We start from the raw sequence: 54,548 nt of genomic DNA on the forward strand, positions 1-54,548 counted from the left end.
AGTACACCGGCCTCACAGACCTGCCGCTGACCGTGGAAGGCGAGCAGCAGGCCGTTGAAGCCCGCCGGGTCCTGGATGGGATCGATTTCGACCTTGTGTTGACGTCGCCGCTGCGCCGTGCCCGGCGCACCGCTGAACTTGCAGGATTTCCTGATGCCCAGCGCGAACCGCTGGCGGTCGAGTGGAACTACGGCGATTACGAGGGCATCAGCTCGGACCTGATCCGCAAAGACAACCCTGACTACCTCATCTGGACCCACGGGGTTCCGAACGGTGAAGCACTGGAGGACGTTGCGGCGCGGGCGGACAAGATCATTGCCCGCGTGCTGGAATCCGGGTTGGACAATGTGCTGATAGTGGCGCACGGTCATTTCTCCCGCATCCTGACCGCCCGCTGGCTCGAATTGGAGCCCGTGGAGGGCCGGCACTTCATCCTGGGCACGGCCAAGGTCTGCACTCTTGGCTGGGATAAAAGGACGCCGGCAATCGTCCGATGGGGTCTATAAAAAAGTTTTTTTCAAACTTTTTTGCGAATTACTGTGAATTGGCTGGTCAGCGGCCGCAACATAGGGTAATTTACTTTATGACCCCAGAGCATCCTGCCGGGGCCATAGGCGCGCATTATCCAGCCAGTCAGCTGAGATATTGGCAGAACGGAAAAGGAGGTTGGGAGAAATGATTACTTTGACTAGCGGATGGAAGATGACCATCGTTCGCACCCCGGCCTCTGCTGCCCACGCGCGCCATTACTCCTGGAATTTTTGCTCCGAAGGCTAAGGAATTCCCGGCTTCTTGCCGGTTGACCCACTAGCCGTAGGGTAGCCCTCGCCGGGCATCGCCCTAGGACCATCCCGGGACTGACACTGCGCTTACGCAGCACTCACAGTTCGGAACCAGCTTTCAGTTGGGTCCTGCGTTCGCACACCCGTCAGGGAACCATCTTCGCCATTGCGAATTCACCACATTAATCACCGGGCATTCCCTTGCCTATTTATTGCCATTATCAGCATTCCCTAATGGCTCTAATTGTCATGCCAGATTTCTCCGCACATTCGCGGCGAATGCATTACCCGACCCCTCGAAAGGAGGTAACACCATGGTGAAGAAGATCAGGAAGCTGATGTCCGACGTCGTCCGTCCCCGGCGGGACGACTTCCACCGCTTTGACCGGGACCGGCTGGAACAGCATCGCGAGTACGTCTACGTGTTGATGCACCAGCACGTCAGCGGTATCCGCTGATATCGGGACCCCTCTGTTCGCAGCGGACCGGATGTAACACCGAAGGAGGCCCTGATGGTTCACATCGGAACTGACCCCTTGGGAGCCCACGCGGCTACGCGTGGGCTCCCCCCTTTTAAAGGCCCGTCAGGGTTCCCAGCGGGCTGACGCCGGTATGCTCAACAGCATGCAGCACACAGGGCAGTCCCAGCAGCGGCAGCGCGGTCGGCTGGTGGTGCCAAGCCGCAGCGACCTCTTCCTGCGGAAATTTACCGAAGTGGCGGGCGGCCCCCTGGGCCGGCACTCGGCGCCTGGCGTGGTGTCGCCAGGTGTTTTCAGCGTTGAACGGGTACTGATCCTGTTCACCCTGGCGGCAGCTCTGCTCAGCGTGGTGCTGAAGGGGTATTGCCGGGCCAATGGATGGGACACTCCTGCGCAGTTCTACACCACCTGCTATTCCGATTTCCCCGAACTGTTTCGGAGCAAGGGATTGGCCGAAGGAAAATTGCCGTTCTTCACTCCCGGAACCAACTTCGAGTACCCGGTCCTGATCGGGCTTATCGCCGGCGCGACTGCCCTGCTGATTCCCGGTGCATCGCGCGCATCCGCGGAAGCGGCTGTCCCGGATGACCGGATTCTGGCCTACTTCGACGTCAACGCCACCCTGGTGATTGCCGTGTGGATCGTGACGGTCATTGCCACAGCGCGGATGGCCCGGCGCAGGCCCTGGGACGCTGCCATGGTGGCCTTGGCTCCCGGAATTGTGCTGGCCGGCCTGATCAACTGGGACATGTGGGCCGTGGCGCTGCTCGCGCTGGGCATGTACTTCTTCTCCCGGGAACGACTGGTCCTGGCCGGCGTATTGATTGGCCTGGGCATCTCCACAAAGCTGTACCCTGTCCTGATTTTCGGAGCCATTCTGTTGCTGGCCGTGCGCACGGCGCGCTATGCGCCACTGCTGGTCACAGGCGCCTCCGCGTTAGTCACCTGGCTGGTTGTCAACCTGCCGTTTGCCTTAGCCAATCCCAGCGGTTGGTCCTACTTTTTCCAGTTCAGCCAGGACCGGCCTGCCGGATTCAGCTCCCCCTGGTTCGCCTATAACCTGATTGCCGGCAGGGCCGGCTGGCCTGCCCTGGAGCCCGGCACCATCAACAATCTGGCCCTGTGGATGTTCGTCGTTGCCTGTGCCCTTATTGCTGCAGTGGCGCTGACGGCACCACGGCGGCCGCGGCTGGCGCAGCTCGCCTTCCTGATCGTGGCCGCATTCATCCTGAGCAACAAGGTCTATTCGCCCCAATTTGTCCTGTGGCTGATTCCCCTATTGGCGTTGGCCAGGCCGAAGTGGCGGGACTTCCTGGTGTGGCAGGGTATCGAGGGCCTGCATTGGGCGGCCATCTGGCTCTACCTGGCGCAGACCACCAGCAACGGCCCCCAGCAGAACAACCTGGATATGCCGTATTACGTGCTGGCCGTCGGGGCGCATATGGTGGCCACGGCCTACCTGATGGCCCGCGTGGTGCAGGAGATTTACGATCCCGGCCACGACCCCGTTCGCCGGCACGGAATGGATGACCCCCAAGGCGGGCCGTTCGAGAACGCTCCGGATCGTTTCCGGATTCTTCGATGACTGACGCCGTTGTGGTCGGAGCAGGGCCTAACGGCCTGGCGGCTGCCGTGGTCATGGCCCGGGCCGGGCTGCAGGTGGAGGTCTTTGAAGCCGCCGGCACGGTGGGTGGCGGAACGCGGACCAAGGAGTTGCTGGAACCAGGCCACGTGTACGACGTCTGCTCCGCAGTCCACCCCATGTCCCTCGCGTCGCCGTTCTTCCGGCAGTTCGAGCTGACCCGGCGTGTGCCCTTTGCAGTGCCGGACCTGTCCTACGGCTCACCGCTGGATGACGGCACTGCTGCGCTGGCGTACCGTTCCCTGGACAGGACTGTCGAAGCCCTTGGCCCTGATGGCGCCGCCTATTCACGGCTGTTCGCACCCTTGGTGCGAAGGGTGGACGGGGTAATGGACCTGACGCAGAACCAGCTGTTGCGCCTGCCGCGGGACCCGTTCGCTGCAGCGCTGTTCGGGTTGCGGACGCTGGAGCAGGGATCGCCGCTTTGGGGCGCCCGCTTCCGGGGCAAAGCCGCGCCTGCCCTGATAACCGGTGCAGCCGCACATGCCGTGGGCAGGCAGCCTTCACTCGCAGCCACGGGGGCCGGGCTGATGCTGGCAACGCTTGCCCATACTGGCGGATGGCCCATCCCCCGAGGCGGTTCGCAGGCCATTGCAGACGCCATGGCGGCCGACGTCATAGCCCATGGCGGCATCATTCATACCGGACGGGACATTCATGCCCTTAAGGAGTTGCCTCCCGCGCGGGTAGTGCTCCTGGACGTTGCACCCGCCGGATTCAGCGGCTTCGCCGGGGATTCCCTTCCTTCCCGGTACCGACGTGCCCTGGATACGTTCCGCTATGGGAATGGCTCGTGCAAGGTGGATTTCATCCTCTCCGGTCCGGTGCCCTGGACCGCCGGGGAGCTGGTCGACGCCGGCACCGTCCACGTTGGCGGCTCACGATCGGCGATGGCCGCGGCAGAGAATGAAGTGGCCGCAGGCCGCCATCCTGAGAGGCCCTATGTCCTGGTAGCCCAGCCGTCACGGTTCGACGCCGGCCGGGCGCCTGCCGGCAGGCACATACTTTGGACCTACTGCCATGTGCCGCAGGGGTCATCCGTGGACATGTCCCAGGCGGTCATCTCACAGCTGGAGCGGTTTGCCCCGGGGTTCCGGGACCTGATTGTGGGTTACCAGGTGACCACCGCGGTGCAGCTATCGGAGTACAACAGCAACTACGTGGGTGGAGACTTTAGCTCCGGCGCCATGGATCTCCTTGGATTGGTCCGCCGGCCGGTGGTATCCCCTGTTCCGTGGCGTACTCCCCTGCCGGGCATGTACTTGTGTTCTTCATCGGTGCCGCCCGGCCCGGGAGTCACCGGGATGCCTGGTTACTTCGCGGCCCGCCAGGCGCTACGCGATGTTTTCGGCGTCGAGGTGCCGGAACTGGCTATGTAACCGCGCGTCACGTTAGGCAGGTCTTTGCCGGTAAGCGCGGCATTTCGGCTCCCCAGGATCAGCCTGCCGTTTGTCGTGCATTTCCTCACAGCTGCGATGTTGTCCGTGGGTCAGGGCATAATGGCGCGGGTGGGGAAAACAAAAAAAATTGTCATGGGCCTTATCACTTTCATGCTCGCTGCGCCGCTCGCTGCCTGCGATGACGGCCGGGGAGGTGCGGAGGCTGCGGCGAATGAGCTCGCGTCCTCGTTGTCCTCGCTGGATGTCGGTTCGCTGGCCCTTGAAGGCATGGATGCTGCCGCTGCCAACGAACAGCTCAAGGAAACGTTCGCGGGTTTGGGGGACGTCAAGCCAGCTGTGCAGGCAGGCGATCTGACCCTGGACGGCTCGGCTGCCACGGTGCCGATGAACTTCACGTGGGACTTCGGCGGAACCAAGTGGGAGTACAGTTCCCAGGCGGAACTGAACAAGTCCGGCGATGACTGGGCCGTCCGATGGAGCCCCGGGCTGTTGGCGCCGCGGCTGGAGGACGGTGAAAAACTCAGCCTGCGGAGTATGGAAGCGCCACGCGGTCAGATCCTGGGTGCGGCCGACGCCCCGATTGTGCAGGAGCGTCCAGTACTCCGCGTGGGCCTGGACAAGACGAAGGTTCCGGAGGGGCAAAGGGACGCTTCGGCGCGGGCGCTGGCGGCCCTCTTGGGCCTGGACCCTGACGCCTATGCCCAGCAGATCGCTGCTTCCGGCCCCGAAGCCTTCGTGGAGGGGATCGTCCTGCGCGATTACACTCCCGAGATCACTGCTGAAAAGATCCAGGCCATTGCCGGTGCCGTCGCGGTGCAGGACACTATGGCACTGGCCCCCACGCGGACCTTTGCCCGGGCCTTGCTCGGCACCGTAGGGCTGGCAAATGCCGAACAGATTGAAAAGTCCAACGGGGCCTTGCAAGAGGGCGACAGCACAGGAACAGGCGGCCTGCAGCAGCAGTATGATTCCCAACTGCGCGGCAAGGATGGCGTGCAGGTTGTTGCCGAGGTACCCGCACCGGCCGACGGTACAGGTTCGCCGGGCACCAAGATCTTCTTCGAAGCTCCTCCCACGCCGGGCATCACACTCAAGACCACCCTGGACCTGTTCCTCCAGCAGCTCGCCGAGGACACCTTGGCCGGCGTCGGCCCGGCTTCCGCCATTGTGGCGCTGCGGCCTTCCACCGGAGCCGTTCTGGCCGCCGCCTCTGGCCCGGGCAGCAACGGCTACAACACGGCCATGCTGGGCCAGTATGCGCCTGGATCCACCTTCAAGATGGTGGATTCCCTGGCCATGATCCGCAACGGGATGACTGCCGATTCCACCGTCCAGTGCACGCCCACCATCAGCGTCGACGGCCGCACTTTCCGCAACGCGCCCGGCTACCCGGAATCGTCCATTGGCGAGGTCACGCTGCGCGATGCTTTCGCCCACTCCTGTAACACGGCCTTTATCGCCGCGCGGGACCAGGTCACGCAGGCGCAGCTTGAAGCCGCGGCCGTGTCCATGGGCGTGGCAGTGGAGGCCCCGCTGCTGGGCGCGTCGGCATTCCTGGGCTCCGTCCCCGGTGAAGCCAATGGCACCGAGCATGCCGCGTCGATGATTGGCCAGGGAAAAGTGCTGATGTCGCCGCTTGCAGCCGCCATCATGGCCGGTTCGGTGGCCAAGGGCGCGCCAGTGTCACCACAGCTGGTTCTGAACCCCGACGACGGAGAATCCCCCGACGCCACGAGCGACGCAATCACCGGGTCGGCGTCGCCGTCGGCTCCTTCGCCTTCCTCGTCGGTCACTCCAGAGGCGCCGGCCGCTTCATCGGGCACGCCCATCACGGCTGAGGAAGCGGCAGTCCTTGGTGACATGATGCGCGCAGTGGTGACCTCCGGCCATGCCGGATTCCTGTCCGCTGTTCCCGGTGCCCCGGTGGGGGCAAAGACGGGTACTGCTGAGTTCGGCAGCGAGAATCCGCCCAAAACGCATGCCTGGATTGTGGCGGTGCACGGTGACCTCGCGGTGGCTGTGTTCGTCGAAGAGGGCGGGCTGGGCGCGGAAGTTTCAGGCCCGTTGCTGCAGCAGTTCCTGACTGCGGCCGGCTGAGCCCAGCGCTGGCCACGCACCGACCGGTAGGCCGTGGGAGGATTGACCGGTGGCCCATATTGACGTCTCAGGCATTGACTACTTCCTCTCCGACGGAACTCAGCTCCTCAATGGAGTGACCTTCAAAGTTCCGGACGGCACCAAAACGGCCCTCATTGGACCCAACGGCACAGGAAAGACAACGCTGTTCCGCATCATCGCCGGGGACCTGTCCCCCGACGAAGGCGTGGTGGGCAAGTCGGGCAACATGGGCATCATGCGCCAGTTCGTGGGCCAGGTACGTGACGATTCCACCGTCCGGGACCTGCTGGTTTCGGCAGCCCCGCCCGGCCTCGCAGCTGCCGCGAAGGCCGTGGATGAGACTGAGCTGGCCATGCTTGAGCACGATGACGAGCCCAGCCAGATGGCATATGCCCAGGCAATTGTGGACTGGGGAGATGCCGGCGGCTATGACGTGGAGACCGTCTGGGATGAAGTCTGCATGGCTGCCCTGGGCCTGCCCTTCGACAAGGCCCAGCACCGGCGTGCGTCCACCTTGTCCGGCGGCGAGCAAAAGCGCCTGGTCCTGGAAGCCTTGTTCGCCGGTCCCGATGAGTTGCTGCTGTTGGACGAGCCGGACAACTACCTGGACGTACCCGGCAAACGCTGGCTAGAGGGCAAGCTCAACGAGTCGAAGAAGACCGTGCTGTTCATCAGCCACGACCGCGAACTCCTGAACAATGCTGCCGGCCGCATCGTCACCCTGGAGCCCGGCATCAACGGCGCGGGTGCCTGGGTGCATGGCGGCGGGTTCGCCTCCTACGTTGACGCCCGTGCGGACCGCAACGCCCGCTTCGAGGAGCTTCGCAAGCGCTGGGACGAGGAGCACATCAAGCTCAAGGAACTCGTCAACATGTACAAGAACAAGGCTGCATTCCGCTCCGACATGGCCAACCGTTACCACGCGGCGCAGACCCGGCTGGCGAAGTTCCTGGAAGCTGGCCCACCTGAAGCGTTGCCGATCGAGCAGAACGTCAAGATGCGCCTCAAGGGCGGCCGGACAGCGAAGCGGGCCATCGTCGCCGAAAAGCTGGAGCTCACAGGGCTGATGAAGCCGTTCTCCACCGAGGTCTGGTTTGGCGACCGTGTAGGAGTCCTCGGCTCCAATGGTTCAGGCAAGAGTCACTTCCTCCGGCTGCTGGCCACGGGAGGCACGGATCCGGAACGCGAGCACCTTCCGGTTTCCGACGTCGACATCGCCGACGTGCCGCACGAAGGCACTGTGAAGCTCGGCGCCCGGATCCGCCCGGGATTCTTTGCGCAGACGCATGTGCGCCCCGACCTGCTGGGCAAGACACTGCTGGACATCCTGCACCGCGGCGATGAGCACCGTTCCGGCATGGGCCGCGAGGCCGCAGCCGGAGCACTTGATGGCTATGGCCTTGCCGGCCAGTCCGAGCAGAAGTACGAATCGCTGTCCGGCGGTCAGCAGGCGCGGTTCCAGATCCTGCTGCTGCAGCTCTCCGGAGCCACGTTGCTGCTCCTCGACGAGCCTACCGACAACCTCGATCTGCATTCAGCGGAGGCCCTGGAACGTGCCATCGACCACTTCGAAGGAACAGTCCTGGCCGTCACCCACGACCGTTGGTTCGCCCGCACCTTCGACCGGTTCCTGGTGTTCGGATCAGACGGCAAGGTCTACGAGTCGGCAGAACCTGTTTGGGATGAAAAGCGCGTGGAGCGCGTCCGCTAGATCTGTCTAAAGGACGGTTGGGTCAGGGCTTAAACGTCTTCCGTTTACTCTCGGAGCCATCTGCCGCGAAGGTGACCCACTCGCCCACCTTCTTGCCGGCGTCGTACATTCCTTCATCCATGAGCTGACCGCTGCTGTGCCAGCGCTGCCAGAAGCCGTCCTGGACGCCGTCCCGGAAAGGACCCTTCTGCAGCAGCCCGCTGCCTTCGCGGTACCAGACGCAGGGGCCGTCGAGCTCGCCGCCGAGGTATCCCACCTCCGCCTTGACCTCGCCGTTGCGGTAGTAGAACGTCCAGCGGCCATGCCGTTTGCCGTCCAGGTACTCACCTGTGCCGGAAACCTTGCCGTCTTTGAAGAGTTCCTCAGCGATACGCGCCAGTCTAGCTGCGGGAACCAGCCGGGATCCGGCTAGCATTTGGTGGGTGAGGCGGAAGATTCCCAACATCAAGGCACTGGAAGCGGTCATTCTATGAGCACGACAACGGACACCTCCGTCAGGGCTGCCGGTATTGCAACCTTCATCATCTTCGGCGCTAATGGTCTGGTATTCGCCAGCTGGGCCGCCCGCATCCCGGCAGTCACGGAGACGTTGCAGATCACGTCCGGCCAGATGGGAACGCTGCTGCTCTGCACAGCGCTCGGATCCTTGCTGGCACTGCCCACTGCCGGCCTGGTGGTGGGCAAGATCGGGACGGCCAACACCGTCCGGGCCAGCGGCCTGCTGGCTGCCCTCGCCGGGTTGGGAATCGCCGTCTCCCTGCAGTCCACCTCCATCCCGGGAACCGCAATCTCCCTTTTCTTCTTTGGGATTGCGATCGGCCTGTGGGACGTGGCGCAAAACATTGAAGGGGCCGACGTCGAACATCGCCTCAGGCGGACCATCATGCCGCAGTTCCACGCGGCTTTCAGCGGCGGGGCGTTCCTTGGGGCCATGATTGGCGCCGGGCTGTCCCACATCGGGGTGGAACTGCCGCTGCATCTGCTGGTGATTGTGGTTCTCGTGGCAGCGCTGACCCTCATCACCCCGCGCTATTTCCTCCCTCATGTACCCACACCCGCACCGCGACCACAGGATGGAAAAACCAACTCCGGCTCGGCCTGGCGTGACGGCCGCACCCTGCTGATCGGCGTAGTGGTCCTGGGTGCCACATTGACTGAGGGAGCCGGCAACGACTGGATTGCCAAGGCTGCAGTCGACGGTCTGGGTACTTCCGAATCCACCGGTGCGTTGCTGTTTGCTTTGTTCGTGCTTGCCATGACTGCCATGCGGTTCTTCGGGGCGCGGTACATCGACCGTTATGGCAGAGTGGCGGTGCTGCGGGCCAGCATGGCCGCAGCGGCCGCCGGCCTGGCCCTGTTCGTCCTGGCCGGGAACGTGTGGCTGGCAGCGGCCGGCGTGGCGCTGTGGGGTCTCGGGGCCGCGTTGGCCTTTCCCATGGGTATGTCCGCTGCCGCCGACGATCCGGTCCACGCTGCCCGGCGCGTTTCGGTGGTTTCCACCATCGGATACGTCGCGTTCCTGGCCGGCCCACCCCTGCTGGGGTACCTCGGCGACATCACCGGAATCCACCGTGCCCTGCTGGCGATTACGGCGCCAATCCTGCTGGCACTGGTCCTCGCTGGTGCGGCGAAGCCCCTGGCCTCGCGCCATGAGCAAAGCTGAGCCATGGGCCGTAACTTCTCCGGGCGTGGGAACTCCTTCCTGAGCCGCCTGGACCGCAAACTGGTTCGCCGGGTTTCCCGGCTTCCGCACGGCAACCACGACGCCTTCTTCCGCAGGCTTTCCTCATCGGCCAACCACGGAAAGCTGTGGATGGGCATCGCGGCCGGAATGGCGCTGGTTCCCGGCAGGACGCGCAGGGCCGCCGTGCATGGCCTGATCGCCCAGGCTGTGGCCTCGTCCATCACCAACGCGGTGTTCAAGACCTTGCTGCCCCGGGCACGGCCACTGCCGGAGCATCTGCCGGTGTTCCGCTTTGTGCATCCGCAGCCGCGCAGTTCATCGATGCCATCAGGGCATTCCGCATCGGCCGCCGCATTCGCCGCCGGAGTTACAATGCTCCAGCCGGCACTGGGCGCGGGTCTGATTCCGCTGGCCGCAGGCGTCGCATACTCGAGGGTGCATATTGGAGCGCACTGGCCCTCGGACGTGGTCTTTGGCTCGGCGCTGGGAGTCGGAGCGGCCTACATCACCCGCAAGTGGTGGCCGGTCCGCCCTCCTATTCCGCAAACGGCCCGCACTCCTGCCGCGGCGCCACCGTTGCCCGGCGGTGAGGGCCTGGGGATCGTCGTGAACACCTTGGGCGGATCCTACTCAGCGGAAACAGTGGAAATCCTCGCCAAAGTATTTCCCAAGGCGCATATAGTAGCGGTGCAGTCAGGCGGGGACCTCGCCGGAGCAGTCGCCAAACTTGTGGGTACGCCCGGCATCGCTGCCCTGGGTGTATGGGGCGGCGACGGCACAGTCGGCACTGTGGCTGCTGCCGCCGTCGAACATTCCCTCCCGCTGCTGGTGCTGCCCGGCGGAACACTGAACCACTTCGCACGGGACGCAGGAACCGGCTCGTTGCGGGACGTCGTCCATGCAGCCACAAACGGGGAAGCTGCTCTGGCCGACGTTGGCATTGCCGTTGCCGAACGGGGACTCCCGGACAACCCCGAACTGCTCGAACTGCTGATGCTAAACACCGCCAGCATTGGTGTTTACCCCAATTTGGTGCGCCGCCGCGAACACCTGCAGCCTGCGCTTGGCAAACCCCTGGCCGGGGTGGTCGCCATGCTCAGGACCTTCGCGGCAGGGCGGCCCACCTACCTTATTGCGGACGGGATGCGCCACAAGCTGTGGATCATGTACCTGGGCCGCGGCCGCTACTACCCACGGGACCACGCGCCCCTCATCCGCCCACTGATGGACGACGGCGTTTTGGACGTCCGGATGATCACAGCGGACGAGTCCTTTGCCCGGCTGCGGCTCCTCTGGTCAGTACTGACCGGAACAGTAGCAAGCTCGCGCATCACACACCTGAGTGAGGCGACGACGGTACGGGTAGAAAGCGGCAGGCTTCCTTTGGTCCTTGCGGTCGACGGCGAGGTGCACGCCGGCATCCGGGCCGTGGAGTTCAGCATCAGGCCGCGGGCGCTCAGGTACTACACACCCCTGACTGCTGCCCCCTGAGGCTCATCCTTCGGGACGACCCTGACTACACCCTGAATCATCCCTGAGACCGGCGTTTCCGGAGCTGATCATCGGTACGGTGAAAGCTGAACACTTTCAGGCATCGCTCCGTAAGGCTTCGCAAGGTAAAGGAAACGCTTCCACATGATTGAGGTAAAAGACCTGTCCAAGGTCTATGGCAGCAAAACAGCTGTCGCGGGGGTCAGCTTCACCGTTCGCCCGGGCCAGGTGACAGGCTTTCTTGGCCCCAACGGCGCCGGCAAATCTACCACCATGCGCATGATTATGGGACTTGACCGTCCGACGTCGGGCACCGCGGTCGTAAACGGCCGGCCTTACTCCGCACACCGGGATCCCCTGCACCAGGTGGGAGCGCTGCTGGACGCCAAGGCGGTGCACACCAGCCGGAGTGCCTACAACCACCTCCGTGCAATGGCCGCGACACACAGCATTCCGTTGTCCCGCGTGCACGAGGTCATCGAGATGACCGGCCTGGAAGCAGTAGCCCGAAAAAAGGCCGGCGGCTTCTCGCTGGGCATGGGCCAGCGGCTGGGCATTGCCGCAGCACTGCTTGGCGATCCGCAGACATTGATCCTGGACGAACCGGTCAACGGCCTGGATCCTGAAGGCGTGCTCTGGGTACGGAACCTGGTGCGCTACCTCGCCAGCCAGGGGAAAACCGTCTTCCTGTCCTCCCACCTGATGAGCGAAATGGCACAGACCGCTGACCACCTGCTGGTGATCGGCCGCGGCCGGATTATTGCGGACGCCCCTATGGCCGAGGTGCTGTCGGGCTCGAGGCAGCAGGCCACGCTGGTCAGGACGTCTGCGGCCTCGCAGCTGTCCTCAATCCTGGTGGGCAACGGGGTGAAAGTTGACCAGAACGAACCCGAAACATTGAGGGTCACCGGCCTGGACTCCCGCCAGATCGCCCAACTGGCACTCGAGCAGGGGATCCTCATCTATGAGCTGACACCTCAATCAACTTCACTGGAAGAGGCGTACTTCGAGCTCACGCGCGACGAAGTGGAATACCACTCAAGGGTTACGGACGGCGGCATGCAGCCGGCCAACCAGTCTCATAACCAGTCCACCGCAGCACCGGCAGGGAAGTAAGGACCATGACCACTACGACTGCACGACGCTCTGCCGGCTCTACCGCCGGCTCCCCCATCAGCTCCCCGGCCGGAACCCATGGCGTCAGCTTCGCCGGCATCCTGAAGTCCGAGTGGATCAAGCTCTGGACCCTGTTGTCCACCAAGCTGCTGTTGGCGGCCACCCTGGTTGCCATCGTCGGCGTCGGAGCCCTCGCTGTCCTGCTCCGTTACACCTTCCTGGACCAGATGGCCCGCTCGGCAGAAGAAGCAGGCCAAACCCTGACGCCTGAGCAGCTGGAGCAATCCTTCCCGCCGGGTTCCCAGATGGACCTCTACAACCTGCCCAACTCAGGGCTGCAGATCGGCATCCTGGTACTGGGGTCGCTTGCCGTCCTTTTTATCTCCTCCGAATACGCTACCGGCATGATCCGCTCCACGCTCAGTGCTGTTCCCAAGCGGATCCCGGCGTTTGCCGCCAAAGCGATCATCCTCATCGTGGTTGCGTACGTCATCTCTACCGTGGCCGCCGTGGCCACGTTCATGATCGCGATGCCGGTTTTCCAGGGGCGGGGCATTGACCTCGACTGGGGGCGGGACGGTGTTATTTACAGCGTCTTTACGGGTGGGTTGTATGTGGCCGGTGTGGCGCTGATCGGGCTCTCCCTTGGTGTGCTGCTGCGGAACTCGGCGGGCGCGATCACGGTCCTGGTGGGCATCTTCTTCGTCTTGCCCTTCGCTTCCCAGTTCCTGACATTCGCCCCTGGCGAGTTCTGGAAGTACGTTCCCCAGTACCTGCCGGCAGAGGCAGGCGGGCGCTTCCTGGCCATCGGCCACCAGGACGGCGTCATTGATCCGTGGCAGGGCGGGCTGCTCTTCCTGGGCTACGTGCTGCTGTTCCTGGTTCCAGCCACTCTTGTGCTCAAGCGGCGCGACGTCTGACCCAGGTCGGGCTGAATTTCAGCTAATCGTTGGAGTACTAGGCTCAAACCATGAGTGAAACTTCGGTGAAGGACGCGGCGGCCACTTCGGCCGACGCGTCTTTTGCTGAAATCGCTGCGCGACGCAGGGGCAGGGTAAGGCGCTACCTGCACCTGCATCCGCGGGTCATGGATGCCGTGGTGGCTGTCTGTTATCTGGTCCTGGTGGTGTCAACGGTGGTGGACGCCATCGGGGCCGGCCGCTGGCCGGCCTCCGTGCTGCTGCTGTCCGTGATCCCGGCATTGTTTTTTCGCAGGACGCATCCGTTGGTGCTGGCAGCCTACGCAGCAGTCGTTGAAATTGCTGTGGCGCTCATCCACCCTTGGGGCGTCAACGTCTCCGTGGCCCTATGGTTTTCCTTGTACGCGGTCGCAGTACGCTGCAGCCGGCGGGCCACTTATGTCACCCTGGCCGCCGTCACCATTCCCCTGGTCCTGATGTATGTCATGGCCGCGGAAGTTCCCGTGGACGCCTTGACGGGAAGGGAGCCAGGGGGGAACCAGGAGATCCTGCCGGTGGTGATCACCATCGCTACCGGTGCCACCATTTTGCTCTCCAACGTCATCGCCACCGGAATCGGCATTTCCGTGCAGCAGCGCCGTGAGCACGAGCAGGAAATCGCTGCCTGGGCTGCCCGGACAGCGGCCCTGGGCTCCGTCAACGAACGGAACCGGATCGCCCGGGAAATCCACGACGTCGTTGCCCATTCGCTCACGGTGATGATCAGCCTGTCCGACGGTGCCGCCGTCGTTGTCAGGAAAAGCCCGGACCGCGCCGGTGAGGTGCTGGGAGAGCTTTCGCGCACCGGGCGAATGGCACTGGCGGACATGCGCCGCGTGCTGGGTGTGCTGCGTGATGAGACCGGCATGGATGGTGCGCCCCGGGAACCACTGGCGCCGGCGGACAGCCTGGAAAAACTGCTGGACGGGTTCCGCACCGCGGGATTGCCGCTGCAGTATTCGCATTCCGGCCCGGCCCTTCCGGAGGACGCGGCATTCCGGCTGACGGTGTACCGGATTGTGCAGGAATCGCTGACTAACGTGCTGCGCTACGGCAGGTCATTGGGCCGCGTGGATGTCAGTATTGAACGGGACGGCAGCACCGTCACCATTGAAGTGCTCGACGACGGCAGCGGCGCAGCTGCCGCCGGCACCGCCGCGGCAGCCAAGTCAGCCTTACCGCAGGCATCCCAGGGAACCGGACAGGGCCTGGCCGGCATGCGGGAACGGGCCCGGATCTATGCAGGAACCGTGGAAGCAGGGCCGGCCGGGAACGGCGGCTGGCGGGTCCATGCGGTGCTCCACTGGAACGGCGACCGGCCTGAGTAACAAGTAAGAACTGAACAGCGGATAGATGAACAATATTGGGGGAAGAATGACTGGAGACAGGGAGATCACCGTACTGCTGGTGGACGACCAGCCGTTGCTGAGGGTCGGGTTCAGGCTGATCCTGGAGGGCGAAGATGACTTGCGGATCGTGGGCGAAGCCTGTGACGGCTCGGATGCGGTGCGTCTGGTGCGCGAGCTCAATCCCGACGTCGTCCTGATGGACGTCCGGATGCCTCTGCTGAACGGCATCGACGCCACCCGGGCAATCACGGATTCGGCGGCTGATTCACGGGTGATCATCCTGACCACGTTCGACCTGGACGAGTACGCTTTCGCCGGTCTGCAGGCGGGTGCCTCTGCGTTCCTGCTCAAGGACGTGGCGCCGGAGGAACTGGTGCAGGCCGTCCGCGTCGTGGCCAGCGGTGATGCCGTGGTGGCGCCCAGGGTGACCCAGCGCCTCCTTGAGACGTATGTGTGGGGCAACAACTCTTCCCCCACGCCGCCCGCCCCGAGGGATCCGCTGCTGGAGGACCTGACGCCGCGGGAGACGGAGATGCTCGGGGCCATGGCGGAAGGGCTGTCCAACGCCGAGATTGCGCACCGCTACTTCCTGTCTGAAGCCACGGTGAAGACCCACGTCCGCCGAATCCTCACCAAGCTGCACCTGCGCGACCGGGTGCAGGCTGTGGTTTACGCCTACGAGACCGGTCTGGTGGTGCCCAGCAATCCGGACTACTGACCACCTCCCCTGATGCGCGCGATTAGACTCGAAAGCATGCCTTCACTTTCCACTGACCAAGGTACTGCCACAGCGGATTCTCCCGCCCGGACGCCGGCCCCGGTCCGGCACATCCAGGACCTGGGAGCGTACGTCAGCGCCTCGCCGTCGAGCTTCCACGCAGTGCGCGAGGCGGCCCGCAGGCTGGACGCCGCCGGTTTTACCGCGCTGAACGAGCTCGCCGAATGGCCGGCCGCTGCCGGCAGGTTCTACATCATCAGGGACGGGGCGCTGATTGCCTGGGTGACGCCGGAATCGGCCGGACCCACCACCGGATTCCACATTCTTGGCTCACACACTGATTCGCCGTCCTTCAAGCTCAAGCCCAAACCAACCACCGGGGCGTTCGGCTGGCTGCAGGCCGGCGTCGAAGTGTATGGCGGACCGCTGCTGAACTCCTGGCTTGACCGTGAACTGCGCCTGGCCGGGCGCCTGGTAATGCTGGACGGCACCGAGCACCTCACGGCTACCGGGCCGCTGCTGCGCTTCCCGCAACTGGCCATTCACCTGGACCGGGCCGTGAACGACGGCCTGACCCTGGACAAACAGCGCCACATGAATCCGGTGTGGGGACTGGGAAACCCGGCCGATGCGGACCTGCTCGGCGTACTTGCCGCCCACGTTTCAGACGGTGCCGACGTGGATCCGTCGCAGATCGGCGGGTACGACGTCGTGATCGCGGATACGCAGGCGCCTGCGGTCTTCGGGGCCCGGGGTGAGTTCTTCGCATCCGGGCGGTTGGATAACCTTTCCGCTACCCATGCCGGGTTGACGGCGCTGATACGGCATTCGGCTGAACCGGGTTCCGATTCTGCCGCCTCCCCCATCGCCGTGCTCGCCGCCTTCGACCATGAGGAGATCGGGTCCAACTCGCGGTCCGGTGCCTGCGGACCCATCCTTGAAGATGTCCTGACCCGGATCTCCGACGGCTTTGGTGCGACGGTGAGCCAGCGGCGGCAGGCACTGGCGGCGTCGTTCTGCGTTTCCGCCGATGCCGGCCACGCTGTCCACCCGAACTACCCGGAACGGCACGATCCTGCCAATCATCCTGTGCTGAACGGCGGGCCGCTGCTGAAGATCAATGCCAACCAGCGGTACGCCACCGATGCCGCGGGTGCTGCCCTGTGGGCCAGGCTGTGCGGCCAGGCGGGCGTCCCGTACCAGGAGTTCGTCTCCAATAACGTCATGCCTTGCGGTTCCACCATTGGACCGCTGACGGCAACCCGGCTTGGTATCCGAACGGTGGATGTCGGAGTGCCCCTGCTGTCCATGCACTCGGTGCGCGAACTGTGTGGCGTCCAGGACCCGCACTGGCTGGCCCAGGTGAGCCAGGCGTTCTTCGCGGAGCCGGCGCTGACCCTTTAATGTGATCCTTTGCCGCGTGTGGTGGTGGGTCTAGTTGACCTTGCGCCGGTAGGCCAACATGGCCAAGGCGTACGCCACCACGAGGATGCCGATGCACCAGGCCAGTGCGGCCCAGATGTCGCCGCCCACCGGTTGTCCTGAGAACAGGTGCTGAATAGTGTTCACGATCGAGGTGACCGGCTGGTTTTCGGCGAAGGCGCGGACCGGACCGGGCATGGTCTCGGTGGGAACGAAGGCCGAGCTGATGAACGGCAGGAAAATCAACGGGTAGGAAAACCCGGTGGCACCATCCACCGATTTCGCCGCGAGGCCGGCAATAATGGCGATCCAGGTAAGCGCCAGGGTGAACAGCGCCAGGATTCCGACGACGGCGAGCCATTCCAGGACGCTTGCCGAGGTACGGAAACCCATGAGAAGAGCAATCAGCACGATGATCACCAGAGAGAGCCCGTTCGCCACCAGGGATGTCAGGACGTGGGCCCACAGCACAGAGGACCGCGCAATGGGCATGGACTGGAACCGCTCGAAGATGCCGCTGGTCATGTCCGTGAACACCCTGAGGGCTGTATATGCGATGCCTGACGCGATGGCAATCAGCATGATGCCCGGCAACAGGTAATCAACGTAGTTCCCGGTGTCCGCCATGATGGCACCGCCGAACACGTAGACGAACAACAGCATCAGGGCGATCGGCGTGATCGTGGTGGTGATGATGGTGTCCACGCTACGGAAGATATGCCGCATGGACCGGCCAAGCAGGACGGCGGTGTCTGCGAGAAAGTGTGCGCTCATGACCTGTCCTCACTTGGTTCTTTGCTGTCATTGCCCACGAGTGCGAGGAAGATTTCCTCCAAGGTGGGCTGTTTCTCAACGTATTCCACCTTTGCCGGCGGGAGAAGCCGCTTGAGTTCGGCAAGGGTGCCGTCGGCGATGATGCGTCCCAGGTGCAGGATGGCGATGTGGTCCGCCAACTGCTCGGCCTCGTCGAGATACTGGGTGGTGAGCAAGACGGTGGTTCCTTGCCCGGAGAGGTCCTTGATGATCCGCCACACGTCCAGGCGCGCCTCGGGGTCCAGCCCGGTGGTGGGCTCATCCAGGAAAATCACCTCCGGCCGCCCGATCAGGCTCATGGCGATGTCCAAGCGGCGTCGCATGCCTCCTGAGTACGTTGCCACCCTTCGTGAACCTGCCTCGGTGAGTTTAAACTGTGTCAGGAGGTCATCCGCCACGCGGCCAGGTTCCTTCAGGTGCCGCAACTTGGCCACCATCACCAGGTTCTCCCGGCCGGAGAGCAATTCGTCAACCGCCGCGAACTGGCCGGTCAGGCTGATGGACTCCCGGACCTTCAGCGGTTCTTGGGTGACGTCAAAGCCACCGACGATGCTGGTGCCGGCATCCGCTTTCAACAGGGTGCAGAGTATCTTCACCATGGTGGTTTTTCCTGCGCCGTTTGCACCAAGAAGGGCGAAGATGCTCCCCGGGGCGACCTCGAAGTCCACACCCCGCAGGACATGAAGCTCCTTGAAGGACTTCTCCACGCCCTGCACCCTGATGGCAGGTCCGCGCTTGATCGCTGCGGTGGTCATGATCGCGGCTCTTTCGCCTTCGCCTCTTTAACGGCCTCGATCAGGCGGGTGCGTTCCTTGTCGATCCAACGCTTGCCGCCATAGGCCTGGGCAAAGGCCTCCGCGAATTCGACAGGGTCCTCACCGACGATGTCACCCACGGGGGTGCCGTCCACCGCCGCGCGCTCCCAGAGGTCCGCGAGGTCTGCGAGCATCTGCACAATCGTGTCGCCGTCGGTAACCCCACCGTAGTGAAGGAAATACCTGTGGAGTGCGGCCGCCGCGGTGCGGTGGGGCTCCGGCAGCGCATCCAGCCGCGCCTTGGCTTGCTTGTACTGCTTCTTCTGCTCGAGCGGCCCGACGAGTGATTCGATCCATTTGGCAGCCATGGCTATTTCTCTCTTTCGTTGAGTTGTTCTATTCGTTCGGACAGGAAGCTCCATGTTTTCCAGAACTCTTCGAGCTCCTGCTTTCCCTGCTCGTTGAGTGAGTACACCTTGCGCGGCGGGCCTTTCTCGGATGGACGTTTCTCGACGTCCACCAGGCCTTTTTGTTCGATCCTGACCAGCAGCGCGTACACGGTGCCCTCGGCGATCTCGGAGAAACCCTGGGCCCGGAGCCAGGTTGTGATTTCGTACCCGTAAGCGGGTTTCCCGGTCAGGAGGGCCAAAACGATGCCCTCCAATGTCCCCTTGAGCATCTCCGTCATCTGCTTGCCCATCGGAAACATCCTCCTGCTACTCAGTGATACTAGCTACCAGTACATAGTAGCGCTAAGTAGTAGAAGCGCAAGACCCTCACCGGCAGCTCGAAAGAAGGGCTGTCGGGGAACCTGTTGTGGCGTATACGAATCCCTACGGCACCTCACGGGCGGACCAGTCGGCGATCCGGCAATGCGTTCTCGACGTCGAACCGCTGCTTCGGGACGGGCGACCCTCGAGCTTGATGGTCGTCGACCGGGCGGCCTACGCGGCCAGGCCCAGCACAAGGTTGATGGTGGTGGCCAGGATGACCGTGCCGAACAAATAGGAAAGCAGGCCGTGTTTCAGGGCTTTGCGCCGGATCAGTGAGTTCTCCAGGTTGGTGTCGGACACCTGGTATGTCATGCCGATGCTGGTGGCGAGATATGCGAAGTCGGAGTACCGGGGCGGCTGCTCCTGATTGAAATTGACGCCGCCGTCCTGCTGTCCTCCGTAGTAGTGGCCGGCATAGCGGAGCGAAAAAAGCGTCTGGACCAGCATCCAGGACAGGGCAACACTGGCCAGGGCCAGTGCGGCGCCTTCAAGCTGGGAGCCCTGGCCCTGGTACGAGTCCACAATGACGACCGCCACCGCGGCCAGAGAGGCGAGGTTGGCCGCCAGGATGAGGAGATCGATGGTGCCCTGCGAGGGGTCCTCTGCCGTGGCGTGGATTTTGGTGTCTTCCGGTCCCATTCGGCCCACCACTGCCCATACCCAGCTGACGTAGACCAGTGCGGCGGCGGCCCAGGCTGCAGCGGGAGCCTGAAGCCACCGCCCGGTGGCAATCATGGCCGCTGCTGCAGCCAGCCCTGTGACGATCATGGCCACAAATCTGATGCGGCTGTTGTGCCCCCGCGGAGAAACAAAGGTTTCCATGATCTGCACTCTAACCTCGTGATGTTATCCACATAGGTCAGGAGCACATTCCATGCCGACGCCACGCCGAATACTCTTGAGTGCAGGATGGAATCGCCTAAGCGGTTCAGATGCACTAAGATAGTGAAGTCTGTGCTGCGCCCTGTCTTCGATTTGGAGAATCGGCACCGCACAGCATCGCAAATGAACCTCCTGTTACGGAAATGCCGTAACCGTTTAGCCCAAAGGAGGTGGGTTCACATATGCGTCCTTACGAATTGATGGTAATCATCGACCCCGAGGTCGAAGAGCGTTCCGTTGAGCCGTCGCTTCAGAAGTTCCTGTCTGTCATCACCAACGATGGTGGAACCATCGAAAAGGTTGACATCTGGGGCCGTCGCCGTCTGGCTTACGAAATCAAGAAGAAGTCCGAAGGTATCTACGCCGTGGTGAACTTCACCGCCAAGCCGGAAACCGCCAAGGAACTTGACCGCCTGCTGTCTCTTAACGAGACCATCTTGCGCATCAAGATCACCCGCCCCGAAGAGCAGAAGGTTGTTGCTGAGTAATTCAGCAACACCGGCATTCTTCACCCGCAGGAACTCTTCATCCAGGATCGAACTAAGGAGGCAGTAGATGGCAGGCGAGACCACCATTACGGTCATCGGTAACCTCACCAATGACCCGGAACTGCGGTTCACACCGTCAGGTTCGGCAGTAGCGAACTTCACCATCGCTTCCACCCCACGTACTTTCGATCGCCAGTCCAACGAGTGGAAGGACGGGGAAACCCTGTTCCTCCGCGCAGCTGTATGGCGTGAAGCTGCTGAGAACGTTGCCGAGTCCCTCACCAAGGGCATGCGCGTGATTGTTTCCGGCCGTTTGAAGAGCCGTTCCTACGAGACAAAAGAAGGCGAAAAGCGCACCGTCATGGAGCTTGAGGTCGACGAAATCGGCCCCAGCCTGCGCTATGCCAATGCCAAGGTCAACCGCACCCAGCGCTCCGGCGGCGGGCAGGGCGGCTTTGGTGGCGGTAACAGCGGCTTTGGCGGTGCCAATAGCGGCGGCAATCCTGGTGCGAACCAGGGTGGCAACTCCGGTGGAAACTGGGGCGGCGGCAACCAGCCGGCTGCACAGGAGGACCCATGGGCAACGCCCGGTGTCTCCAACGCAGGTGGCTGGGGCAACGGCCCCGATTCCGAACCGCCCTTCTAAAACAAAAAAATTAAGGCCCGACGCCGGGATCACCCGGGTGCCGTACGGCATCCAAAGCACTGCCGACGTCGTGCCACCACCATCCCGTGGATCAATATCCACGGGCTCCATAGAAAAGGAGCTCCACGATGGCTAAGGCTGAACTCCGTAAGCCCAAACCAAAGTCCAACCCCTTGAAGGCCGCTGACATCACTGTCATCGACTACAAGGACGTAGCATTGCTGCGCAAGTTCATCTCCGACCGCGGAAAGATCCGCGCCCGTCGCGTTACCGGCGTCACGGTGCAGGAACAGCGCAAAATCGCCCAGGCAATCAAGAACGCCCGCGAAGTTGCCCTGCTGCCTTACTCCGGCGCTGGCCGCGGCTAAGGGAAGGGATTAACTAACATGGCAAAAGTCATTTTGACCCACGAAGTAACCGGTCTCGGTGCTGCAGGCGACGTTGTCGAGGTTAAGAACGGTTACGCACGTAACTTTCTCCTGCCCCGCAACTTTGCCCTGACCTGGTCCAAGGGCGGCGAGAAGCAGGTTGAGTCCATCAAGGCTGCCCGCGCTGCACGTGAGCACGCTTCCCTGGAAGATGCCCAGAAGCAGGCTGCTGCCCTCTCGGCCAAGCCGGTCAAGCTGGTTGTCAAGGCCGGCGAGTCCGGTCGTCTCTTCGGCACCGTCAAGCAGGCTGACGTTGCTGACGCTGTTGAGGCCGCTGGCCTTGGCAGCATCGACAAGCGCAAGGTTGAACTGCCGGCACACATCAAGTCGGTTGGTTCCTACCAGGCAAACGTCCGCCTCCACGCTGACGTTTCCGCTGTAATCGAGCTCGACGTAGTAGCAGGCAAGTAGCCTTCCCGGCTGTTTGCGGCCCCGCTGCCTGGTTCCTTTTTGGAGCCGGACAGCGGGGCTTGCTGTTTAAGTGGGCTGGATAGATGGCTGAGATTACAAGACCGTAGAGGAGCGCCCGCGTAAGCTCCAGTCCTGATCCTGTTTGGTTGGTCGCGAGTAACTGACGGCCAGCCAACCAAGCACAAAGACAGCCACAAAAAGGCCGCTTTGCACGAACATCTCCGATATCCACGAAATTGCAGCATAAGGGGTGGCTGACCCGGAAACCTGGGCGGCCTCTACGGGTTGCAAGGCAAAGCAGGCCAGCATCAAAAGGCAGAGGAGCCCGGCCGGTGTCGTCAACAGCCGCCGCGGGGCGGACCGTGACCGGGTTATGTCCCGGGAGCGGCCTAGAAGGGCTGGGACGATAATCGCTACCCAGACCCAGTGATGGCCCCAGGAGACGGGAGAAATGAGCAACATTACAACGGCGGTGGCAGCCGCCGCACACCAGGGGTCGGGGTCATACCGGGAAGCATATGTGATGAATGCGGCGACGGCGACGACGAGGGTGCATGAGGCAACCCACAGCGCTGTGCCAGCGGCCGGGTCCAGTTCCAGCCTGCTGATGAATCCGCGCAGGGAAATGTTTTCAAAGCGTGAGAGTGTACCCACCCGATTTGTCTCGCCAAGGGCTGACAGCCAGTACTGCGCCGAGAGACCGGGCGCCACCAGCACCATTAGTCCTACGGTGCCCGCAAAGGCAGCCATCATTCTTGCGGCGCTTTTGATGTCACCTCGCATGACGAAATAGAGCATAAACACCAGGGGAGTGAGTTTTATACCCGCAGCAACGCCAGTGAGTATTCCCCTTGGCAGGAATCCATTGGGATGGCGCCGGGTGCCGGCCAGGAGGTCAACGGAGATCAGCACCAAGAGAAGAGGATTGATTTGCCCCAAAGCAAGGGAGTTCCGCCAAGGGCCCAGGAGAAGCATCAAACCTGTTATGGCGGCGGCATCGGTCCAAAACCGGTACCGCTCGGTGCTCGCGGGTAGGACGTCTTTGGAGCGCAGGTGCTGTGTAATCAGCAAGCCAACAGCACCGGCGAGAACGAGATTGAGAAGGGTCTGGAAGGCCAAGGCCACGCCTACCGGCATCAGCGCGAGAGGAGCCATAAGGGCCGCAGCAAAAGGTGGGTAAGTGAATGCCATGCCGCCATAGGGCGTGCCAGGGAGCCCACTGGCGTAGAGATCGCCACCAGTGAGGAATTCGTGCGCTCCTGCCCAATAGACCAACAGGTCCAGGCCATCGTGCATGGCCACGTTGAATAGATACACCGAGACCACAAGCGGCAGAGCGACCCGGGGTAGATCCCGGAGCAGTAGCTTTTTCATTTTTCCCTAACTGGAGCTTCATTCGCTTCTGTGATCGCCCAACGGTATTTTATCCGGTGTCAGTTTGTTCGAATCGAGCAGCGACGGCATAAGCAGCGCCGCTGCGGCGGCGGTGACATCCGGGTGGTCGGGGGCGCGGTCACGTGCATCCGGGGAACCGTGCTTGCCTAAGAGCAGATCTCCTTCGGGAATAACCCCGCCGGGTGTACCGTTGACCGGATAGATGCAAACGCATGATGTTCCGATCAGTGAGGAGTGGGCAATGGAAACCCGCCGCATAACCGTTCTTTCCGCCGGACTGGGCGTCCCGTCGTCGAGCAGGCTGCTGGCCGACCAGCTAGCGGCTGCAACGGAGCGGCACCTGGCTGGGGCCGGCTACCGTGCCGAGGTGCAGGTGGTGGAACTGCGCGACTATGCCGTGGACATTGCCAACAACTTCGTCACCGGCTACGCGGCCCCGCGCCTGGCGGAGGTCATTGCAGCCACCGAAGCGGCGGACGGCATCATCGCCGTCAGCCCGGTGTTCAGCGCGTCGTACAGCGGACTCTTTAAGTCCTTCATCGATGTGCTGGACCCCAAGTCCCTGGACGGCACAGTTGTCCTGCTGGGCTCCACGGGCGGCACGGACCGCCACCAGATGGTCCTGGACTACGCCATGCGGCCCCTGTTCAGCTACCTACGCTCCCGGATAGTGCCCACCGGCATCTTTGCCGGTCCGCAGGACTGGGGCAGCGCTGACGACGGCGGTACGTCCCTTTCCGCCAGGATTGAGCGGGCAGCCACGGAATTTGCAGGGATGCTTAGAGGCAACGGAACTGCACGCCGAAAGCCGCAAGTAATGGAATCCCTGCCGTTTGAACAGCTGCTGGAGGGCATTTCCGCCGGAAGGTAACTCCGGCGTAGCTGGTGCTCTCGGTCATCCGTCGAGCGCTCGCGAACTAATTGCCGGGACCGTTCGTTGACCCCGGCATGAAGTGTCCCTTGGATTCAATAGACCTTGTTATGAGCGAACGCAGCGGCGTTGAGATCGATTACTGCCCGCAATGCCGCGGTGTATGGCTGGACCGGGGTGAACTGGACAAGATCCTTGACCGCCATGCGCAGCTCGACGGTGCACCGGCAGCGCCTTCGGCGCAGACAGCCCCACCACCGCCTGCCGCTCCCCAGCCAGGAATGGCCCCGCCTCCCCTTTACGGCAATTTTGAGCCGCAGCGGCAGTCCCGCAGCTATGACGAGCCCCGGTACAAGGAACCCCGCTACAACGACAGGGGCTTCGACAAACACGGCTACGATCAGCGCGGTTATGACCAGCAGGGCCGCCGCCGGAAGAAGAAGGACGACTGGCTGGGCGACCTCTTCGACTTCTAGCGGGTGTCACCTGTGCCGGTTACAGTCCGGACACTGGGATAAGGCGGCATGGCACTGCGACTTGTTAAGGTAAATTTCAAGGCCGGGGACGACTCCACGCTCGGGCGGTTCTGGGCCGACGCGCTCGGCTGGAGCGTATCCAGCGAGGGCCCGGGGGTGACGAACGTTGAACCTTTGGGCTTCGACTGGCCGGACCCTGCCGCCCTCTGCATCGATGTGGTCACGGTTCCGGACCCTGGGTCGGTGAGGCACCGCGCGCACCTCGATCTGGCTACCACTTCCGCTGAGCATCAAGCAGAGTTGGTTGCGCACCTGATACAGCTGGGTGCGGAGCACGCAGACATTGGCCAGGGTGATGTGCCGTGGGTGGTCCTGGCCGACCCCGAAGGCAACCTGTTCTGTGTTCTGGAGCCCCGCGGGATTTACGCCGATACCGGACCCATCGCGGCAGTAGTAGTCAACTGCGAAGATCCGCGGGCAATGGCGTGGTTTTGGAGTGCTGCGACCGACTGGACCCTGCTTACGGTAACCGATGATCAGGCGAGCCTGCGTTCTTCCCAAGGGGTTGGCCCGTACCTGGAATTCGTGCGAAGGCCGGGAGCGGAGACGGTATGGAACCGTGTCCATCTGGACCTGATGCCGTACCCGGGTGACGACCAGGCGGCAGAGACAGCCCGGCTGCGGGCACTGGGCGCCACTGAGGCCGATGTCGGCCAGGGTGACGCGCCATGGAGGTGCCTGGCCGATCCGGAGGGCAACGAGTTCTGCGTCCTCACACCGGGCTGATCCACAACCCCCGACTGGCTAGTCCAGCAGTGCGATGAATTCCCGGGCTTCCGGAAGGCTTATCTCCGAATGCCGGACCAGCATGGCCGCGGCCGCCTCCGGGTTGCCGTTCCCGGCTATGCCCTTGATGCGGCCGTAGATCTCATCGTTGAGCATGTTACTGCTGACTTCCCGCGTGACATCGCCCTTGCTCGCGATCGCACGGTAGCGGTACGGGAACCTCTGCGGCTGTCCACCAGTGTCGGCCTTCGGTTCCGGCGCTGCCTGCTCCATTTGGGGTGGCTGTGGATGCGCCGCCAGTGCCACCACGGCGTCGCGGGCGGCCCGCAGTCCCTGGCCTGTCGATTCGTTGTAGGCCTTGATGGCCGAAACTGCCTGCCCTTGGGCGATCAGGGCGTAAATCCGGCGGTGCTGCTCGGCCGACAGCCTGGCGGAAGCCTGCCGGGCGAGCTCGCGCTGGTCCTTCGCGGCTGCGGCTTCCTGGGTGCGTGGTGCAGCTGCATCCGTGCTTCCGCCAGTTGCGGAACGCCGGGAGAGTGCGCGCGCTGCCAAGGCCACTCCTGCGGCCACAATCACCAGGATCAGGATAGGGATAACAAGCGATTCCATGGGAGTTAGAGCCGATCTACGTAATTCTTGGCGTTGACGAGGTCCAGGTTCGTTGCTTGGTGGAGCAGCTTGACGGCCTGGATCTTATGGCCGTCCCGCACCAGGCCCTGCAGCTGCATCAGTAGCTGTGGGTTGAGCTGGGCGGCGGCCGGATGACCCTGCTGGGCTCCGCGGGCCGCGGCTGCCTGCTGTTGTTCTGTTGCTGAGGCAGTGTTCTGGCTGGGCCGGGTGGATGCGGCGATGCGGGCATGTGCTTCCATGGCGGCACGCACCTGGGCGCGGTCGTGCTCGGCGGATTTGGCCGCGAGCACCTGCTGGTAACGCTCAGCGTCGGATGTTCCGCTGTCCCGCGGTTTGAGGGCGGTGGCCAGGCCCCAACCAACGGCCACGAGGATTACAGGTAGAGCCAGAATCAATATGTCGCCCATGCTTAGAGCTTATGCCAGATGACGGTTATCCACAGCATATTCCCCGGAACGCATATAAATCGGGCAGCGTTCATACCGAAATTATCCATTCGCTGTGTGATACATCACAGTGAGGGCATAAAATCCCCGACCGTGACGGGTTGTCACCTTGCCCTATCCCCAGTTTCGAGGTTGGGGTTGTGGATGAAGGTTGAGGAAAAAAAGATTTAGTCCACACGGCATAACCTATGTTTCCGCAGGTCAAAGGCCCTTATCGAGAAAAAGATTCTTGTTGTCCACAGCAATGCCCACAAGCTGTGCACAAGCAGGGCGGCTTATTGCACAGCTTATCCACAGGGGGTGGGGAAGGCGGGCTTGGCGCCTTGATGAAGGAGGACTACCGTAGCGGGATAGCTGTTGCGAACGTCCGAACAGCTGGCTCCCCGACACAGTTGCGGGCTGGGATGACTCCCCGGCCGTGATGATCCACGACTATGTGGAAAACCTGTGGAAACTGTGGAAAACCCCCGCTTCGACGGGTGTTTGCTTGAACGTCCACCAGGGAATGTCAGTCCTCCCGGATTGACTGTGAAGTCAGCAGGTTCGGTAGCAGCAGCTATTGAAGTACCACCGCCGCAGGCTTCTGCGCGGCACACAACGGAGGACGGCAGCTTTGTCAGTTACGCATCTGGACTCGCTTGAGGGCAGCCGGGCATCGGAAGGCAGCCGTAAGCCGCCGCAGGACATCGCCGCCGAACAGTCTGTGCTGGGCGGCATGATGCTGTCCAAAGACGCCATCGCTGACGTCGTGGAACTCCTCCGCGGACAGGACTTCTACCGTCCCGCGCACGAGACCATCTATGAAGCCATTCTTGACCTCTATGGCCGTGGCGAACCCGCTGACGCCGTCACCGTATCCGACGAACTGACTAAACGCGCCGAGATTAACCGCATCGGCGGGCCGGCCTACCTTCACGAGCTCATCCAGACCGTGCCCACCGCGGCCAACGCCGGCTACTACGCGGAGATCGTTGCCGAGCGTGCTGTCCTGCGGCGGCTGGTCAACGCCGGAACCAAGATCGTCCAGCTGGGTTACGGCTCGGACGGCGAGGTGGAGGACCTGGTCAACCAGGCCCAGGCGGAGGTCTACGCTGTGGCCGAACGCCGAACGGCCGAGGACTACGTGGTCCTCAAGGACGTTATGGAGGCCACGGTTGACGAGATCGAGGCCTCCGGCCACCGCGGTGAGGGCATGGTGGGCGTTCCCACCGGCTTCTACGAGCTGGACGAACTCACGCACGGCCTGCACCCGGGCCAGATGATCGTCATCGCCGCGCGCCCCGCTGTCGGTAAATCCACGTTCGCCCTGGACTTTGCCCGCTCCGCCGCGATCAAGAACAACCTCGCCACCGTAATGTTCTCGCTCGAAATGGGCCGCAACGAAATAGCCATGAGGTTGCTCTCCGCAGAAGCCACCATCGGACTCCAGGATCTCCGCAAGGGCACCATCAAGGACGAACAGTGGTCCAAGATCGCCACCACCATGGGCCGCATGAACGACGCTCCACTGTTTATTGACGACAGCCCCAACATGTCCCTTATGGAGATTCGGGCCAAGTGCCGCCGGCTCAAGCAGCAGCACGATCTCAAACTGGTTATCCTGGACTACCTGCAGCTCATGAGCTCAGGCAAAAAGGTGGAATCCCGCCAGCAGGAAGTCTCCGAGTTCTCCCGTGCGCTCAAGCTGCTGGCAAAGGAACTGCAGGTCCCCGTGATAGCCCTGTCCCAGCTGAACCGTGGTTCCGAACAGCGCCAGGACAAGCGGCCCATGGTCTCTGACCTCCGCGAATCGGGCTCTATCGAGCAGGACGCGGACATGGTGATCCTCCTGCACCGCGAGGATGTTTACGACAAGGAATCACCGCGCGCCGGCGAAGCTGACATCCTGATCGCCAAGCACCGTAACGGCCCCACCAAGGACATCGTGGTGGCCTTCCAGGGCCACTACTCGCGCTTCGCGAACATGGCCGGAGACGCCGGAGGCGGCGGCTTCTAGCCGGATCCCGGACCGGCTACCCCGGCAGCAGGTGGTTGGGCAACCTGTTCCCGGGCGCCGTTCCACGGATTTCCAACAGTTGGCGTGCGTGCGCGTGCAGCCGCCGGTCCTCATCGCTGGCCGGCACCCACTGCGGAATGGGAACTGAGGTGCCTTCAGCATCACGGGCCACCATCACGGTCAGGCAGTAGGTGGTGAGGTTCAGTTCGCGGGTTTTGGGATCGCCGGAGCGGACATGGACGGCCACGTGCATCCCCTTGGTTCCGGTGTAGACCAGGCGCGCTTCAACCTCCACCACATGGCCGATCAGCAAAGGCCGATAGAAGCGCACACCGCCGGAAAACACGGCCACTGTGTCCCTGCCTGAGTAGCGTGAAGCGCAGACGTACGCAGCTTCATCGATCCACTTCATCACAATCCCGCCATGCACCTTGCCGCCCCAGTTGACGTCGGTGGGGGCCGCCATAAATCGCAGGGTCACACGTTCGGCCGTCCCGGCGTCGGTATATTCCTGGGCATTCATCGCCTGGACAATGCGTTCGCGAACATCGATCCGGGCGATCGCCTGCTCATGCTGTTCAGCTTCTTCCGGAGTCGTGGGCATGAATTCCCTGACCGGAATCGGTTTGCCGTCCGGCCCCACCGCCACAAAGATCACCAGGCACTGGCTGCGCATGGTGGCGGATCCGCCCTTGGGGTCCCCCGAGGACACCACTGTCTGGATGTGCATCGAGGAACGGCCGGTGTAGACGATGGTTGCCTCAACTTCGACCATGTCTCCGCTGTTGACGGGATCGGCAAAGTGGATGTTGCCCACGTAGGCGGTGACGCAGTACGACTTGGACCAACCTACGGCGGCGGCATAGGCGGCTTTATCCACCCATTCCAGAACCGTGCCGGCATCCACGGAACCACTGTGGCCCACATCCGTGGGTGCTGCCAGGAAACGAAGGGTGACGGAATTGCTGCCGGTCTCACTCATCAGGCGATCTTACTGAGGGTCCACGTTACCCGCCGGTTTCCCTGACACAAATGGTGCCCCTTCCGCCATCTGCGGAAGGGGCACCATAGTGTTGTTGTTGCCCGAGCCCCGGAGAGCCGCCCGTTGCCGGCTAGCCGGCGGGGGTGTAGACGATGTCCGGCATCGTTGGCGTCTCCATTCCCACTCCCAGGTAGAAGCCCGGGTGCGGCGGCTGGTTGTAGCTCACGTTCTCGCGGGCTACCGAGAGCCGGTAGACGGGATCGTGCATCAACGTCCGCAGGCGGACATCAGTGGCCGACGCCGAGGTGTAGATCCGGAGTTCGGTGCTGTCCGCTGATGGCCAGGCGATTTCCTCCCGCCAGTCACCGAGCAGGTCCGCCTGGATGGCCGGGTTGCCCTTGGTGCTGTTGTTTGTCTTGGCGCCGGCCGCCGTCAGCAACCGGTCGCTGCTTCCGGTGTTCCAGTTCCACTTGGCGATGGTTGGCGTGCCGGTATTGGCAGCCGCGTCCCAGTCGTGGTCCACGATCTCCCGGAGCAGGTCACCATCCCACCATGCCAGGAAGTTGGCCGCCGGAATGGTGTTACTGAGCAGTTCACCCTTGGCCGAACGCAGTTCTCCGGAGGTGGAGTTCCAGGCTCCGTCACCGCCGATTGCCCATCCTTCCGCGCCGAGATGGCGGGGATCGATGTCTCCTGCTGCGGCGCGGCCGGTGTCCTTGGCTGCCGGAATGCTCCAGAGCACCTCACCGGTGGCAGAGTCGCGGAAGGTAGCGCCCAGGAAGCCACTCTTTCCCATGTCCTCGTGAGCTGCGAAGGTTTCCAGCCCAGGACGGGTGGGATCGAGGTCGCTGGTATGGATGGCATCACCATGGCCCAGGCCGGTGTTGTACAGCGGCTGGCCGTTGTCATCGATGGTCATGGAGCCGAAGATGAACTCGTCCTTGCCGTCCGCGTCAACGTCTGCCACGGACATGTTGTGGTTGCCCTGGCCTGCGTACTGGTCACCCGCAACGTTGGAGTCGAAGATCCAGCGCTTGACGATCTTGCCGTTTACCAGGTCGTAGGCGGCCAGCACTGTGCGGGTGTAGTAGCCGCGGCTGAACATCATGGAAGGCCGCTCGCCGTCCAGGTAGGCGACAGCGCCAAGGAAACGGTCGACGCGGTTGCCGTACGTATCGCCCCAGCCGCCTACGTCGCCGCGCGCGGGTTCGTACGCGACCGTGTCCATGACAGTGCCGGTGGCGCCGTGGAACACGGTCAGGTATTCCGGTCCTGTGAGGACGTAGCCGGTGCTGTTGCGGTGATCGGCGTTGGCATTGCCGATGACCGTACCGGCGGCGTCACGGGTTCCGTCGGCCGTCTTCATGGCGATCTCAGCCTTGCCGTCGCCATCGTAGTCATACGCCAGGATTTGCGTGTAATGGGCGCCGGCGCGGATGTTCTGGCCCATGTTGATGCGCCAGAGCCTGGTGCCGTCCATTTTGTACGCGTCGACGTAGACCAGGCCGGTGTAGCCTGCCTGCGAATTGTCCTTGGAGTTGGAAGGTGACCACATTTGGATGACCTCGTACTCGCCGTCGCCATCCACGTCCGCCACGGTGGCGTCCCCGGCCGAGTAGCTGTACGGCTGTCCGTCCTTGGTGTAATCGTTGGCCGGCTTGTCCAGTTTGATGGACAGGTAATCGCCGGAGATGGGGCTGAACTCGTCAGTCAACTGGTCCGGCCCGTTGCCCACTGCCTTGATGACGTACTTCGAGACAGCAGTTCCCTCGGCATCGAGGAAGCTGGTGGTGTCCCGGATGGGATCGACCGTGAGCTGGACGCCGTCACGGATTACATGGAAGCCGATGCTCTGTGGATCCCGGCCCAGCATCCTCCACCCGAGGCGGATGCCGCCGTCGGTGACCATTGCCACGGGTGCTCGGTCCAATGCCTCCATTTGCCGGTTCAGCACGGTGACGCGGTCCGTGGCCGCCACTGGTGACGCCGCGGACTCGCCGCCGGGGCTGATGGCGGTGACGCGGTAGTAGTACTTGATGGTGGTCAGTACCGTGGTGTCGGTGAAATCCACCTCGTCGGACCGTCCCACATAGGAGAAGGTGCCGTCTGCCGCCGTCGAACGGTACACGTGGTACGCCGTGGCGCCCTTGACCTTCTGCCATTTGAGGCTGACGCTGGTCTTTTCGATGCCCTTCACGTCCACCTTGGCGGGGGCTGCCGGGATGGCGACCGAGGGGTCGGTCAGGGACACGTCAGCGGTGTTGGACGGCACGGATTCCAGTCCGGTGCTGTCGACAGCGATCACGTGGTACTTGTACGCCAGACCGGCGAACGCCGTGGTGTCCGTGTATTCGGTCGAGGCCACGTTCTCCGCCACCAGTTGCGGGGCGGTTTCGTAGGAGCCCTGGCGGAACACCTTGTAGGAAGCGGCGTCAGGCACTGCATCCCAGGCGAGGGACACCGACGGCGGCGTGGCCGTGGCGTTCACGCCGGTGGACCGCAGATTGGTGGGCCCGATCAACAGCGGGGTGACTTCCAGCCCGTTTAGGCGCTGACCGGATCCGCTGATTCCCAGGTTGAGCTGCCCGTCGGTGACCAGAACCTGGTTGATGACCTTCGTGTTCGAAGCTGCCCGGCCGGACGTGACAGTGCCGTAGGACCGGCCCTCAGCCGAGACATCGGTCCTCGTGGAACCGATCCAGTCGCTGTGGTAGGTCTTTAGGGCGTAGGTGCCGTTGGGAACGTCCAGCAGGAATTCGAAGCTGGTGCTGCTGAGCACGAAGTCTCGCAGGAGATTGGTAGTGGCGGTGCCGCGGTCCCGGTCCGCAAGGACGGAGATGTCCTTGAATCCGTAGCCGCGCTCGGCTGTGTGGGCCATGGTGCGGTTCACTTCCGTGTAGCCGGCCTCCAGGGGCGAGCCAACCGGGCCGAAGTCGAACTTGTACTTGGCCTGCTTGGTGGTCAGCGCCAGGGGGTCGCTGAAGGCGGAGAGGCCCTTGCCGTTCATGGCCGCTACCCGAACGCTATAGGCGGTCCCTTCGGCGAGGCCGTTCAGGTTCACCGTTGGGACGGTGGACGTAGTGGCAAGTTTGTAGGCCTCGTCCGGCTCGGAGGCCAGTTTGCGGTAGATCTTGTAGATGTCCGCGCCTTCCACCGGCTGCCACTTCAGGAGTGCGCCGGCATTGGAAATGCTGCCGGCCACCAGTCCCTGCGGTGTGGCAGGAACAGCCGACGGCGGCGACACCTCAAGCACGCGCCCGGAAAGCGGAACGCTGAGCTGTTTGATTCCGCCGGCCACCAGGCGGGCGATCTGGATAGCACCGTATTCCTGGAAGTGCGTGTCATCGGCGGTGCCGTTGGGCCGCCCCGGGTAGACACCGGCGTCGACGTGCAGGAAGACTGACTTGGCTACTTCCGGGCCGATTTCGTTGTAATACGCACGGCTGGAGGCGGACAGGTCAACGAGTTTGACGTTCTCCTCGGCGGCAAGTTCCTGCATCTTGGCTACGTACTCGGGGAAGCTGACGCGGAACTGGCCCGTGCCGGCGTCAAAGTCCCGGCGGCCAACCGGGGTGACCAGAATGGGAGTAGCCCCGCGTTGCCGGGCGCCATGCACGTAGGTCCGCAGATACTCCTTGTAGTCCGCAGGAGAGGCGTATCGGTCATCGATGCCGATGCTGGCGTCATTGTGGCCGAACTGCACCATCAGGTAGTCGCCCGGGTTGATCACGCGGAGGATTTCATCCAGACGGCCCTGGCTGATGAAGTTTTTGGAGCTGCGGCCACCGATGGCGTGGTTGTAGACCGCCACTTTGTCGTCAAGGTAGCGGTCGATCATCTGTCCCCAACCGGCCTGCGGTTCGAAAGCCACGTCGTAGGTCTGAACGGTGGAGTCGCCCGCAAGGTAGACGCCGGGATCGGCAGTCGCGGTTCGCGGTGCACGGGCAGTGATCACCAAAGCGTTGATCTTTGCGGCACTGCCAGAGAAATCGAGATTCAGCTGGCCGTCCACCAGCGAAATGGGGAACTCCATTTCCAGGTACTGGCCCGCCGCCTTGTCGGTGAGCTGGACCTTAGCCATTTTCTCAGCGGTGATGGCGATGTTGGTGGCCGCAGTGGCGTCGCCCGCAACCACCTTGACGGTGTAGTCGCCATTGGGCAGGTCCGCGAGGAAGGTGGTGCCCTGCGCCTGGACGAAGTCACTGCGCAGCGGGTCATCAGTGCCGCGGTCGGCGCCCGAAGTAGCCGCCGGGTTCGTGAATCCGAAGGTGCCGGTGGTGGAGTAGGCGGTTCCCGCGTCGACCCTGGTGTAACCGTCAGCGACAGCGCCCGGTCCGAAGTCGAATCGTACGCCTGATCCGGCCGCCGGAAGGGCGGTGTCCGCATGGACTACCGGGACGCCCGTGAAGGCGATGGCTGCCGAGGCCGCGCCCGCTGTGAGGACGCGGGCAGTCCGGGATAGCCGGTGTGGCTGGCTTGGCTTTGCTGTTGCATGCATGGGCGCGGCGGTCGACGGCGGTTGGGCTGCTGTTCCTGCCTGCTTTGGGGGATAACTCACGTGCATCTCCTTTGATGGGGATGACGCCGCTCCTGTTGTAACGTTTCAAATCCGGGCCGGAGTGACGTGCGGTTGTGATGGTGTGCCCGGCTTGCTTCCTTGCTGGGTGCCGTTGTCTTCACGGCGTGAGGGGTTGCTGCCAACTCCGCGTCTCTGCGGAATGGCCTCCACTCCAAATGTGTTTACGCTCACATTAGTACCACTGCTGCGCGTTGTGAGCAAACGTTTTCTCACAAATTACGTGCGCTTCTGTTAGATGTTGTGGGTAAACCACCGTTTATGACGATTCCTAGCCGCTTGGAGTGGGGACTTGTGTATGGGTACTTGTGTCCATCGACAGTGCAGTGCTGGCCGGGATAGTTTTGCCGTAATGGATCTTCCGGATGAACCGGGGGGCCGCTGGGGATGCCGGAACTGGTTCGGATCCGATCACTTGTTAGATCTACGAAAAGGAGATACGTCATGGCTATTTGGGGTGCAGATATTGCTCAGCTGAAGGCTCTGGGCAGCAAGCTCAAGGCTGGTTCGTCTGAGATCGAGAAGCAGAAGTCCACGCTGACCAAGGTCCTCGAGGGTACCGACTGGAAGGGCCCGGACGCTGATAAGTTCCGCAGCGAGTGGAATGGCCAGCACGTTGCCTCCCTCGCCAAGGTTGCCCAGGCCCTCGAAGAGGCCGGCCAGAAGGCCACCAGGAACGCCAGCGAGCAGGAACAGGCTTCCCGCTAGTCCCCATTCTTCACAGCAAAATACTGCAGGCCCGGAACGTCACGTTCCGGGCCTGCACTATTTACTGGTTTGAGTCGCGGAGTGGCCTGCAGGTCAGGCCAGCGCCTTGAACCGGGAGCCCTTGCGGGCGAAGAGTGCGTGATCCACAGAGAACCGGCCTGCTCCGGCGAGGGCAAGTGCCAGGGAAGCTGTGCCAAGGATCAGGACCAACTCGTATCCCCCGTTGCCCACGAAAACACCGGCGGAGGCGTGTACCAGGAAGAGGGCGCCCAGCATGTTGACAGTCAGGGCGGCGGCGGCAATGCGGGTGAAGATGCCAAGGATAAGGGCAATGCCGCCTGCCAGTTCCAGCGTGGCAACGAGGGGTGCGGCAATCTCGGCGGCGGGAATTCCCATCTGGGTAAAGGACGCCTGGGTGCCGGCGATAGTGTATTCGGTGAACTTCTGCCAGCCATGGGCGACAAAGAGGAAGCCGAGGGCAATGCGCAGGACGGCAAGGGCGGTGGCGCTCAGGGGTGTCTTGTTCATGGCTTCAGTCTTGCGGATAAATAGTTTAAGTGTCAACTAATAACCGTCAATTGGTGGCGGATCTACCCCGGTCGCGCGATTAAGCTGGCATCATGCCTTCGCCGTCTTCAACCGTCACGAAACCACACGGCCATGCCCGCGAGATCCTTCGGCTCGCGGTGCCGGCTTTTGGCGCGTTGATTGCCGAGCCCCTGTTCCTGCTGGCCGACTCCGCGATCGTAGGCCACCTCGGCGTTGCCCAGTTGGCCGGTGTCGGCCTTGCCTCTGCTGCGCTGCACACGGCCGTTGGACTGATGGTCTTCCTTGCGTACTCGACCACCCCGGCCGTTGCCAGGGCTATCGGTGACGGCCGCCTGGCGCAAGCTATCAAGGCAGGTCGCGACGGCGTCTGGCTGGCTTTCGGGCTGGGCATCGTCCTTGCAGCGGCCGGGTTCTTCGCTGCCGGCCCCCTCGTAGCACTAATGGGGGCGGAGGGCGAGGTGGCCGGATACGCCGTCGACTACCTGCTGTGGTCCCTGCCCGGACTGGTGGCCATGCTGCTGGTCTTCGCAGGGACGGGTGTGCTTCGCGGGATGCAGGACACCCGTACCCCTCTGGTGGTGGCCACCGCCGGGTTCGGGTTGAACATCGTCTTGAATCTGGTGCTGGTGTACGGCTTCAACTTATCCGTAGCCGGTTCGGCCATGGGCACCAGCATCGCCCAGTGGGGAATGGCCGCCGTTTATCTGTTCATCGTGATGCGGCACGCCCGCCGCAACGGTGTGGGACTGCTGCCAAGCTGGCGTGGAATCCGCTCCATGACCACAGTGGGATCCTGGTTGATGCTGCGCACGCTGAGCCTGCGGATTGCCATCCTGGTCACTGTCCTGGTGGCCACCGGGCAAGGTGCGATTAACCTGGCGGCCCATCAGTTGGCCATGACGATTTTCTCCTTCCTTGCCTTCGCGCTGGATGCCATCGCCATCGCGGCCCAGGCGCTCATTGGCAAGGAGCTCGGGGCATCCAATGCCGCCAAGACCCGGGACCTGACCCGCACCATGATCCGGTGGGGAACGGGGTTCGGTGTTGTCACCGGACTGCTGCTGGCCCTGGCTGCCCCGTGGACTGCCGTGCTGTTCACTCCCGACGCCGGCGTTCACTCCGCGCTGACGGCAGCACTGTGGGTGGTCGCCATCGGGCAGCCCATAGCCGGGTACGTTTTTGTCCTGGATGGCGTGCTGATCGGCGCCGGTGACGCAAAGTACCTTGCACTTGCCGGCGTCGTTAATCTCTTGGCCTACCTGCCGTTGGTGTGGTGGGTGGCTACCGGAACCACCGGCGGCGTAGCGGGACTGGTGTGGCTCTGGGCTGCCTTCTCGCTGGGTTACATGCTGGCCCGCGCGGTGACCCTCGGCCTGCGCGCGCGGACAAACCGCTGGATGGTGCTCGGCGCCGGTTAAAGCGCGGGCGGGCACTGAACGGCGACTAAACTGGAGCGGTGACTCAATCAGCCGTGCCTGCCGAATCCCTGCCCGCCGCCGCGGGACCCCTGCCGGGACTGTGGAAACCGCTCGTCTACCGTGCGGTGGCAGCCCTGGCGTTCGGGGCCCTGACCATTTTTTGGGCCACACCCTCGGTTACCGGAATGGCGATCGCCGGAGGCATCTACTTCGGCGCCACCGGAATCGTGCTGCTCAAAGTTGCCATAAACGCCGGTTTGGCCGGCCAGCGCGCCGGAAGGCTGCTCTCCACCGGAGCGTTAGCCTTGATTGCGGCAGGCGTGGCAGTGCTGGCTTTCCAGGGTGACCAGCTCTTCGCCGTCGTCGCCGCTGTGGGCTTGGGCGTCCTAGGCGTTACCGAGGTTGCGGCCGGAGTTCTGGGCAAGGGTCATGTCCTTGCCAGGGACTGGTTGACTTCGGGCATCATCGCCCTCGGCACAGCTGCTGCCTTGCCGTTTTTCACTGCGCTCGGCGCGCACGCCCTCCTCGGTGTTGCGGGCGGCGGCGCCATTATGTCCGGCGTCCTCTGGATGCTGTCCGGGCTCACCATCAGGCACGAAGCCGCGTCGGCGCCACGCAGGCCGTAAACTGGAAGTGTACGGTTCTACCTGATGTAGAAAATATCCCGGCGGAAGCCGCCGTGCACCCACACCACCAAGCATTGGCCGTGGCATGCGCCGCGCCCCAGGAAGGAACTTATCGTGGCAAACCAGGAGCCAGGCAAGCCGCGCGGCCTGCGGACCTCGGTGAAGGGGCCGCTGATGTTTTCCGCTGCGTTAGCCGTTGTGACCTTCGTTTCGGTGCTGATCTTCGCCTCGGGCGGCAGCGATAAAACCGCGCGGTTCGATCTCGCCTTCACCGCCGCCGGCATTGCCTTCATCGTGACACTGGTCATCGCCGCCATGCTGTCCATGAGCTACAAGGAAAACGCCCCGCACCTGGGCAAGGGATCCGGCGTCAACCTGAGTTCTGCAAAGCGTCCCGGCCACGGTGTGGGTGCTGGCCATGGAGATGCTCCCGCCGCTGCCCCGTCAGAGGATGACGATGCCGAAGGCTCCGGCCGCGCCTGACCCGCACCTGTCGTCCCGGTTTCCGGGGGCCGCCCGCCTGCTCCGGACTAGGCCTCGGCTGCCAGCCGGGCCCGGTACGCGGCAACGTGTGCCCGGTTTGCGCAGGCGGAGCCGCAGTAGATTTTTGACCTGTTCCGGCTAAGGTCCAGCAGTACGGCGTCGCAATCCGCCGCTGCACAAACCAGCATCCTGTCCATGGCCTTGCTGCGGATGATGTCTGCCAGGGCCATCGCTGCCTCTGTGCTCATCCGGTCGGCCAGCGGGGCGTCTGGAGTCGTCGCGTGGAAGTGCCAGTCCCAGGCATCGTGCTTGACTAGTTGCGGCAGGGCATTTGCCGCCCTGAGAAGCCTGTTAACGGTGCCCACCACCTGCTCTTCCGGAGCTTCCCAGAGCTGTTTCAGCTCGGTCCGGAGGAGGCGGACGCTGTCCACCTCCGACGCCGAGTGTTCCCGGGAGCCGCTGAAACCTTCCGCTGCCAGGAACTGGTCAAGATCCTTCACCGTCCGCAGCTTTTCCCCACCGTTTTGCGCCGTGTTGATGAGGTTGACGACACTCCGGAGGGCAACCTCCGTGTCAGGGGCAAAAATCACCTTGACTCCTTACATGGCCGGGCGTAGTGTCAGGGTCAATACCCCACTTTACTCCTGACATGAGGTGCCCATGCCTGCCATCGATAGACGTCCCGCGATTCCGCTGCGCGGGGCCGGCAGCGGAATCCTGGGCTCCGGCCTGGGCATCGCGCTGTTCTCCTCAGCGGTGTTCGGCACCTCCGGATCGTTCGCCAAGGCGCTGCTTGAAACCGGATGGACTCCCGGAGCTGCCGTAACCGCCAGACTCACAGGCGCCGCCGTCGTCCTGGCAATCCCGGCGGTACTGGCGCTCCGCGGACGCTGGCGGGAACTGGCCGGCAACTGGGTCACCGTGGTCCTCTTTGGCTTCATCGGAGTGGCCGCCTGCCAGCTTTTCTACTTCAACGCTGTTGCGCGGCTTTCGGTAGGTGTCGCGTTGCTGCTCGAATACCTGGCCCCGGTGCTGATTGTGTTGTGGCTGTGGGTGGCCAGTCGCCGCAGGCCCAGCGTGATGACCGTGGCCGGAACCCTGCTGTCCCTCGGCGGCCTGATCCTGGTCCTGGACCTCACAGGCGCGGTAAAGATCGACGTCATTGGCGTCTTTTGGGGGCTTGCTGCCGCTGTCTGCCTGGCCATCTACTTCTTCATCACGGCGAAGGAGAACCACTCCCTGCCGCCGCTGGTGTTGTCTGCCGGCGGCCTGCTTGTTGGTGCCGTGGTGATGTGGCTGTCCGCGGCTTTCGGGCTTGTTCCCATGGCATTCAGTACTGCCGATACAAAGCTTGGCCCGTGGCTGACCCCGTGGTGGGTCCCGCTGGCAGGACTGGTGATCCTGGCTACGGTGCTGGCCTACGTCTCGGGCGTGGCGGCTGCAAGGAGGCTTGGCTCGAAGGTGGCGTCCTTCATCTCGCTTACCGAGGTGCTGTTCGCCGTGCTCTGGGCCTGGCTGTTGTTGGGCGAACTGCCCGGTCCCATCCAGCTCCTGGGCGGCCTGCTGATTGTTGGCGGCGTGGTGCTGGTCCGCATGGATGACCTTCGCGGACTGCCCAAGGCCGTGGCCCTGGAACCGGGGCCGGAGTTGGCCCGGAAGCGCTGAGCCCTGAGTCAGCCGGGCACTTGCATAGCGGAGCCAGTAAATAGTGCAGGCCCGGAACGTGACGTTCCGGGCCTGCAGTATTTTGCTGTGAAGAATGGAAGCTAGCGGGAAGCCTGTTCCTGCTCGCTGGCGTTCCTGGTGGCCTTCTGGCCGGCCTCTTCGAGGGCCTGGGCAACCTTGGCGAGGGAGGCAACGTGCTGGCCATTCCACTCGCTGCGGAACTTATCAGCGTCCGGGCCCTTCCAGTCGGTACCCTCGAGGACCTTGGTCAGCGTGGACTTCTGCTTCTCGATCTCAGACGAACCAGCCTTGAGCTTGCTGCCCAGAGCCTTCAGCTGAGCAATATCTGCACCCCAAATAGCCATGACGTATCTCCTTTTCGTAGATCTAACAAGTGATCGGATCCGAACCAGTTCCGGCATCCCCAGCGGCCCCCCGGTTCATCCGGAAGATCCATTACGGCAAAACTATCCCGGCCAGGACTGCACTGTCGATGGACACAAGTACCCATACACAAGTCCCCACCATGGCACTATCAGCTGCGCCGGAGCGGCGCAGAGCCTAGCATGAGGTTATGTGCAGGAATATCCGTACCCTTCATAACTTTGAACCGTCCGCCACCACTGCCGAAGTTGAGGCGGCAGCACTGCAGTATGTTCGCAAGATCAGCGGCAGCACCAAGCCCTCCAAGGCCAACCAGGAGGCGTTTGACCAGGCTGTCCACGAGATCGCCCACATCACACAGCACCTGCTGGAATCACTGGTGACCCATGCTCCGCCGAAGAACCGGGACGAGGAAGCCGTCAAGGCCAAAGCGCGCGCGGCCGTGCGCTACGGCGCGGCCTGACCGGCCCTGCCTGCCGGAGCCTGATTCCCCGCAGCGGGCTTTCCAAAGCGGCGCAACCTGAGTGAATTGGCCACCACCAGCACCGAACTGGCTGCCATCGCTGCGCCGGCGATCATCGGGTTGAGCAGGCCAAGCGCTGCCACCGGGATGCCCACGACGTTATAGAAAAACGCCCAGAACAGGTTCGTCTTGATGATGGCCAGCGTCCTTCGCGAGAGTCCTATCGCCTGGGCCACCTGCCCCAGATCGTTGCCCATCACGGTCAGATCCGCGGCCTCGATGGCCACATCTGTACCGGATCCCATCGCGATGCCAAGGTCTGCCTGAGCCAGGGCTGCGGCGTCGTTCACGCCGTCGCCTGCCATGGCTACAGTCGCTCCAGCTGCCTGCAGCCGACGCACGGCGTCCACTTTGCCCTCCGGCAGCACGCCGGCGAACACATCCTCAGGGTTAATTCCGACGGCGGCCGCCACCTGGGCGGTCACCTGGGCGTTATCCCCCGTTAGCAGGAGCGGGCGGAGACCCAGCTCGCGGAGCCGTGAAACAGCCTCCGCAGAACCAGGCTTTATGGTGTCGCGGAGCGCGATGATGCCGGCAGGTGTTCCGTCCACCGCCACCCAGATGGCCGTGGAACCCGCAGCTTCTGCCTCCTGGAGGACCTCTTCTTCAGTGTCGCCCGGATGGATCCCGTTTTCTTGGAGCCAGGAACCGCGTCCCGCCACTACAGTGTGCCCCTCAATCTCACCGCTCACTCCGCCGCCCGCGGCGGAACGGAAGCGTTCCACGTCCGGCAACCTGCCGCCGTCGTTCCTGTCACCGCCGGCATCCGCGGCCGCGGCTTCAGCTGCAGCAGCGGCAATTGCACGGGCGATCGGGTGCTCCGAAGCGGCTTCAACGGCACCGCCCAGCCGCAGCACCTCAGCCTCGGAAAGCGTGCCAAAGCTGAAGACAGAGTGCACGGTGAGCTGGCCGCTGGTCACGGTACCGGTCTTGTCCAGCACGATCGTGTCGATGGTGCGCGTGTCCTCAAGCACCTGGGGCCCCTTGATCAGGATGCCCAACTGGGCGCCGCGGCCGGTCCCGGTGAGCAGGCCAACCGGAGTAGCGAGGCCAAGGGCGCAGGGGCAGACTATGACCAGAACCGCGACTGCGGCGGTGAATGCCTGTTGCAGCTCTGTGGCAGTGACGTCCGGACCGGCCACCAGAAGCCAGAGGCCGAAGGTCAGCACCGCGATGACAAGCACCACAGGGACAAACACTGAACTGATACGGTCCGCCAGCCGGGCAATCGGCGCCTTGCCCGACTGTGCCTGGGACACGAGCCGGCCCATCTGCGCCAGGGTAGTTTCCGAACCCACCCGGGTGGCGCGAACCAACAGCCTGCCGGAAGTGTTGATGGTTGCACCGGTAACGTTGCTGCCCGGAACCACCTCCACAGGGACGGACTCACCGGTCACCAGGGAAGCGTCGACGGCGGAACTTCCGTCGATCACCACGCCGTCAGCGGCGATCTTCTCGCCGGGCCGGACCACAATGACGTCGTCCACCTGGAGCTGCCCGGCGGGAACCCGGTGTTCTGATCCGCCCTGCAGGATGGTTGCGTCCTTGGCGCCTAGGTCAAGGAGCGCGCGCAGGGCAATGCCGGCGCTGCGCTTGGCACTCGCCTCCAGGAACCTGCCCAACAGGAGGAACGTGGTAACCACCGCGGCGACCTCGAAGTACAGGCCGGCCTCCGCCATTCCGCCCATTGCTTCGGTGCCCGCGTGTGCTGTCAGTAGCGGATCCGCGAACAGTTGCCACGCGGAGAACGCGTAGGCCGCAATAACGCCGATGGACACCAAAGTATCCATGGTGGAGGCTAGATGCCTGGCGTTAACGGCAGCCGCCCTATGGAACGGCCACGCTGCCCAGGTCACCACCGGGAGGGTTAGGGCTCCCGCCACCCAGCCCCAGTGGGGGAACTGGAAGGCCGGCACCATGGAGATCAGGAACACTGGCACCGTCAGGACCGCGGCCAACAGCAGCCGCGGCTTGAGCGTCGCGGCTGCTGGACTTCCGGGCTCCCCGGGGTCCCCAGGAAGATGCTCTTCAGACGTGTTCGGTTCGGGGGAGGGGCCGGGAGCGGCGGCTTCCCGAAGCTTTGCCTTGTAGCCGGTGGCACGGACTGTATCTACGATTTGCTGGTCCGTGACGCCGTCGGGCACTGTTACCCGGGCGGATTCCAGGGGCAAGTTGACGGAGGCCTGCACGCCGTCGAGCTTGCCGAGCTTGCGCTCCACGCGGTTCACGCAGGAAGCACAGGTCATGCCCTCGATATCGAGTTCGATGACCCTGCTTCCTGCTTGGTGCAGGAGTTCGTCGTTTCGCACAGCTTGCTCGATTCCGTTGGGATTAGAAGTCGTCAGGCGTGGTTGTCTACGACCATGTAGCCGGCCTCGGCTACGGCCTCGCCGATCTCATCGTGCGCAATTTCCCTGGTGGACGTGACGGTTACGGCGGACAGACCGCGGGGGTTGAGGTCTACATCGACCTTTTCGACGCCGTCAAGCGCCTCGATCTCCTCGCTCACTGAAGAGACGCAGTGATCGCAGGTCATACCGGAAACGCTGACTGTGGTGGAAGTGGTGCTCATGATGACTCCTTGGGGGATCGGTTGGTAGGGCGCCGCGAGGTAGGTGCGCCTAGCGCAGCAGGCGGCCGATAGCGCTGCTTGCTTCCTTGACTTTGGCATCGAGGTTTTCGGCGCGGAGCGCGGGGTCCGGTTCGGAGGCGGCACCCACTACGCAGTGGCCGATGTGTTCCTCCACAAGGCCAAGGCTGACGGCGTGCAATGCCTTCGTGACGGCAGCAACCTGGGTGAGGATGTCGATGCAGTATTTGTCATCGTCCACCATCTTGGCGATGCCGCGGACCTGACCCTCAATGCGTTTGAGCCTGCGGAGGTAGGCGTCCTTGTTGGACGCGTAGCCGTGTCCTTCGAATGCCGGAGCCTCAGCAGGTGCGGTGACGACTTCTTCGGGTGTTTTCATACTCCGACAGTATACCCCCAGGGGGTATTCGTCAAGTGTCCACCAGGGGTTCGTGGGCGAAGGTTTCTTGCGGTTGGCGGGGAGCTTCGGAGAGTGGGGCCGGGCCGAGGAATTCGTGGGCCCTCCGTTGGAGACGAGTATCTAGGGCATTAAAAAGCTCCGGAGTGCGTTATTGGGGGATACGCACTCCGGAGCAGATTTTGGGCTGAAGATCCGGTGCCGTTCCGGCGCTTTCTCTCCTGCAGTAATTAGCTTACTTCCCAGTAGCCGACTGCGCTACCTCGGCGAATAAGTACTTTCGCTTTACTTTCTAGGTGCCCTAAAACCCTCTGGAATCAAGGCAGTTTCCGGTTAGGAAGGAGCTGGAACAACCAGTACCGGGCGCGCCTGATGGTGGCTGAGCCAGGCTGCGATAGAACCGTTGAGCATCTCGCTGAACCGGTGGCCCAAGCCGTGTTCGGGGGTGCCTACAATGATCATCGCGGCATCACAGTCCGACGCCAGCCGCCCCAACGCACGTGCCGGATCACCGGCCAGCGTACGCAACGACCACTCGATGCCGTGGCCTTGCAGAGCCTGACCCAGGGCAGACTGCAGTTGCTCCGTCAGCGTGCGGACATCGTCGTCTTCCTTCTCCGGATGGAGTGACAACCGGTGTGTGGCGCGGTGCGGATCCCACTCGACCAGGTAGCTGGCTTCGTCCACATACGCGCAGACCAGCTCCACATCAAGCTTGCGCGCCAGGGATGCGGCAGTGTGGATGACTTCGCCTTGCTGGTTGGGCCGGACGCCCACCACCAGCGGACCGGACATGTCATTGTGTTCAGCAGCCATACTTCATTCTGTTCTGCGGCGGCTGGCTTGAACAGAGCAATCCTTACTGCAGTACGGGAGTGGCAGTGACTGTGACGTTGGTTCCCCAAAAATCCTGGGTGTAGCAGCTGATGAGGACCAGCTTGCCCGGTACTGCCTCCCAGATGGGGCTGTCCTTGAGCGTGTCCTTGTCGTAGGTGTCGATCCGGTCCACGCGGTATTGAATAGTACCGGTCTGGGTGAGCACATCGAACACTTCGCCCACGCTGGCCTGGGTGCTCAGGTGGTTGAATGGCGCGTCCCTGTCAGTCCAGCTGTGGCCGATCACGTACGTGGTGTCGCTGGAGTCTGCCCCGGGCACACCGTACGGCGTAAGCCAATAGCCATCCAGTGTGGCCGGCGGATTGAGTTGCCGGGTAGCTGACGCCTGGGCGTCGGGAGCCAGAGCATGAACCACGACGTCGAAACCTGCGTCGGGATAACTGATCCGCACCGGGGCTGCCGCTGGGGGTAGAACCGCCGGCGCGGCTTCCTGCGCAGGTGGGGGTTCTGCGGGAGGTGCCGCAGCTGCGGCACTGGGCGATTCGGACGCCGCGGTTGGTGTTGCGGATGACGGTGCAGTGGTCTGCGGCGCAGTGGTTTGGGAAATGGACGGAGCGGCAGGAGGAGAACCCTGGGCGTAGCAGGAGACGAGCGACGGCAAGGTCAGCAACAGCACGCCCATGAGCGTGCACAGCAGGATGGCAACGTCCAGCGGTCGCCTGTTCGCACGCTTGCCTAAGAAATTCGGCATCGAGTAATCCTAAAATTGCCTTACATTGACATTATCCGGTGAAAGCCGCAGGCCCTGCCTCATTGCTGAGACAGGGCCTCCGACTCCACTGTTGCCTTGTTAGCCGGTAGCGGCAGCTACCGGCGCCACTGCTTAGTGTGAGCGACTGGTCTGGCGGCGGTAGAACGCGAGTCCGGCGGCGCCGGCCAAGAGTGCAATGCCGGCTGCGAGAGTCGTATTGCCCATTACCTCGGATTCACCGGCGGCCGTCTGGGAGTTGAAGCCACGTCCAGCCGCAGGAGGAGCGGTCTTGACGACTACACCACCCGGGACCTTTTGAACGACGGTGGGGCCGGGAACCTTTACGACGGGTCCGGGCACCTTTTCGGTGACTACGGGTCCGGGAACTGTTGTGGTGACGGTGGGTACGGGAACAACCACGACGCAGTTGTTGTTAAAGATCGCCTGGCCTTCCGCAGTCCAGTTCTTGCCCTCGTAGACTACGTCGCCGAAGGTGAACGGCGGGATGATGTCTCCGACGGGCCCGTTGCCCACGAGGTTATGGCCATCGTGCCCGTTCGGGCCGGCAATGGCGTGGTAGTCCACCGTGATGAACTCGTAGGGATGACCCGCAGCGCCGGTCCGGTGGCAGAGGCTGACCTTGTGCTCCTTTGGAGTCTCGGTGGGCGTGGGAGTGATTGTGGGCGTGGGCGTGATTGTGGGTGTCACCGTCTCGGTAGGCGTTATTGTGGGCGTCACGACCACACATCCGGCATCAATGATCGCCTGGCCGGTGGCGTCATAGTTGAGGCCACCGAAAGTGCCCCCACTGTGCTCGAACGGCGGGATAATGTCACCTGCGGGTCCGTTGCCAACAGCCTCATCGTGGCCGTCATGCCCCAACCGGATAATGGAGTCGGCATCCGTTGTGATGACTTCGTAAGGGTTGGTCGCCGACCCGGTCGCGTGGCAGAAAGTGATCATCTGCGCGCCGGGCTCGTGACCCTCTTCGTGGATGGCGTAGGACGGCGCCGCAAAGCCCATCAGGGCAATGGCACCAATTCCTGCTAGGGCTAGGATCTTTTTCAAGGCGGTCTCCATTTTTCGGTGTGCGGGCTCCAGCCACACCGTGAGTTGCCAGGCAACGACCTTGCCCCCGGTTGGCCAGAATGAAATCAATTTCAGGCTAGGGCTGTCGTCCACAGGTGTCCCGAGTAGTGACTACTTGTTTTTTATGTTTTGACTACTTGGTGGACTAAACGAGTACTCAGGTATGCGGGGCAGACGAAAGCGCTGGTCACAGGCGTCTTGGTGGCGAGCAAAGGCTGGACACCGCTTGAACAGCCCAGCGGCCGGGCCTAACGTGGGGTAAGAACAACAACGACGGAAGGATGATCCTCATGGAAATCTTCATGTGGTGGATAGACCTCAGCATGGACGCCAAGGAATGGCTTCGGGAAAACCTCCGGGCCGAGACGTTGCCGCTGGAAGTAACCCAGGCCATCGCGGAGGCCGGCGGACCGCATCCGGACGATCCGTCCAAGGTTCTGACGGAGAAGGACTGGGATTTCATTGAGACCCAGTCCGAATTCGTTGACTGAGCTGTCCAGTCGCTAGGCGGGCAGCTGTGGCCTGAAGGCAGGCGCAACAGGTTCGCGTCGCATTATCATTGCGGGCGTGGCGGGCTGGTGGTTCCATGGAGGTCATGGCTGGCGATGAGAAGTACCTTCTGGCAATCGGCACTAAAAAGGGACTATGGCTGGCAACCAGCCCTGACCGGAAAGAGTGGTCCTTCACGGGCCCGCATTTCCTGATGAGTGAGATCCCCAGCATCGGGATCGACACCAGGGATGGGCGGACCAGGATCATGGTAGGCGTGCGGTCCGAACATTGGGGGCCCACCGTTGCGCACTCGGACGATCTGGGACAAAGCTGGACCGAACCGGACAACGGCGCCATCACTTTCCCCGAGGACACCGGAGCGGCCTTGGAGCGGGTCTGGCAGATCTACCCGGACAAGGAGTCCAGGCCCGGCGTCGTGTGGGCCGGGGCAGAACCTATTTCAGTGTGGAAATCCACCGACGGCGGCGAACACTTCGAGCTGAACCGCGGGTTGTGGGACCACCCCCACCGCACCGAGTGGGGAGCTGGATTTGGTGGTGCGGCTGCGCACTCGATCGTCGTGAATCCCGGCGGAGAACAGGTACACGTCGCCATGAGCACCGGCGGCGTCTACCGCTCGCTCGACGGCGGTACCTCCTGGGAGGCCCGCAACAAAGGGATTTCGGCGTATTTCATGCCCGATCCCAACCCGGAATTCGGCCAATGCGTACACAAGATCGCCGCGGATGCCGGCGGTGACGGCCGTTTGTACGCGCAGAACCACCACGGTGTGTACCGGACGAACGATAACGGCGACACTTGGGAATCGATCGCCGAGGGACTGCCGGCGGACTTTGGTTTCGTGATGCTGACGCATCCGAGGCGTGAAGGAACGGCCTGGGTGGTTCCGCTCAAGGCCGACGGCGAGAGGATCCCGCCGGACGGCAAGCTCGCCGTCCACCGGACTAATGATGCCGGCAGCACCTGGACCCGCCTTGATGCCGGCCTGCCGGACCACGAATACAACAGCATCCTCCGCGACGCCGCGTCAGTAGATACTGCCGAACCGGCTGGCGTGTACTTCGGCACCCGCGGCGGAACGGTGTATGCGAGCGATGACGAAGGCGCCAACTTCAGGGAAGTCGCCGCACACCTGCCCGATGTCCTGTGCGTCCGGGCAGCGGTGATCGGCAGTGCACCCGGCGCCGGTGGCCTGAATGACCGCTGAGCCCATGGCTGCCGGGCGCGCGGCGGGCAACCAGTCCATCGGGATCCTGCTCCCCAGCGTCCTGCAGCCGCTCGCAGGCGGACAACCCGCCTTGACTGCCGCCGTCGAGGGTCCTGAAACTGTGGGGACAGTGCTGGATTCGCTGTCCGCCGACTACCCCGTCCTGGCGCGCCGGCTGCGTGATGAGACCGGCGCGCTCCGCCGTTTCGTCAATATCTACGTTGACGGCAATGAGGTGCGGCGGCTCGACGGGCTGGAAACACCCGTGCAGGCGGGGCAGGAACTCCTGATCATCCAGTCGGTGGCAGGCGGTTAACTGGCAGGTTGTACGGGCAGCCCTTACTGACTACACCCGCAACCAACCGTCATGGAACCTCCATGCATTCCTTCAGGCAACCCTCCAGACGCTGCATTCGTCTGTGTTGATGGCCTTGCGCATTCCGGTGAGGTGGTCGTTGATCCAGACGACGCCGATGCCAGGCGCGGTTTCCTGGACGCTGCCGCGACGGATCACGACGTCGTCGTAACCGGGACCTACCGACATCCGGGCTTCGATCTGGTCCCCGCGATGGAGCTGGTCCAAGGCGCGGACCCGGGTTACATGTGCACGTGGATCCTTCAACATGGCAGTGCCTCCTGAACTGGAGCCGGAGCCGGCTCCTGCCGGCAGTTCCAGTGTGAACCGTGAATATTGCCGCCGCGTTTCCCGCCGGTAAGGGCCCGGTTAGTTCTTCGCACCGAGACCGTTTCCGGCGTTTCTGTCCGGGCGTCCGCTTAGGGTGGTGGCATGCAACCTGTGCAGGATTTTTACCTGGTCTTGTCCGCCATCGCCGCCGTGGCACCCGTGGCAACGTTCGGTGTAGTGCTGGTGGCATACCTCAGCTACCGGCAAAAGCTCCGGGCGGACCGCCGGGACCAGTGGTGGAAACGGGCTCAGTGGGCCATCGATGCCGCTCTTTACGATGCCGATCCGCAGCGTCGGCTGGCCGGGCTGAAGGTGATGGTCGAACTCATCGGCAGCGACCTCGCCACCACCGCCGATGCCGAACTCATGAGCGATCTCGCCGTCGGGATCCAGGACCAGGAACTGGCGTACGACGGCGGCATCCGGACAGGCGTGCGCCCCGGCCGCCGGCCCGAGGAGGGAGGAGGAGGGAGCGCCGTCGCACTTCCTTCCAGGGGACAGACCGTGACGGCCGCCTCCGCGGCATCGGCCCGGATCCTGGCGGAGGCGGAAAGGCTCCTTGAAAAGGCGGCCGGGTTGCGGGAGGTTCCATGATCGTCGATGAGGGCTGGCTTCTGGATGCCGATCCGGCAATCCGCTGGCAGGTATTACGCGATCTCACTGACGCCCCTGCCGCCGACGTCGCGGCAGAGCGGTCACGAGTGGCAGAGACTGGTTGGGGGAAGAAGCTCCTTGACCTGCAGCATGATGGCCAGTGGGCAGGCGGAGCCTACTTTCCGGCCCGCGATTGGCGTCCGAGGCAGCCTGTTGTAGGCGACCCGGAAGGCCAGCCCTGGACCGCAACTTTACCTACCCTTCGGCTGCTCCGGGATTTTGGCATAGACCCCACGAACCCCATGGTCCGCGCGGCGTTGCAGGGCGTCCGGGAGCACAGTACCTGGGAGTACGCCGGTGAGCCGTTTTTCGACGGCGAGGTGGAGCCGTGCATCAACGGCAGCACTGTTTCGATCGGGGCATACTTCGGCGAGAACGTGGATGGGATCGTCGTGAAATTACTGGGCGGGCAACTCGCTGACGGGGGATGGAATTGCGAGGCGGAGAGAGGGTCCACCAGGTCCTCCTTCCACTCAACCATCTGCGTCCTGGAAGGACTGCTGGAGTACGAATACGCTGGCGGGCCGGTGCCCGTGGGCGAAGCCCGACGCCGGGGTGAAGAGTATCTGCTGGCGCGTAAGCTGTTTCGGCGCGCCAGCACTGGAGAGGTCGCCGGCCCTGATTGGTTGCAGTTCTCCTTCCCGGTGCAATGGCACTACGACGTCCTGCGCGGGCTCGACTACTTTCGGGCAGTTGGTGGGCCCGTCGATAGGAGATTGGAGGAGGCGATCGAGCTGGTGCGCAGCAAGCAGCAGCCCAATGGAAGCTGGCTGTTAGAAAACACCCATCCGGGATTGGCCTACTTTCAGATGGAAGAAGGCGACGGCAAGCCCAGCCGCTGGAATACCCTCCGTGCACGCCGCATCCTGGGTTGGTATGACGCCAGGCAGGCCTAAGGTGCCAGCCGGTCACCCGATTCGTGGACACGGAACCACTTGTAGCCGTAGCGGCCCAGCTCCACCGTGAAGGTGCCGTCCGGTTCCAAAGGGATATTGTCGCCATCCAAGAGGTCCAGCAGGACGCAGCCCTTGTATTTGAGGCGCCGCTCCTGGGGTGACCCGTCCTCCGGGCCTACGGCAGCGCTGACCGTCACCGGCTCCTCACCGAAGTTGTGCAGCAATACCAGCGCCCCGCCATCGGACGTGCAGGTGTGGGCAAAAACGGCGTGCTCCGGCTGATCAATGACCGCGAACCGGCCCCAGCCCAACTCCGGTGACTCACGGTAGCGCTGGATGAGGCCGGCCATAAAGTTCCACAGGGAGTTGGGATCGCGCTTGGCTGCTGCCGCATTGACGTGGTCAGGGCCGAAGTCGCCGCTGACCATGGGAGCTATCAGCCGTGACGGATCAGCGCCGGAGAATCCGCCGTTTGTACCGTCACTCCATTGCATGGGACTGCGGACGGCGCTGCGGCCTTTTTGGCCCAGATCCTCGCCCATGCCGATCTCCTCGCCGTAGAACAGCACGGGTGTGCCCGGCAGGGTGAACATCAGCGAGTAGACCATGCGGATCCGCTCCTGGTCTCCGCCCAGCATGGGTGGCAACCGGCGGCGCAAGCCGCGGCCGTAAATCTGCATGTCCTCATCCGGGCCGAAGGCAGCGAAGACCTCCTCGCGTTCGGCGTCGCTGATCTTGTCCAGTGTGAGTTCGTCATGGTTCCGCACGAACATGGCCCACTGGTTGTCCGGGTGCAAGGCCGGACGGCTCTTAAGCGTCTCCGCCAAAGGCCCGGCGTCCTGCCTGGCCAGCGACAGGTAAAGGTGCTGCATGGACATGAAGTCGAACTGCATGTTCAGCTCATTGCCCTCGGTCCCGAAAAACTCCAGCTGCTCCTTGTACGGCAGGTTCACTTCACCCAGCAGGATGGCGGCACCGTTCCGGCGGTTCAGGAAGCTGCGCAGTGCGGCCAGGTAGTTGTGCGGGTCAAGGGCGGCCACTTCGTCCTTGGGCTGGCCGCGGGTTTCCAGGAAGAACGGGACGGCGTCCAGCCGGAATCCGTCCAGCCCCAATTCGAGCCACAGCCCCATGGCTTTGACGATCTCGTTCCGGACCTTGGGATTGGTGACGTTCAGGTCCGGCTGGTGCTTGGCGAACATGTGCAGGTACCACTCGCCGGTGGCCTCATCCTGGGTCCACAGCGACGTTTCCTCGCCGGGGAACACCACTTCGGACGATGTATCCGGCGGGGTGTCTTTTCGCCAGACGTAGTAGTCGCGGTAGGGGTTGTCCGTGGACTTTTTGGATTCGATGAACCACGGGTGCTTGTCCGAGGTGTGGTTCACCACGAAGTCCGCAATCACCCGCATGCCCCTGTCCTTGGCGGCGCGAATGAATTCAACGAAATCCCCCAGGTCGCCCAGCCGGGAATCGACGCTGAGGAAGTCGGTGACGTCGTAACCGTCGTCCCGGTCCGGGGTGGGGTAAAACGGCATCAGCCAGATGCAGGTGACCCCCAGTGCGGCGAGGTAGTCCACGCGCTGGGCGAGGCCCGCGAGGTCCCCGATGCCGTCGTCGTCGTCGTCGAAAAACGTCTCCACGTCCAGGCAGTAGATGACGGCGTTTTTCCACCAGAGGTCCGAGGTCTCCGCAATCCTCATACCGGAAACCCGGTAGCCGAGGAGGCGCCAACGGCCACTGTTTCCGACGTGCGCAGTCGCGGAAGAACGTCGCCGGCGAATGCGTCAATGAACGGAGTTTGGTCCTGGCCGACAAAGTGCAGGTACATCTCGTCAAAACCGAGATCCCGGTAGCCGGCCAGCCACTCAACGTGCTGGTCGAGGCTGGCCGAGATATTGACGGAGCTACGCACCTGCTCGATGCCGATGTGTTCGCTGACGATGTCGAAGTGGCCGGCGGTGGCCAGGTCCCAGGTGACGGGCGGGCTGAAGGTGTTGCTGCGCCATTGATCCAGGGCGAAGGCCTCGGCGTCTTCCTCCCGTGGCGCCCAGGACAGATGGACCTGAATAATGGTCGGGCCTTTTCCGCCGTTCTCCCGGTACGCGGCCAGCATCTCCTTCAGGGTTTCCGTTGGCTGGTTCACGGTGACCAACCCGTCAGCCCAGGCCGCTGACCGCTTGGCGGTGGCGACGCTGATAGCAGGGGCGATCAGCAGGGGAGCAGGGTCCGGCACCTCCCAAACCCGGGCCTGTTCGACGGTGACCAGGCCGTGGTGGGTTACCTCCTCGCCGCGATGCAGGCGGCGGATGATGTCCACGCACTCTTCCAGCCGTCGTTGGCGTACCTCCTTGGGCGGCCAGGCGTCGCCGGTGATGTGCTCGTTCATGTTCTCGCCGCTGCCGGTCGCCATCCAGAACCTGCCCGGGAACATGCCGGCCAAGGTGGCTGAAGCGTGGGCCGTAATGGCGGGATGGTAGCGCTGCCCGGGTGCTGTGACCACACCAAACTTCAGGTTTGTGGTGGCCAGGGCCGCGCCCAACCAGGACCAGGCGTAACCGGAATGTCCCTGCCGGGCGGACCAGGGTTCAATATGGTCCGAGCACATGGCGGCATCAAAACCGGCCCGCTCAGCGTGCTGGACGTCCTTGAGGAGCTGTGCGGGACTGATCTGTTCGTGCGATGCGTGGAAGCCAACAGTAACCATCCCTTATGACTACCGTCCCGGGTGGTGCTGTGTCGAGGGTTGCCGAGGCTCCTTTCCGCCTTGCTGTGCCGATTGCTGTACCGATTCCTTGTGCCCTGGAACTCCGCGCGGCAAGAATGGGCCTATGGAACTGCCCGTGATGCCACCCGTAAAGCCCATGCTTGCCAAGTCAGTAGCCCGGATCCCGGAAGGGGAATTGAGCTACGAACCCAAGTGGGACGGGTTCCGCTCCATCATCTTCCGTGACGGGGACGAGCTGGAGATCGGCAGCCGCAATGAAAAACCCATGACCCGCTACTTTCCGGAGCTGGTGGCGGCGTTGAAGGAGAACCTGCCGCAGCAATGCGTTTTGGACGGCGAGATCGTCATGGTGGGCGCCTCCGGAGACAGGCTGGACTTCGACATGCTCCAGCAGCGCATCCACCCGGCAGCCAGCCGCGTGAAGCTCCTGGCCCAGCAGACACCCGCCAGTTTCGTGGCCTTTGACCTGCTGGCACTCGGCGGCGAGGACTACTCAGGCCGCCCCTTCTCCGAGCGGCGGGAAGCCCTGGAAAAGGCGCTTGCGAACGCGGCGGCCCCGGTCTACTTCACCGCGGCAACCCCGGACAAGGACCTTGCACAGCAATGGTTCCAGCAGTTTGAGGGCGCCGGCCTGGACGGCATCATCGCCAAACCCCTGGACGGGAGTTACCAGCCGGACAAGCGGGTGATGTTCAAGATCAAGCACGAACGCACTGCCGACTGCGTGGTGGCCGGCTATCGCGTTCACAAAAACGACACGAAGGCAGTGGGATCGCTGCTGCTGGGGCTATACAACGGTGACGGCGCGCTGGCTAGTGTTGGGGTGATCGGCGCCTTCCCGATGCAGCGCCGTCGTGAATTGTTCGAGGAACTGCAGCCGCTGGTGACTGATTTCGCCGGCCATCCGTGGGCGTGGGGCCGGCAGGAAGAGGGGGACAGGACGCCGCGGAACGCCGAGGGCAGCCGCTGGAGTGCCGGCAAGGACCTGTCCTTCGTGCCGCTGCGTCCTGAGCGGGTGGTGGAAGTGAAGTACGACCACATGGAGGGGGAGCGGTTCCGGCACACCGCGCAGTTTGTGCGGTGGCGGCCGGACCGCGAACCGGGATCGTGCACCTACGCCCAGTTGGAGGAACCGGTCAGCTTCGACCTGGCATCTGTCCTCGCTACCGGACGGGGGTAGCGCCAGCAGTCAGATCTTCGGCTGGTTTCGGGCGCGGGACCTGAGTTGGAGAATCCTGGCGGCGCCCGATACGGCGACCAGCACGCCACCACCTACGGCTGCAATCAGGAGGGCAACTCCGGAGGCGATGGTGCCTTCGAGACCGAAAAAGGCGATCGTGACGTCGTTTTGGTTCTGAACGATGAAGATGATGAGGAGTATCAGCAGGATCAGTGCTGCCAGGGTTGAGGCCCAGGCCATGCCTGCCCTTGTAACAGCGGAACGGTTCTGGTTGCCCGATGTAGGCCCGGAGGCAGGACTACCAGCGCCCTGGGTGGGGCGCGGTTCTTGTGTGGTCATGGCCTGTCCTGCCTTTGTTGTGGTTGCACCAGTCCGGACGATCACTCTCAACGCTAGGCAGCGCCCCGACCCTATTCAACGCAGGCCGTCCAACTGCAACTCTC

At 63.2% G+C, this 54,548-nt stretch carries 58 protein-coding genes (1 of these 58 only partly in view); 33 read left to right on the plus strand and 25 right to left on the minus strand.

What is annotated here, in order from left to right:
* The 6 genes from AC50X5_RS09610 to AC50X5_RS09635 all read left to right on the plus strand — a co-directional run.
* Positions 1-506 carry the 3' portion of a histidine phosphatase family protein gene (locus AC50X5_RS09610; RefSeq protein WP_494975846.1) on the plus strand. Its footprint begins 79 nt before the window's first position, so only the last 506 of its 585 coding nucleotides appear in the window; the start codon falls outside the window, past its left edge; the stop codon is at positions 504-506.
* Between the two features lie 590 nt (positions 507-1,096).
* Positions 1,097-1,240, plus strand: coding sequence for a hypothetical protein (locus AC50X5_RS09615; RefSeq protein ID WP_494975847.1), 144 nt, complete (start codon positions 1,097-1,099; stop codon positions 1,238-1,240).
* A gap of 166 nt (positions 1,241-1,406) precedes the next feature.
* Positions 1,407-2,846, plus strand: a complete 1,440-nt coding sequence (locus tag AC50X5_RS09620; RefSeq protein ID WP_494975848.1) for a glycosyltransferase family 87 protein — start codon at positions 1,407-1,409, stop codon at positions 2,844-2,846.
* On the plus strand, positions 2,843-4,282 hold the full coding sequence (locus AC50X5_RS09625; RefSeq protein WP_494975849.1) for a phytoene desaturase family protein: 1,440 nt from the start codon (positions 2,843-2,845) through the stop codon (positions 4,280-4,282). The genes AC50X5_RS09620 and AC50X5_RS09625 overlap by 4 nt, the downstream gene beginning before the upstream one ends.
* Before the next feature lie 153 nt (positions 4,283-4,435).
* Positions 4,436-6,400, plus strand: a complete 1,965-nt coding sequence (locus tag AC50X5_RS09630) for a penicillin-binding transpeptidase domain-containing protein (RefSeq protein WP_494975850.1) — start codon at positions 4,436-4,438, stop codon at positions 6,398-6,400.
* A gap of 49 nt (positions 6,401-6,449) precedes the next feature.
* A complete protein-coding gene (locus AC50X5_RS09635; RefSeq protein ID WP_494975851.1) occupies positions 6,450-8,132 on the plus strand; it encodes an ABC-F family ATP-binding cassette domain-containing protein in 1,683 nt (560 codons plus the stop codon).
* 22 nt (positions 8,133-8,154) lie between these two features.
* Here AC50X5_RS09635 and AC50X5_RS09640 read toward each other — a convergent pair whose 3' ends face one another.
* Positions 8,155-8,598 (minus strand): toxin-antitoxin system YwqK family antitoxin, encoded by a 444-nt coding sequence (locus AC50X5_RS09640; RefSeq protein ID WP_494975852.1) that lies wholly within the window; start codon positions 8,596-8,598, stop codon positions 8,155-8,157.
* 3 nt (positions 8,599-8,601) lie between these two features.
* On the opposite strand from AC50X5_RS09640, the gene AC50X5_RS09645 reads away from it, so the two are divergent.
* From AC50X5_RS09645 to AC50X5_RS09675, 7 genes are all read left to right on the plus strand, one after another.
* Positions 8,602-9,795 (plus strand): MFS transporter, encoded by a 1,194-nt coding sequence (locus AC50X5_RS09645; RefSeq protein WP_494975853.1) that lies wholly within the window; start codon positions 8,602-8,604, stop codon positions 9,793-9,795.
* Positions 9,796-9,798: 3 nt separating this feature from the next.
* On the plus strand, positions 9,799-11,307 hold the full coding sequence (locus AC50X5_RS09650; protein ID WP_494975854.1) for a bifunctional phosphatase PAP2/diacylglycerol kinase family protein: 1,509 nt from the start codon (positions 9,799-9,801) through the stop codon (positions 11,305-11,307).
* Between the two features lie 144 nt (positions 11,308-11,451).
* Positions 11,452-12,423 carry an ABC transporter ATP-binding protein gene (locus tag AC50X5_RS09655; RefSeq protein ID WP_494975855.1) on the plus strand — a complete coding sequence of 324 codons (972 nt, stop codon included), beginning with the start codon at positions 11,452-11,454 and terminating at the stop codon, positions 12,421-12,423.
* A gap of 5 nt (positions 12,424-12,428) precedes the next feature.
* Positions 12,429-13,343: an ABC transporter permease gene (locus AC50X5_RS09660; protein WP_494975856.1), complete on the plus strand. Its 915-nt coding sequence runs from the start codon at positions 12,429-12,431 to the stop codon at positions 13,341-13,343.
* Between the two features lie 50 nt (positions 13,344-13,393).
* On the plus strand, positions 13,394-14,710 hold the full coding sequence (locus AC50X5_RS09665; protein WP_494975857.1) for a sensor histidine kinase: 1,317 nt from the start codon (positions 13,394-13,396) through the stop codon (positions 14,708-14,710).
* Between the two features lie 46 nt (positions 14,711-14,756).
* A complete protein-coding gene (locus AC50X5_RS09670) occupies positions 14,757-15,449 on the plus strand; it encodes a response regulator (RefSeq protein ID WP_494975858.1) in 693 nt (230 codons plus the stop codon).
* A 36-nt stretch (positions 15,450-15,485) separates the two neighbouring features.
* Positions 15,486-16,853: a M18 family aminopeptidase gene (locus AC50X5_RS09675; RefSeq protein WP_494975859.1), complete on the plus strand. Its 1,368-nt coding sequence runs from the start codon at positions 15,486-15,488 to the stop codon at positions 16,851-16,853.
* 30 nt (positions 16,854-16,883) lie between these two features.
* Here the strand turns inward: AC50X5_RS09675 and AC50X5_RS09680 are convergent, their stop codons facing one another.
* The 5 genes from AC50X5_RS09680 to AC50X5_RS09700 all read right to left on the minus strand — a co-directional run bounded on the left by AC50X5_RS09680 (position 16,884) and on the right by AC50X5_RS09700 (position 20,034).
* The gene (locus tag AC50X5_RS09680; protein WP_494975860.1) at positions 16,884-17,645 is read right to left on the minus strand and encodes an ABC transporter permease; all 762 of its coding nucleotides are present in this window, start codon (positions 17,643-17,645) and stop codon (positions 16,884-16,886) included.
* Entirely contained in the window at positions 17,642-18,439 is a 798-nt protein-coding gene (locus AC50X5_RS09685; protein WP_494975861.1) for an ABC transporter ATP-binding protein, read from the minus strand. Before AC50X5_RS09685 ends, AC50X5_RS09680 begins: the two co-directional genes overlap by 4 nt.
* Entirely contained in the window at positions 18,436-18,807 is a 372-nt protein-coding gene (locus tag AC50X5_RS09690; protein WP_494975862.1) for a DUF1048 domain-containing protein, read from the minus strand. The genes AC50X5_RS09685 and AC50X5_RS09690 overlap by 4 nt, the downstream gene beginning before the upstream one ends.
* Positions 18,808-18,809: 2 nt before the next feature.
* Positions 18,810-19,139 (minus strand): PadR family transcriptional regulator, encoded by a 330-nt coding sequence (locus AC50X5_RS09695; RefSeq protein ID WP_494975863.1) that lies wholly within the window; start codon positions 19,137-19,139, stop codon positions 18,810-18,812.
* Between the two features lie 244 nt (positions 19,140-19,383).
* Positions 19,384-20,034, minus strand: coding sequence for a DUF1345 domain-containing protein (locus AC50X5_RS09700; RefSeq protein WP_494975864.1), 651 nt, complete (start codon positions 20,032-20,034; stop codon positions 19,384-19,386).
* 242 nt (positions 20,035-20,276) lie between these two features.
* Here AC50X5_RS09700 and rpsF point away from each other — a divergent pair, with 242 nt between their 5' ends.
* The 4 genes from rpsF to rplI all read left to right on the plus strand — a co-directional run bounded on the left by rpsF (position 20,277) and on the right by rplI (position 22,067).
* The gene (gene rpsF / locus AC50X5_RS09705; RefSeq protein ID WP_494975865.1) at positions 20,277-20,582 is read left to right on the plus strand and encodes a 30S ribosomal protein S6; all 306 of its coding nucleotides are present in this window, start codon (positions 20,277-20,279) and stop codon (positions 20,580-20,582) included.
* Positions 20,583-20,649: 67 nt separating this feature from the next.
* Positions 20,650-21,228 carry a single-stranded DNA-binding protein gene (locus AC50X5_RS09710; RefSeq protein WP_494975866.1) on the plus strand — a complete coding sequence of 193 codons (579 nt, stop codon included), beginning with the start codon at positions 20,650-20,652 and terminating at the stop codon, positions 21,226-21,228.
* A 128-nt stretch (positions 21,229-21,356) separates the two neighbouring features.
* On the plus strand, positions 21,357-21,596 hold the full coding sequence (gene rpsR / locus AC50X5_RS09715; RefSeq protein WP_003800144.1) for a 30S ribosomal protein S18: 240 nt from the start codon (positions 21,357-21,359) through the stop codon (positions 21,594-21,596).
* Positions 21,597-21,614: 18 nt separating this feature from the next.
* Positions 21,615-22,067 carry a 50S ribosomal protein L9 gene (rplI, locus tag AC50X5_RS09720; RefSeq protein WP_463935847.1) on the plus strand — a complete coding sequence of 151 codons (453 nt, stop codon included), beginning with the start codon at positions 21,615-21,617 and terminating at the stop codon, positions 22,065-22,067.
* Positions 22,068-22,160: 93 nt separating this feature from the next.
* Here rplI and AC50X5_RS09725 read toward each other — a convergent pair whose 3' ends face one another.
* Together AC50X5_RS09725 and AC50X5_RS09730 are read right to left on the minus strand one after the other, a co-directional pair.
* Entirely contained in the window at positions 22,161-23,441 is a 1,281-nt protein-coding gene (locus AC50X5_RS09725) for a glycosyltransferase 87 family protein (protein WP_494975867.1), read from the minus strand.
* A gap of 18 nt (positions 23,442-23,459) precedes the next feature.
* Entirely contained in the window at positions 23,460-23,720 is a 261-nt protein-coding gene (locus AC50X5_RS09730; RefSeq protein WP_494975868.1) for a hypothetical protein, read from the minus strand.
* Here AC50X5_RS09730 and AC50X5_RS09735 point away from each other — a divergent pair.
* The 3 genes from AC50X5_RS09735 (at position 23,704) to AC50X5_RS09745 (ending at position 25,595) form a co-directional block, all read left to right on the plus strand.
* Entirely contained in the window at positions 23,704-24,333 is a 630-nt protein-coding gene (locus tag AC50X5_RS09735) for an FMN reductase (RefSeq protein WP_494975869.1), read from the plus strand. The two genes, AC50X5_RS09730 and AC50X5_RS09735, sit on opposite strands and share 17 nt — an antisense overlap.
* 77 nt (positions 24,334-24,410) lie before the next feature.
* Positions 24,411-24,809 carry a TFIIB-type zinc ribbon-containing protein gene (locus AC50X5_RS09740; protein ID WP_494975870.1) on the plus strand — a complete coding sequence of 133 codons (399 nt, stop codon included), beginning with the start codon at positions 24,411-24,413 and terminating at the stop codon, positions 24,807-24,809.
* A gap of 48 nt (positions 24,810-24,857) precedes the next feature.
* Entirely contained in the window at positions 24,858-25,595 is a 738-nt protein-coding gene (locus AC50X5_RS09745; RefSeq protein WP_494975871.1) for a VOC family protein, read from the plus strand.
* 18 nt (positions 25,596-25,613) lie between these two features.
* Here the strand turns inward: AC50X5_RS09745 and AC50X5_RS09750 are convergent, their stop codons facing one another.
* Positions 25,614-26,204, minus strand: a complete 591-nt coding sequence (locus tag AC50X5_RS09750) for a hypothetical protein (RefSeq protein WP_494975872.1) — start codon at positions 26,202-26,204, stop codon at positions 25,614-25,616.
* Between the two features lie 5 nt (positions 26,205-26,209).
* On the minus strand, positions 26,210-26,632 hold the full coding sequence (locus tag AC50X5_RS09755; protein ID WP_494975873.1) for a hypothetical protein: 423 nt from the start codon (positions 26,630-26,632) through the stop codon (positions 26,210-26,212).
* A gap of 652 nt (positions 26,633-27,284) precedes the next feature.
* Here AC50X5_RS09755 and dnaB point away from each other — a divergent pair.
* On the plus strand, positions 27,285-28,667 hold the full coding sequence (dnaB, locus tag AC50X5_RS09760; protein ID WP_494975874.1) for a replicative DNA helicase: 1,383 nt from the start codon (positions 27,285-27,287) through the stop codon (positions 28,665-28,667).
* A gap of 16 nt (positions 28,668-28,683) precedes the next feature.
* On the opposite strand, the gene AC50X5_RS09765 is transcribed toward dnaB, so the two are convergent.
* Together AC50X5_RS09765 and AC50X5_RS09770 are read right to left on the minus strand one after the other, a co-directional pair.
* On the minus strand, positions 28,684-29,649 hold the full coding sequence (locus AC50X5_RS09765; RefSeq protein WP_494975875.1) for an acyl-CoA thioesterase: 966 nt from the start codon (positions 29,647-29,649) through the stop codon (positions 28,684-28,686).
* Positions 29,650-29,779: 130 nt separating this feature from the next.
* Complete coding sequence (locus tag AC50X5_RS09770; RefSeq protein ID WP_494976088.1) at positions 29,780-34,147, minus strand: rhamnogalacturonan lyase family protein; 4,368 nt, start codon at positions 34,145-34,147, stop codon at positions 29,780-29,782.
* A gap of 522 nt (positions 34,148-34,669) precedes the next feature.
* Between AC50X5_RS09770 and AC50X5_RS09775 the strand changes: the two genes are divergently transcribed.
* On the plus strand, positions 34,670-34,933 hold the full coding sequence (locus tag AC50X5_RS09775; protein WP_493983327.1) for a hypothetical protein: 264 nt from the start codon (positions 34,670-34,672) through the stop codon (positions 34,931-34,933).
* 93 nt (positions 34,934-35,026) lie between these two features.
* On the opposite strand, the gene AC50X5_RS09780 is transcribed toward AC50X5_RS09775, so the two are convergent.
* Complete coding sequence (locus AC50X5_RS09780; protein WP_494975876.1) at positions 35,027-35,461, minus strand: DoxX family protein; 435 nt, start codon at positions 35,459-35,461, stop codon at positions 35,027-35,029.
* A 92-nt stretch (positions 35,462-35,553) separates the two neighbouring features.
* Between AC50X5_RS09780 and AC50X5_RS09785 the strand changes: the two genes are divergently transcribed.
* From AC50X5_RS09785 to AC50X5_RS09795, 3 genes are all read left to right on the plus strand, one after another.
* Positions 35,554-36,900, plus strand: a complete 1,347-nt coding sequence (locus tag AC50X5_RS09785) for an MATE family efflux transporter (protein WP_494975877.1) — start codon at positions 35,554-35,556, stop codon at positions 36,898-36,900.
* A gap of 38 nt (positions 36,901-36,938) precedes the next feature.
* A complete protein-coding gene (locus AC50X5_RS09790) occupies positions 36,939-37,526 on the plus strand; it encodes a hypothetical protein (RefSeq protein WP_494975878.1) in 588 nt (195 codons plus the stop codon).
* A 114-nt stretch (positions 37,527-37,640) separates the two neighbouring features.
* Positions 37,641-38,009 carry a hypothetical protein gene (locus AC50X5_RS09795; RefSeq protein WP_494975879.1) on the plus strand — a complete coding sequence of 123 codons (369 nt, stop codon included), beginning with the start codon at positions 37,641-37,643 and terminating at the stop codon, positions 38,007-38,009.
* 47 nt (positions 38,010-38,056) lie between these two features.
* Here AC50X5_RS09795 and AC50X5_RS09800 read toward each other — a convergent pair whose 3' ends face one another.
* Positions 38,057-38,599 carry a CGNR zinc finger domain-containing protein gene (locus AC50X5_RS09800; protein WP_494975880.1) on the minus strand — a complete coding sequence of 181 codons (543 nt, stop codon included), beginning with the start codon at positions 38,597-38,599 and terminating at the stop codon, positions 38,057-38,059.
* Positions 38,600-38,669: 70 nt separating this feature from the next.
* On the opposite strand from AC50X5_RS09800, the gene AC50X5_RS09805 reads away from it, so the two are divergent.
* Complete coding sequence (locus AC50X5_RS09805) at positions 38,670-39,674, plus strand: EamA family transporter (RefSeq protein WP_494975881.1); 1,005 nt, start codon at positions 38,670-38,672, stop codon at positions 39,672-39,674.
* A 101-nt stretch (positions 39,675-39,775) separates the two neighbouring features.
* On the opposite strand, the gene AC50X5_RS09810 is transcribed toward AC50X5_RS09805, so the two are convergent.
* Positions 39,776-40,039 carry a hypothetical protein gene (locus AC50X5_RS09810; protein ID WP_493983327.1) on the minus strand — a complete coding sequence of 88 codons (264 nt, stop codon included), beginning with the start codon at positions 40,037-40,039 and terminating at the stop codon, positions 39,776-39,778.
* 209 nt (positions 40,040-40,248) lie between these two features.
* Here AC50X5_RS09810 and AC50X5_RS09815 point away from each other — a divergent pair, with 209 nt between their 5' ends.
* Entirely contained in the window at positions 40,249-40,521 is a 273-nt protein-coding gene (locus AC50X5_RS09815) for a DUF2277 domain-containing protein (protein ID WP_494975882.1), read from the plus strand.
* On the opposite strand, the gene AC50X5_RS09820 is transcribed toward AC50X5_RS09815, so the two are convergent.
* From AC50X5_RS09820 to AC50X5_RS09845, 6 genes are all read right to left on the minus strand, one after another.
* Positions 40,506-42,890 (minus strand): heavy metal translocating P-type ATPase, encoded by a 2,385-nt coding sequence (locus AC50X5_RS09820; protein ID WP_494975883.1) that lies wholly within the window; start codon positions 42,888-42,890, stop codon positions 40,506-40,508. The two genes, AC50X5_RS09815 and AC50X5_RS09820, sit on opposite strands and share 16 nt — an antisense overlap.
* Before the next feature lie 32 nt (positions 42,891-42,922).
* A complete protein-coding gene (locus tag AC50X5_RS09825) occupies positions 42,923-43,153 on the minus strand; it encodes a heavy-metal-associated domain-containing protein (protein WP_494975884.1) in 231 nt (76 codons plus the stop codon).
* Positions 43,154-43,202: 49 nt separating this feature from the next.
* Entirely contained in the window at positions 43,203-43,550 is a 348-nt protein-coding gene (locus AC50X5_RS09830) for a metal-sensitive transcriptional regulator (RefSeq protein WP_494975885.1), read from the minus strand.
* 351 nt (positions 43,551-43,901) lie between these two features.
* Complete coding sequence (locus AC50X5_RS09835) at positions 43,902-44,384, minus strand: universal stress protein (RefSeq protein WP_494975886.1); 483 nt, start codon at positions 44,382-44,384, stop codon at positions 43,902-43,904.
* Positions 44,385-44,427: 43 nt separating this feature from the next.
* A complete protein-coding gene (locus tag AC50X5_RS09840; RefSeq protein WP_494975887.1) occupies positions 44,428-45,156 on the minus strand; it encodes a class F sortase in 729 nt (242 codons plus the stop codon).
* A gap of 132 nt (positions 45,157-45,288) precedes the next feature.
* Positions 45,289-46,224 (minus strand): hypothetical protein, encoded by a 936-nt coding sequence (locus AC50X5_RS09845; protein WP_494975888.1) that lies wholly within the window; start codon positions 46,222-46,224, stop codon positions 45,289-45,291.
* Positions 46,225-46,535: 311 nt separating this feature from the next.
* Between AC50X5_RS09845 and AC50X5_RS09850 the strand changes: the two genes are divergently transcribed.
* The 3 genes from AC50X5_RS09850 (at position 46,536) to AC50X5_RS09860 (ending at position 48,281) form a co-directional block, all read left to right on the plus strand.
* The gene (locus AC50X5_RS09850) at positions 46,536-46,736 is read left to right on the plus strand and encodes a hypothetical protein (protein WP_463935812.1); all 201 of its coding nucleotides are present in this window, start codon (positions 46,536-46,538) and stop codon (positions 46,734-46,736) included.
* 95 nt (positions 46,737-46,831) lie between these two features.
* The gene (locus tag AC50X5_RS09855) at positions 46,832-47,965 is read left to right on the plus strand and encodes a WD40/YVTN/BNR-like repeat-containing protein (RefSeq protein ID WP_494975889.1); all 1,134 of its coding nucleotides are present in this window, start codon (positions 46,832-46,834) and stop codon (positions 47,963-47,965) included.
* Positions 47,955-48,281 carry a MoaD/ThiS family protein gene (locus AC50X5_RS09860; RefSeq protein WP_494975890.1) on the plus strand — a complete coding sequence of 109 codons (327 nt, stop codon included), beginning with the start codon at positions 47,955-47,957 and terminating at the stop codon, positions 48,279-48,281. The genes AC50X5_RS09855 and AC50X5_RS09860 overlap by 11 nt, the downstream gene beginning before the upstream one ends.
* Before the next feature lie 72 nt (positions 48,282-48,353).
* Here AC50X5_RS09860 and AC50X5_RS09865 read toward each other — a convergent pair whose 3' ends face one another.
* The gene (locus AC50X5_RS09865; RefSeq protein WP_494975891.1) at positions 48,354-48,590 is read right to left on the minus strand and encodes a hypothetical protein; all 237 of its coding nucleotides are present in this window, start codon (positions 48,588-48,590) and stop codon (positions 48,354-48,356) included.
* Between the two features lie 162 nt (positions 48,591-48,752).
* Here AC50X5_RS09865 and AC50X5_RS09870 point away from each other — a divergent pair, with 162 nt between their 5' ends.
* Both AC50X5_RS09870 and AC50X5_RS09875 read left to right on the plus strand, forming a co-directional pair.
* Positions 48,753-49,244 carry a hypothetical protein gene (locus tag AC50X5_RS09870; protein ID WP_494975892.1) on the plus strand — a complete coding sequence of 164 codons (492 nt, stop codon included), beginning with the start codon at positions 48,753-48,755 and terminating at the stop codon, positions 49,242-49,244.
* The gene (locus AC50X5_RS09875) at positions 49,241-50,200 is read left to right on the plus strand and encodes a prenyltransferase/squalene oxidase repeat-containing protein (protein ID WP_494975893.1); all 960 of its coding nucleotides are present in this window, start codon (positions 49,241-49,243) and stop codon (positions 50,198-50,200) included. Before AC50X5_RS09870 ends, AC50X5_RS09875 begins: the two co-directional genes overlap by 4 nt.
* Here the strand turns inward: AC50X5_RS09875 and AC50X5_RS09880 are convergent.
* Both AC50X5_RS09880 and AC50X5_RS09885 read right to left on the minus strand, forming a co-directional pair.
* Positions 50,197-51,900, minus strand: a complete 1,704-nt coding sequence (locus AC50X5_RS09880; RefSeq protein WP_494975894.1) for an alpha-amylase family protein — start codon at positions 51,898-51,900, stop codon at positions 50,197-50,199. The two genes, AC50X5_RS09875 and AC50X5_RS09880, sit on opposite strands and share 4 nt — an antisense overlap.
* Positions 51,897-52,904 (minus strand): TIGR03885 family FMN-dependent LLM class oxidoreductase, encoded by a 1,008-nt coding sequence (locus AC50X5_RS09885; protein ID WP_494975895.1) that lies wholly within the window; start codon positions 52,902-52,904, stop codon positions 51,897-51,899. Before AC50X5_RS09885 ends, AC50X5_RS09880 begins: the two co-directional genes overlap by 4 nt.
* 124 nt (positions 52,905-53,028) lie before the next feature.
* Here AC50X5_RS09885 and AC50X5_RS09890 point away from each other — a divergent pair, with 124 nt between their 5' ends.
* Complete coding sequence (locus AC50X5_RS09890) at positions 53,029-54,105, plus strand: ATP-dependent DNA ligase (RefSeq protein WP_494975896.1); 1,077 nt, start codon at positions 53,029-53,031, stop codon at positions 54,103-54,105.
* Between the two features lie 9 nt (positions 54,106-54,114).
* On the opposite strand, the gene AC50X5_RS09895 is transcribed toward AC50X5_RS09890, so the two are convergent.
* A complete protein-coding gene (locus AC50X5_RS09895) occupies positions 54,115-54,444 on the minus strand; it encodes a LapA family protein (RefSeq protein WP_494975897.1) in 330 nt (109 codons plus the stop codon).
* Between the last annotated feature and the right edge of the window lie 104 nt (positions 54,445-54,548).

The organism is Pseudarthrobacter sp. MDT1-40-2, from assembly GCF_059383595.1.

What these genes read in the sequence shown, in the direction of transcription:
- AC50X5_RS09615 (WP_494975847.1), top strand. Translation starts at nt 1,097, where the DNA reads ATGGTGAAGAAGATCAGGAAGCTGATGTCCGACGTCGTCCGTCCCCGG.
- AC50X5_RS09620 (WP_494975848.1), top strand. Translation starts at nt 1,407, where the DNA reads ATGCAGCACACAGGGCAGTCCCAGCAGCGGCAGCGCGGTCGGCTGGTG.
- AC50X5_RS09625 (WP_494975849.1), top strand. Translation starts at nt 2,843, where the DNA reads ATGACTGACGCCGTTGTGGTCGGAGCAGGGCCTAACGGCCTGGCGGCT.
- AC50X5_RS09630 (WP_494975850.1), top strand. Translation starts at nt 4,436, where the DNA reads ATGGGCCTTATCACTTTCATGCTCGCTGCGCCGCTCGCTGCCTGCGAT.
- AC50X5_RS09640 (WP_494975852.1), bottom strand. Translation starts at nt 8,598, where the DNA reads ATGACCGCTTCCAGTGCCTTGATGTTGGGAATCTTCCGCCTCACCCAC.
- AC50X5_RS09645 (WP_494975853.1), top strand. Translation starts at nt 8,602, where the DNA reads ATGAGCACGACAACGGACACCTCCGTCAGGGCTGCCGGTATTGCAACC.
- AC50X5_RS09650 (WP_494975854.1), top strand. Translation starts at nt 9,799, where the DNA reads ATGGGCCGTAACTTCTCCGGGCGTGGGAACTCCTTCCTGAGCCGCCTG.
- AC50X5_RS09655 (WP_494975855.1), top strand. Translation starts at nt 11,452, where the DNA reads ATGATTGAGGTAAAAGACCTGTCCAAGGTCTATGGCAGCAAAACAGCT.
- AC50X5_RS09660 (WP_494975856.1), top strand. Translation starts at nt 12,429, where the DNA reads ATGACCACTACGACTGCACGACGCTCTGCCGGCTCTACCGCCGGCTCC.
- AC50X5_RS09665 (WP_494975857.1), top strand. Translation starts at nt 13,394, where the DNA reads ATGAGTGAAACTTCGGTGAAGGACGCGGCGGCCACTTCGGCCGACGCG.
- AC50X5_RS09670 (WP_494975858.1), top strand. Translation starts at nt 14,757, where the DNA reads ATGACTGGAGACAGGGAGATCACCGTACTGCTGGTGGACGACCAGCCG.
- AC50X5_RS09675 (WP_494975859.1), top strand. Translation starts at nt 15,486, where the DNA reads ATGCCTTCACTTTCCACTGACCAAGGTACTGCCACAGCGGATTCTCCC.
- AC50X5_RS09680 (WP_494975860.1), bottom strand. Translation starts at nt 17,645, where the DNA reads ATGAGCGCACACTTTCTCGCAGACACCGCCGTCCTGCTTGGCCGGTCC.
- AC50X5_RS09685 (WP_494975861.1), bottom strand. Translation starts at nt 18,439, where the DNA reads ATGACCACCGCAGCGATCAAGCGCGGACCTGCCATCAGGGTGCAGGGC.
- AC50X5_RS09690 (WP_494975862.1), bottom strand. Translation starts at nt 18,807, where the DNA reads ATGGCTGCCAAATGGATCGAATCACTCGTCGGGCCGCTCGAGCAGAAG.
- AC50X5_RS09695 (WP_494975863.1), bottom strand. Translation starts at nt 19,139, where the DNA reads ATGGGCAAGCAGATGACGGAGATGCTCAAGGGGACATTGGAGGGCATC.
- AC50X5_RS09700 (WP_494975864.1), bottom strand. Translation starts at nt 20,034, where the DNA reads ATGGAAACCTTTGTTTCTCCGCGGGGGCACAACAGCCGCATCAGATTT.
- rpsF (WP_494975865.1), top strand. Translation starts at nt 20,277, where the DNA reads ATGCGTCCTTACGAATTGATGGTAATCATCGACCCCGAGGTCGAAGAG.
- AC50X5_RS09710 (WP_494975866.1), top strand. Translation starts at nt 20,650, where the DNA reads ATGGCAGGCGAGACCACCATTACGGTCATCGGTAACCTCACCAATGAC.
- rpsR (WP_003800144.1), top strand. Translation starts at nt 21,357, where the DNA reads ATGGCTAAGGCTGAACTCCGTAAGCCCAAACCAAAGTCCAACCCCTTG.
- rplI (WP_463935847.1), top strand. Translation starts at nt 21,615, where the DNA reads ATGGCAAAAGTCATTTTGACCCACGAAGTAACCGGTCTCGGTGCTGCA.
- AC50X5_RS09725 (WP_494975867.1), bottom strand. Translation starts at nt 23,441, where the DNA reads ATGAAAAAGCTACTGCTCCGGGATCTACCCCGGGTCGCTCTGCCGCTT.
- AC50X5_RS09735 (WP_494975869.1), top strand. Translation starts at nt 23,704, where the DNA reads ATGGAAACCCGCCGCATAACCGTTCTTTCCGCCGGACTGGGCGTCCCG.
- AC50X5_RS09730 (WP_494975868.1), bottom strand. Translation starts at nt 23,720, where the DNA reads ATGCGGCGGGTTTCCATTGCCCACTCCTCACTGATCGGAACATCATGC.
- AC50X5_RS09740 (WP_494975870.1), top strand. Translation starts at nt 24,411, where the DNA reads ATGAAGTGTCCCTTGGATTCAATAGACCTTGTTATGAGCGAACGCAGC.
- AC50X5_RS09745 (WP_494975871.1), top strand. Translation starts at nt 24,858, where the DNA reads ATGGCACTGCGACTTGTTAAGGTAAATTTCAAGGCCGGGGACGACTCC.
- AC50X5_RS09750 (WP_494975872.1), bottom strand. Translation starts at nt 26,204, where the DNA reads ATGGAATCGCTTGTTATCCCTATCCTGATCCTGGTGATTGTGGCCGCA.
- AC50X5_RS09755 (WP_494975873.1), bottom strand. Translation starts at nt 26,632, where the DNA reads ATGGGCGACATATTGATTCTGGCTCTACCTGTAATCCTCGTGGCCGTT.
- AC50X5_RS09765 (WP_494975875.1), bottom strand. Translation starts at nt 29,649, where the DNA reads ATGAGTGAGACCGGCAGCAATTCCGTCACCCTTCGTTTCCTGGCAGCA.
- AC50X5_RS09770 (WP_494976088.1), bottom strand. Translation starts at nt 34,147, where the DNA reads ATGCATGCAACAGCAAAGCCAAGCCAGCCACACCGGCTATCCCGGACT.
- AC50X5_RS09775 (WP_493983327.1), top strand. Translation starts at nt 34,670, where the DNA reads ATGGCTATTTGGGGTGCAGATATTGCTCAGCTGAAGGCTCTGGGCAGC.
- AC50X5_RS09780 (WP_494975876.1), bottom strand. Translation starts at nt 35,461, where the DNA reads ATGAACAAGACACCCCTGAGCGCCACCGCCCTTGCCGTCCTGCGCATT.
- AC50X5_RS09785 (WP_494975877.1), top strand. Translation starts at nt 35,554, where the DNA reads ATGCCTTCGCCGTCTTCAACCGTCACGAAACCACACGGCCATGCCCGC.
- AC50X5_RS09805 (WP_494975881.1), top strand. Translation starts at nt 38,670, where the DNA reads ATGCCTGCCATCGATAGACGTCCCGCGATTCCGCTGCGCGGGGCCGGC.
- AC50X5_RS09810 (WP_493983327.1), bottom strand. Translation starts at nt 40,039, where the DNA reads ATGGCTATTTGGGGTGCAGATATTGCTCAGCTGAAGGCTCTGGGCAGC.
- AC50X5_RS09815 (WP_494975882.1), top strand. Translation starts at nt 40,249, where the DNA reads ATGTGCAGGAATATCCGTACCCTTCATAACTTTGAACCGTCCGCCACC.
- AC50X5_RS09825 (WP_494975884.1), bottom strand. Translation starts at nt 43,153, where the DNA reads ATGAGCACCACTTCCACCACAGTCAGCGTTTCCGGTATGACCTGCGAT.
- AC50X5_RS09830 (WP_494975885.1), bottom strand. Translation starts at nt 43,550, where the DNA reads ATGAAAACACCCGAAGAAGTCGTCACCGCACCTGCTGAGGCTCCGGCA.
- AC50X5_RS09835 (WP_494975886.1), bottom strand. Translation starts at nt 44,384, where the DNA reads ATGGCTGCTGAACACAATGACATGTCCGGTCCGCTGGTGGTGGGCGTC.
- AC50X5_RS09840 (WP_494975887.1), bottom strand. Translation starts at nt 45,156, where the DNA reads ATGCCGAATTTCTTAGGCAAGCGTGCGAACAGGCGACCGCTGGACGTT.
- AC50X5_RS09850 (WP_463935812.1), top strand. Translation starts at nt 46,536, where the DNA reads ATGGAAATCTTCATGTGGTGGATAGACCTCAGCATGGACGCCAAGGAA.
- AC50X5_RS09855 (WP_494975889.1), top strand. Translation starts at nt 46,832, where the DNA reads ATGGAGGTCATGGCTGGCGATGAGAAGTACCTTCTGGCAATCGGCACT.
- AC50X5_RS09860 (WP_494975890.1), top strand. Translation starts at nt 47,955, where the DNA reads ATGACCGCTGAGCCCATGGCTGCCGGGCGCGCGGCGGGCAACCAGTCC.
- AC50X5_RS09865 (WP_494975891.1), bottom strand. Translation starts at nt 48,590, where the DNA reads ATGTTGAAGGATCCACGTGCACATGTAACCCGGGTCCGCGCCTTGGAC.
- AC50X5_RS09870 (WP_494975892.1), top strand. Translation starts at nt 48,753, where the DNA reads ATGCAACCTGTGCAGGATTTTTACCTGGTCTTGTCCGCCATCGCCGCC.
- AC50X5_RS09875 (WP_494975893.1), top strand. Translation starts at nt 49,241, where the DNA reads ATGATCGTCGATGAGGGCTGGCTTCTGGATGCCGATCCGGCAATCCGC.
- AC50X5_RS09880 (WP_494975894.1), bottom strand. Translation starts at nt 51,900, where the DNA reads ATGAGGATTGCGGAGACCTCGGACCTCTGGTGGAAAAACGCCGTCATC.
- AC50X5_RS09885 (WP_494975895.1), bottom strand. Translation starts at nt 52,904, where the DNA reads ATGGTTACTGTTGGCTTCCACGCATCGCACGAACAGATCAGTCCCGCA.
- AC50X5_RS09890 (WP_494975896.1), top strand. Translation starts at nt 53,029, where the DNA reads ATGGAACTGCCCGTGATGCCACCCGTAAAGCCCATGCTTGCCAAGTCA.
- AC50X5_RS09895 (WP_494975897.1), bottom strand. Translation starts at nt 54,444, where the DNA reads ATGACCACACAAGAACCGCGCCCCACCCAGGGCGCTGGTAGTCCTGCC.